Annotated in this window: 51 protein-coding genes, 1 tRNA gene and 1 pseudogene (1 of these 53 only partly in view); 16 read left to right on the plus strand and 37 right to left on the minus strand. The window is 64.3% G+C overall.

All coding sequences use genetic code 11. The annotated features are described in order from the left end of the window. A protein-coding gene (locus tag QOL79_RS15200) for a serine hydrolase domain-containing protein (RefSeq protein ID WP_058457279.1) crosses the window boundary here: on the plus strand, positions 1-555 show its final stretch. It extends 825 nt beyond the left edge of the window; 555 of the gene's 1,380 nt are visible here — the last part of the coding sequence; its start codon lies beyond the left edge, outside the window; its stop codon occupies positions 553-555. A 96-nt stretch (positions 556-651) separates the two neighbouring features. Here the strand turns inward: QOL79_RS15200 and QOL79_RS15205 are convergent, their stop codons facing one another. Further along, positions 652-1,062 carry a GFA family protein gene (locus QOL79_RS15205; protein WP_058457278.1) on the minus strand — a complete coding sequence of 137 codons (411 nt, stop codon included), beginning with the start codon at positions 1,060-1,062 and terminating at the stop codon, positions 652-654. Between the two features lie 178 nt (positions 1,063-1,240). Here QOL79_RS15205 and QOL79_RS15210 point away from each other — a divergent pair, with 178 nt between their 5' ends. Both QOL79_RS15210 and QOL79_RS15215 read left to right on the plus strand, forming a co-directional pair. Beyond that, on the plus strand, positions 1,241-2,245 hold the full coding sequence (locus tag QOL79_RS15210) for a glycosyltransferase family 2 protein (protein WP_283420058.1): 1,005 nt from the start codon (positions 1,241-1,243) through the stop codon (positions 2,243-2,245). Beyond that, a complete protein-coding gene (locus QOL79_RS15215; protein WP_058457276.1) occupies positions 2,245-3,921 on the plus strand; it encodes a hypothetical protein in 1,677 nt (558 codons plus the stop codon). The genes QOL79_RS15210 and QOL79_RS15215 overlap by 1 nt, the downstream gene beginning before the upstream one ends. Positions 3,922-3,948: 27 nt before the next feature. Here QOL79_RS15215 and QOL79_RS15220 read toward each other — a convergent pair whose 3' ends face one another. Beyond that, positions 3,949-4,794, minus strand: a complete 846-nt coding sequence (locus QOL79_RS15220) for a hypothetical protein (protein ID WP_156418593.1) — start codon at positions 4,792-4,794, stop codon at positions 3,949-3,951. Then, the gene (locus tag QOL79_RS15225) at positions 4,787-5,431 is read right to left on the minus strand and encodes a class I SAM-dependent methyltransferase (RefSeq protein ID WP_058457274.1); all 645 of its coding nucleotides are present in this window, start codon (positions 5,429-5,431) and stop codon (positions 4,787-4,789) included. Before QOL79_RS15225 ends, QOL79_RS15220 begins: the two co-directional genes overlap by 8 nt. 231 nt (positions 5,432-5,662) lie before the next feature. On the opposite strand from QOL79_RS15225, the gene QOL79_RS15230 reads away from it, so the two are divergent. Continuing rightward, positions 5,663-7,309, plus strand: a complete 1,647-nt coding sequence (locus QOL79_RS15230; RefSeq protein WP_058457273.1) for a hypothetical protein — start codon at positions 5,663-5,665, stop codon at positions 7,307-7,309. On the opposite strand, the gene QOL79_RS15235 is transcribed toward QOL79_RS15230, so the two are convergent. The 8 genes from QOL79_RS15235 to QOL79_RS15270 form a co-directional block, all read right to left on the minus strand. Then, entirely contained in the window at positions 7,310-8,479 is a 1,170-nt protein-coding gene (locus QOL79_RS15235; RefSeq protein WP_058800182.1) for a glycosyltransferase family 4 protein, read from the minus strand. It abuts the gene before it with no gap. Continuing rightward, positions 8,440-8,829 (minus strand): GtrA family protein, encoded by a 390-nt coding sequence (locus tag QOL79_RS15240; RefSeq protein ID WP_058457271.1) that lies wholly within the window; start codon positions 8,827-8,829, stop codon positions 8,440-8,442. The genes QOL79_RS15235 and QOL79_RS15240 overlap by 40 nt, the downstream gene beginning before the upstream one ends. Beyond that, the gene (locus QOL79_RS15245) at positions 8,826-9,524 is read right to left on the minus strand and encodes a class I SAM-dependent methyltransferase (RefSeq protein WP_058457270.1); all 699 of its coding nucleotides are present in this window, start codon (positions 9,522-9,524) and stop codon (positions 8,826-8,828) included. Before QOL79_RS15245 ends, QOL79_RS15240 begins: the two co-directional genes overlap by 4 nt. A gap of 3 nt (positions 9,525-9,527) precedes the next feature. Continuing rightward, positions 9,528-10,469, minus strand: a complete 942-nt coding sequence (locus QOL79_RS15250; protein WP_331458626.1) for a glycosyltransferase — start codon at positions 10,467-10,469, stop codon at positions 9,528-9,530. A 193-nt stretch (positions 10,470-10,662) separates the two neighbouring features. After that, positions 10,663-12,960: a phosphoenolpyruvate--protein phosphotransferase gene (gene ptsP / locus QOL79_RS15255; protein WP_058457269.1), complete on the minus strand. Its 2,298-nt coding sequence runs from the start codon at positions 12,958-12,960 to the stop codon at positions 10,663-10,665. A 58-nt stretch (positions 12,961-13,018) separates the two neighbouring features. Beyond that, on the minus strand, positions 13,019-13,621 hold the full coding sequence (locus QOL79_RS15260; RefSeq protein WP_058457268.1) for a hypothetical protein: 603 nt from the start codon (positions 13,619-13,621) through the stop codon (positions 13,019-13,021). Positions 13,622-13,975: 354 nt separating this feature from the next. Continuing rightward, positions 13,976-14,689 (minus strand): hypothetical protein, encoded by a 714-nt coding sequence (locus QOL79_RS15265; RefSeq protein WP_283420059.1) that lies wholly within the window; start codon positions 14,687-14,689, stop codon positions 13,976-13,978. Between the two features lie 32 nt (positions 14,690-14,721). Then, positions 14,722-15,726, minus strand: a complete 1,005-nt coding sequence (locus tag QOL79_RS15270; protein ID WP_058457215.1) for an NAD(P)H-dependent flavin oxidoreductase — start codon at positions 15,724-15,726, stop codon at positions 14,722-14,724. A gap of 190 nt (positions 15,727-15,916) precedes the next feature. Here QOL79_RS15270 and QOL79_RS15275 point away from each other — a divergent pair, with 190 nt between their 5' ends. Next, positions 15,917-16,087: a YezD family protein gene (locus tag QOL79_RS15275; protein ID WP_082657791.1), complete on the plus strand. Its 171-nt coding sequence runs from the start codon at positions 15,917-15,919 to the stop codon at positions 16,085-16,087. 99 nt (positions 16,088-16,186) lie between these two features. After that, positions 16,187-18,733, plus strand: coding sequence for a TonB-dependent receptor (locus QOL79_RS15280; protein ID WP_058457216.1), 2,547 nt, complete (start codon positions 16,187-16,189; stop codon positions 18,731-18,733). 73 nt (positions 18,734-18,806) lie between these two features. On the opposite strand, the gene QOL79_RS15285 is transcribed toward QOL79_RS15280, so the two are convergent. Beyond that, on the minus strand, positions 18,807-18,962 hold the full coding sequence (locus QOL79_RS15285) for a hypothetical protein (RefSeq protein WP_156416591.1): 156 nt from the start codon (positions 18,960-18,962) through the stop codon (positions 18,807-18,809). A 357-nt stretch (positions 18,963-19,319) separates the two neighbouring features. Here QOL79_RS15285 and katG point away from each other — a divergent pair, with 357 nt between their 5' ends. After that, positions 19,320-21,512: a catalase/peroxidase HPI gene (gene katG / locus QOL79_RS15290; RefSeq protein WP_058457217.1), complete on the plus strand. Its 2,193-nt coding sequence runs from the start codon at positions 19,320-19,322 to the stop codon at positions 21,510-21,512. An 88-nt stretch (positions 21,513-21,600) separates the two neighbouring features. On the opposite strand, the gene QOL79_RS15295 is transcribed toward katG, so the two are convergent. Both QOL79_RS15295 and ubiG read right to left on the minus strand, forming a co-directional pair. After that, a complete protein-coding gene (locus QOL79_RS15295) occupies positions 21,601-22,194 on the minus strand; it encodes a YdeI/OmpD-associated family protein (protein WP_058457218.1) in 594 nt (197 codons plus the stop codon). After that, positions 22,191-22,916 (minus strand): bifunctional 2-polyprenyl-6-hydroxyphenol methylase/3-demethylubiquinol 3-O-methyltransferase UbiG, encoded by a 726-nt coding sequence (ubiG, locus tag QOL79_RS15300; RefSeq protein WP_058457219.1) that lies wholly within the window; start codon positions 22,914-22,916, stop codon positions 22,191-22,193. The genes QOL79_RS15295 and ubiG overlap by 4 nt, the downstream gene beginning before the upstream one ends. Before the next feature lie 159 nt (positions 22,917-23,075). On the opposite strand from ubiG, the gene QOL79_RS15305 reads away from it, so the two are divergent. After that, positions 23,076-24,323, plus strand: a complete 1,248-nt coding sequence (locus tag QOL79_RS15305; RefSeq protein WP_058457220.1) for an aspartate kinase — start codon at positions 23,076-23,078, stop codon at positions 24,321-24,323. A gap of 131 nt (positions 24,324-24,454) precedes the next feature. Then, positions 24,455-25,378, plus strand: coding sequence for an alpha/beta fold hydrolase (locus QOL79_RS15310; RefSeq protein ID WP_058457221.1), 924 nt, complete (start codon positions 24,455-24,457; stop codon positions 25,376-25,378). 34 nt (positions 25,379-25,412) lie between these two features. Here QOL79_RS15310 and QOL79_RS15315 read toward each other — a convergent pair whose 3' ends face one another. From QOL79_RS15315 to QOL79_RS15330, 4 genes are all read right to left on the minus strand, one after another. Next, positions 25,413-25,991, minus strand: coding sequence for a septation protein IspZ (locus QOL79_RS15315; RefSeq protein ID WP_058457222.1), 579 nt, complete (start codon positions 25,989-25,991; stop codon positions 25,413-25,415). A gap of 119 nt (positions 25,992-26,110) precedes the next feature. Beyond that, a complete protein-coding gene (locus tag QOL79_RS15320; RefSeq protein WP_058457223.1) occupies positions 26,111-27,226 on the minus strand; it encodes an HlyD family secretion protein in 1,116 nt (371 codons plus the stop codon). Further along, positions 27,223-27,639, minus strand: coding sequence for a PaaI family thioesterase (locus QOL79_RS15325; RefSeq protein ID WP_058457224.1), 417 nt, complete (start codon positions 27,637-27,639; stop codon positions 27,223-27,225). The genes QOL79_RS15320 and QOL79_RS15325 overlap by 4 nt, the downstream gene beginning before the upstream one ends. Beyond that, entirely contained in the window at positions 27,636-28,229 is a 594-nt protein-coding gene (locus QOL79_RS15330) for a TetR/AcrR family transcriptional regulator (RefSeq protein WP_058457225.1), read from the minus strand. Before QOL79_RS15330 ends, QOL79_RS15325 begins: the two co-directional genes overlap by 4 nt. A gap of 55 nt (positions 28,230-28,284) precedes the next feature. On the opposite strand from QOL79_RS15330, the gene QOL79_RS15335 reads away from it, so the two are divergent. Continuing rightward, positions 28,285-29,898 carry a DHA2 family efflux MFS transporter permease subunit gene (locus QOL79_RS15335; protein WP_283420060.1) on the plus strand — a complete coding sequence of 538 codons (1,614 nt, stop codon included), beginning with the start codon at positions 28,285-28,287 and terminating at the stop codon, positions 29,896-29,898. A 14-nt stretch (positions 29,899-29,912) separates the two neighbouring features. On the opposite strand, the gene QOL79_RS15340 is transcribed toward QOL79_RS15335, so the two are convergent. The 7 genes from QOL79_RS15340 to QOL79_RS15370 all read right to left on the minus strand — a co-directional run bounded on the left by QOL79_RS15340 (position 29,913) and on the right by QOL79_RS15370 (position 40,444). Continuing rightward, positions 29,913-30,584 carry a glutathione S-transferase family protein gene (locus QOL79_RS15340; RefSeq protein WP_058457227.1) on the minus strand — a complete coding sequence of 224 codons (672 nt, stop codon included), beginning with the start codon at positions 30,582-30,584 and terminating at the stop codon, positions 29,913-29,915. A 101-nt stretch (positions 30,585-30,685) separates the two neighbouring features. After that, positions 30,686-31,114 carry a hypothetical protein gene (locus tag QOL79_RS15345; protein WP_058457228.1) on the minus strand — a complete coding sequence of 143 codons (429 nt, stop codon included), beginning with the start codon at positions 31,112-31,114 and terminating at the stop codon, positions 30,686-30,688. Between the two features lie 110 nt (positions 31,115-31,224). Beyond that, positions 31,225-35,754: a glutamate synthase large subunit gene (gltB, locus tag QOL79_RS15350; RefSeq protein WP_058457229.1), complete on the minus strand. Its 4,530-nt coding sequence runs from the start codon at positions 35,752-35,754 to the stop codon at positions 31,225-31,227. A gap of 28 nt (positions 35,755-35,782) precedes the next feature. Then, the gene (locus QOL79_RS15355; RefSeq protein ID WP_231729149.1) at positions 35,783-36,961 is read right to left on the minus strand and encodes a DUF2059 domain-containing protein; all 1,179 of its coding nucleotides are present in this window, start codon (positions 36,959-36,961) and stop codon (positions 35,783-35,785) included. 23 nt (positions 36,962-36,984) lie between these two features. After that, positions 36,985-38,427 (minus strand): NAD(P)-dependent oxidoreductase, encoded by a 1,443-nt coding sequence (locus QOL79_RS15360; protein WP_058457231.1) that lies wholly within the window; start codon positions 38,425-38,427, stop codon positions 36,985-36,987. 159 nt (positions 38,428-38,586) lie between these two features. Then, positions 38,587-39,387, minus strand: coding sequence for an undecaprenyl-diphosphate phosphatase (locus QOL79_RS15365; RefSeq protein WP_058457232.1), 801 nt, complete (start codon positions 39,385-39,387; stop codon positions 38,587-38,589). A gap of 124 nt (positions 39,388-39,511) precedes the next feature. Next, a complete protein-coding gene (locus tag QOL79_RS15370) occupies positions 39,512-40,444 on the minus strand; it encodes a complex I NDUFA9 subunit family protein (protein ID WP_058457233.1) in 933 nt (310 codons plus the stop codon). A gap of 200 nt (positions 40,445-40,644) precedes the next feature. Here QOL79_RS15370 and QOL79_RS15375 point away from each other — a divergent pair. Then, positions 40,645-40,731 (plus strand) — tRNA-Leu (locus QOL79_RS15375). A 257-nt stretch (positions 40,732-40,988) separates the two neighbouring features. Beyond that, positions 40,989-41,456, plus strand: a pseudogene (locus QOL79_RS15380) (RES family NAD+ phosphorylase); the annotation flags it as partial. 93 nt (positions 41,457-41,549) lie between these two features. Here the strand turns inward: QOL79_RS15380 and QOL79_RS15385 are convergent. Both QOL79_RS15385 and QOL79_RS15390 read right to left on the minus strand, forming a co-directional pair. Beyond that, positions 41,550-42,272 (minus strand): RES family NAD+ phosphorylase, encoded by a 723-nt coding sequence (locus QOL79_RS15385; protein WP_283420061.1) that lies wholly within the window; start codon positions 42,270-42,272, stop codon positions 41,550-41,552. Then, positions 42,247-42,636 carry an MbcA/ParS/Xre antitoxin family protein gene (locus tag QOL79_RS15390; RefSeq protein ID WP_226019584.1) on the minus strand — a complete coding sequence of 130 codons (390 nt, stop codon included), beginning with the start codon at positions 42,634-42,636 and terminating at the stop codon, positions 42,247-42,249. Before QOL79_RS15390 ends, QOL79_RS15385 begins: the two co-directional genes overlap by 26 nt. 139 nt (positions 42,637-42,775) lie before the next feature. Here QOL79_RS15390 and QOL79_RS15395 point away from each other — a divergent pair, with 139 nt between their 5' ends. Genes QOL79_RS15395 through QOL79_RS15405 form a run of 3 tightly spaced genes read left to right on the plus strand, consistent with a single transcriptional unit; the run spans position 42,776 to position 45,067 of the window. Beyond that, positions 42,776-43,435: a multiubiquitin domain-containing protein gene (locus QOL79_RS15395; RefSeq protein WP_226019583.1), complete on the plus strand. Its 660-nt coding sequence runs from the start codon at positions 42,776-42,778 to the stop codon at positions 43,433-43,435. After that, positions 43,410-44,594 (plus strand): ThiF family adenylyltransferase, encoded by a 1,185-nt coding sequence (locus QOL79_RS15400; RefSeq protein ID WP_226019582.1) that lies wholly within the window; start codon positions 43,410-43,412, stop codon positions 44,592-44,594. The genes QOL79_RS15395 and QOL79_RS15400 overlap by 26 nt, the downstream gene beginning before the upstream one ends. Then, positions 44,594-45,067, plus strand: coding sequence for a ubiquitination-like system serine protease family protein (locus QOL79_RS15405; protein ID WP_283420062.1), 474 nt, complete (start codon positions 44,594-44,596; stop codon positions 45,065-45,067). Before QOL79_RS15400 ends, QOL79_RS15405 begins: the two co-directional genes overlap by 1 nt. A gap of 33 nt (positions 45,068-45,100) precedes the next feature. Here QOL79_RS15405 and QOL79_RS15410 read toward each other — a convergent pair whose 3' ends face one another. The 10 genes from QOL79_RS15410 to QOL79_RS15455 form a co-directional block, all read right to left on the minus strand. Next, positions 45,101-45,997, minus strand: a complete 897-nt coding sequence (locus QOL79_RS15410) for a DsbC family protein (RefSeq protein ID WP_283420063.1) — start codon at positions 45,995-45,997, stop codon at positions 45,101-45,103. Next, entirely contained in the window at positions 45,994-47,373 is a 1,380-nt protein-coding gene (locus QOL79_RS15415) for a TrbI/VirB10 family protein (protein WP_283420064.1), read from the minus strand. Before QOL79_RS15415 ends, QOL79_RS15410 begins: the two co-directional genes overlap by 4 nt. An 8-nt stretch (positions 47,374-47,381) precedes the next feature. Then, positions 47,382-47,945 carry a type IV conjugative transfer system protein TraE gene (locus QOL79_RS15420; protein ID WP_129405225.1) on the minus strand — a complete coding sequence of 188 codons (564 nt, stop codon included), beginning with the start codon at positions 47,943-47,945 and terminating at the stop codon, positions 47,382-47,384. A 12-nt stretch (positions 47,946-47,957) separates the two neighbouring features. Further along, complete coding sequence (traL, locus tag QOL79_RS15425; RefSeq protein ID WP_070157786.1) at positions 47,958-48,245, minus strand: type IV conjugative transfer system protein TraL; 288 nt, start codon at positions 48,243-48,245, stop codon at positions 47,958-47,960. Positions 48,246-48,279: 34 nt separating this feature from the next. Next, positions 48,280-48,594 (minus strand): hypothetical protein, encoded by a 315-nt coding sequence (locus QOL79_RS15430; RefSeq protein WP_066559731.1) that lies wholly within the window; start codon positions 48,592-48,594, stop codon positions 48,280-48,282. Between the two features lie 349 nt (positions 48,595-48,943). Then, on the minus strand, positions 48,944-49,183 hold the full coding sequence (locus QOL79_RS15435; protein ID WP_283420065.1) for a hypothetical protein: 240 nt from the start codon (positions 49,181-49,183) through the stop codon (positions 48,944-48,946). Continuing rightward, the gene (locus QOL79_RS15440; protein WP_255631073.1) at positions 49,177-49,878 is read right to left on the minus strand and encodes a DUF4158 domain-containing protein; all 702 of its coding nucleotides are present in this window, start codon (positions 49,876-49,878) and stop codon (positions 49,177-49,179) included. The genes QOL79_RS15435 and QOL79_RS15440 overlap by 7 nt, the downstream gene beginning before the upstream one ends. Positions 49,879-50,360: 482 nt before the next feature. Next, a complete protein-coding gene (locus QOL79_RS15445; RefSeq protein WP_124809289.1) occupies positions 50,361-51,293 on the minus strand; it encodes an electron transfer flavoprotein subunit alpha/FixB family protein in 933 nt (310 codons plus the stop codon). Between the two features lie 100 nt (positions 51,294-51,393). Beyond that, the gene (locus QOL79_RS15450; protein WP_124809290.1) at positions 51,394-52,146 is read right to left on the minus strand and encodes an electron transfer flavoprotein subunit beta/FixA family protein; all 753 of its coding nucleotides are present in this window, start codon (positions 52,144-52,146) and stop codon (positions 51,394-51,396) included. 272 nt (positions 52,147-52,418) lie between these two features. Beyond that, positions 52,419-54,932, minus strand: a complete 2,514-nt coding sequence (locus QOL79_RS15455) for a TonB-dependent receptor (RefSeq protein ID WP_225011209.1) — start codon at positions 54,930-54,932, stop codon at positions 52,419-52,421. A gap of 477 nt (positions 54,933-55,409) precedes the next feature. Here QOL79_RS15455 and QOL79_RS15460 point away from each other — a divergent pair, with 477 nt between their 5' ends. After that, entirely contained in the window at positions 55,410-56,780 is a 1,371-nt protein-coding gene (locus tag QOL79_RS15460) for an IS1380 family transposase (protein WP_124809292.1), read from the plus strand. Positions 56,781-57,040: the final 260 nt, after the last annotated feature.

Here is a 57,040-nt window from a genome sequence, read left to right on the forward strand (position 1 = left end):
CTGCTGAACCCGCCGAATACGCGCTATCGCTATGCCAACAACGACACGCTGCTCGCGACGCTTTCGCTCAGGGCGGCGGCGGCGAAAGCGGGTCAGGCGCTCGACCCCAATGGCTTCTTCGACCGCATCGGGATGACCCGGACCTTCGCCGAGCATGACGTGAACGGCGACTATATCCTCTCGAGCCAGGTGTGGACGAGCGCGCGCGACCTCGCGCGGCTGGGTTTGCTCTATCAGGACGATGGAATGTGGCAGGGTGCGCGATTGCTGCCCGCGGATTGGCGCGGCTTCGTCACCGCGCCGAGCGGCCCGCAGCCCGAGGGGCCGTTCGGCTATGGCGCGGGCTTCTGGCTCCTGAACGAGTCGCCCGGTGTTCCGGGCGATGCGTTCGGCGCGTTCGGCAACCGCGGCCAGTATCTGGTCGTCATTCCGTCGCGCCGCCTGATCGTCGTCCGGCAGGGCTATGACGATCACAAGCAACGGCTCGATATCGCGAAGCTGGTCGCTGCGGTCGTGGCGGCCGACGACAAGGCGTCGTCGTCGCAAAGGCGCTAGAGTGCGTTGGTTTTGATTGAATCAAAACGCCACTCTAGACTCCTGTTTTTCCTTGATTTCCGAGCCGTGAAATGTTCCCTTTCACTCGAAATCACTCTAGTCCATCCCGGGATAGCGGTTGAACGCGGGCATCTCGTCCAGCGTCTCCATCCAGCCGATCCGCTCGGCGACCTGGATCTGGGCGCCGGCGGGGATCAGGTCCGGGTCGTCGAGCGTTCCCGTCTGCACGTCGATCTTGCCCGGAAAGACCGCCTCGTTGGTATAGAAGAGCCCGGTGCCGCAGTCGCCGCAGAAGTGGCGTCGGCCATGTTCGGACGAGGCGTAGATCTTGGCGGTTCCGCTCGTCTCGAAATCGGCCTGGTTCACCATCGCCCAGGCCACCATCGGTGCGCCGGCATGGCGCCGGCAATCGCTGCAATGACACAGCGCGTGATGGTCGACCTCGGTCGGCATCGAATAGCGGATGGCGCCGCAATGACACCGCCCGCTGGCACGCGAATCGCTCATGGGGACATCTCCTCCTGAAATGAGAACATAACATAAACATAAAATTGGGCAACATGGTCAGCGCCGATCTTAGGTGCGCGTTAACCATATCGGCCTAAACCCGCATTCCGTCGGGATAAGTGGGGGAAAGCATGGCCAGCCAGGGTGTAAACAGGCTCGGCGAGAGGTATCGCGGGCGATGACGAAACTGATTATCCAGATTCCCTGCCTGAACGAGGCGGAGGATCTGCCGGCGACGCTCGCCGCGCTGCCGCGCCGCATTGCCGGAATCGATACCATCGAGATCCTCGTCATCGACGACGGCAGCACCGACAACACGGCGCAGGTCGCGCGCATGTGGGGCGCACATCACGTCGTCAGCCACCGCACCAATCGCGGCCTTGCCGCCGCCTTCCAGTCGGGGCTCGACGCCGCGCTGCGCGCCGGGGCAGACATTGTCGTCAACACCGACGCCGACGGCCAATATGCGGGCGAGGATATCGCGACCATCGTCGCGCCGATCGTCGAGGGCCGTGCCGATATCGTGATCGGTGACCGCGGGGTCGCCGACAATGCCCATTTCGGACCAATCAAGCGCCGGCTGCAGCGGCTTGGCAGCGCGGTCGTCCAGCGGCTCGCCAATGTCGAGGTGCCCGACGCGGTCAGCGGCTTCCGCGCGATCAGCCGCGAGGCCGCGCAGCGCATCACCATTACGACCGAATTCAGCTACACCACCGACATGCTGATCCAGGCGGGACGCAAGCGGCTCGCGGTCATCAGCGTGCCGATCCGCACCAACGCCACGACGCGGCCGTCGCGGCTGTTCAAGTCGGTGCCGCGTTTCATCATGAACACCGGTCTGACTATGGTGCGCGCCTACACGACGTATAGACCGCTGCGCGTGTTCGTCGGTCTCGGGACCGCGATCGGTTTTGTCGGGCTGTTGCCGCTCGTCCGCTTCCTCTTCCTCTTCGCGCGGGGCGACGGCGACGGCCATGTCCAGTCACTGGTCATAGGCGGCGCGCTGCTCGTCCTTGGTACGCTTGTCGCGGTCATGGGAATGCTCGCCGACCTGATAGCCGCGAACCGCAAGCTGATCGAAGCGAGCCTGAAACGGCTCGCCGAGATCGAGGATCGCCTGCCGCCCCCCGCGACCGAAGCGCCGCGCGATACGGCCGTGCCGCCGCGCGCCGGAACTGCGTGATGGATGCGGCCGCGTCCGGGGCCGTCGCTCCGGCATCGACGCGCCGCCGCTGGCTTCCCGCCACGCAATCGGAGTTCTGGCCCTTTGCCGCGATTGCCGTCGCCCTCCTCGCCCATCTGCACATGGCACTGACGCGGGCGATCAACTGGGACGAATTCTATCATTACAGCCAGGTCCAGAAGCTGGTCCAGGGCACGCTGAACGAACCGCTGCAGACGCTCTATACCCGCGCCTTCGCATGGGTTGCCGATCTGCCGGGGTCGGGGATCGACCATATCATCGTCATCCGTCTGTTCATGCTCATGTGCGAACTGGTGGTCACGGCCGCGATCATCGGCGCGGCTTCGCGTTTCGTCGCACGTCCGGTCGCGGCGCTGTGTGCGCTCGCCTATCTCACCACGGGCTACGTCCTGCAGCATGGCACCTCGTTCCGGTTCGATGCGCCCGCCGCGGCGTTGCTGATGACGGCGGCTTGCCTGTTGTTGCGCGCGCGTTTGGCAGGCTGGTCGATCTTCTTCGCCGGCGTTCTCGCCGGAACCTCGGTGGTCCTGACAATCAAGACGATTCTCTATGCGCCGGTCTTTCTCGGCATCGCTTGGTTTCTCTGGTACGAGGCGGCGGACAGGCGCACGACCGCCTTCCGGTTGATCGTGGTCGGCGCGACCGCGCTGCTGTCCGCCGCCCTGATTTATACGCTCCACGCGAGTACGCTTGCTTCCGGCAGCGGAGGCGAGGCGACGAGCCTGGTGTCGAGCGCCGGCCGCAACATGCTCGCCTTCCTATCCTATTGGAAATCGACGCTGAAAGGCGCGGAGCTGTCGATCGCGCAGACGCTGATCGTCCTGCTGTGCCCGTTCACGCTTTGGGCCTCGGCCCGGCCGAAAGCGCAAAAGATCGTTCTGGCGGGCTTTTACCTGCCGATACTGACGCTGGTCTTCTATCACAACACCGCGCCCTATTTCTCCGTCTATATCCTGCCGCCGGTATTCGTCGCGTGCGGCGCGGTGCTGCAGTGGATTGCCGGCCGCCGCCTGTCGGCCGCGCTTGCTGCGTTGTTCCTGCTGAGCGGCGCGACCGTGCTGCTGCGCGAGCCGCCGAACGCGATGGAAAGGCAGCGCCAGATTCTCCGCGTCGCCGACCGGATGTTCCCGGACGGCGTCGCCTATTTCGACAGCTGCGCGATGCTAGGCCGTTTTCCGAAGGCCAATCCCTTTATGACCCTGTGGGGGATTACCCGCTACAAGGCCGGCGACTTTCCCAGCATGAGGGAGACGATGGCGGCGGAGCCTGTGCCGCTGGTGGTCGTCAACGACTATATGTTCAAGAATGCGCTGACGGGGACCGGCCCGGTTCCGCAATTTCTGCCGACCGACCTCGCCGCGATCCGCGACACCTATATTCCGTTCTGGGGGCCGTTCTGGATCGCCGGCGAAATCGTCCCCGCCGATGCCGCGGACCATGATTTCGAAATTCGTGTTCCGGGGACTTATACGGTTCGCGATGCGAAACTCGCGGTCGACGGCAAGCCGCTGGGGGTCGGGAACCGGATTTTCCTCGATCGCGGGCAGCACCGCGCCTCGACTGCGGGGGGCACCGCCGCGCGCCTGACATGGGGTGATCGGCTGGAGGTCCCCGCCGAACCCGATCGCGGCGGCCCGATGTTCATGCCCTTCTGAGAGCCGCAGGACGGCGGCTGGCGAAGCCTATTCGGCCGGCCGCCGCGCCAGCACGATCATTCCGAACATCAGGTCGCCGCCGATCGAGGCGACCCGAAGGGCGAGCACCGCCGCAAGCGATGCCGCCGTCGGTATGGAGCCGCCCGCCAGCGCGAGCAGCGCGGCCTCCCGCACGCCGATGCCGCCGGGCGCCACGGGCACGACGAAGCCGGCCAGCCAGGCGAGCAGGAAGACGGCGGCGAAATGGGGCAGGCTGGTTCCGGCGGGGAATACCGCGCCGCCGACGAGCGCGGCGGCAAGGCCGAACAGGCCGAAGGCGACGATCTGCCATCCCATTGCCGATATTAGCGGACGCCGGAACGCGAACAGCCCGGCGGCAGTCGCCGCGATCACCAGCAGCGCGGCGATGGGCGAACGATCGAACAGGAAGAAGACGGCCGCTGCGGCCATGCTGCTGAGGAGGTGGAACCCCACCTCGAGCCCCGTGGATTGCGCCAGCCGCTTTTGTCCCAGGCCTCGCTTCGCACCCTCGATCTGGCGGCTCACATATTGGAAGATCGAGCCCGGCAGATATTTGAGCAAGACTCCGCGGGCATAAATGCCGAGCAGTCTGCGCCGCGGTACCGTCCGGTCCGGATCGACCGTCGTTGACCAGGCTTGTGCAAGGAGGCGGTCGGCCAGCGCAAAGAGTAGCATGGCCCCAGCGACCGCCGCGACGAAGTCCCGGGACAGATGCGAACGCAACGTCGCCCAGTCGAGCCACCACAGGCGATCGCCGATGAACAGTAGACTGGCGGCGAGTGCCGCCGCGCCGGCCCAGCGGACGAGCCGGCCCAGCACCGGCGTCCATGCGCCGGCGGCCAAATCAGCCACGCAGGATGCTGCTGTGATCGGGATAGGGCACGCAATAGGAGCGGCCGAAATAGCGACGCTCGGCCAGGCCGCACGTCCCGATCGCGCTGCGGTAACGGCTGCGGCCGCTATCGTCGAACAGGATGACACCGTCGGGGCGCAGATGCGGGATCGCGTGCCACAGGCAGGCCACACGCTCGCGGCCGTCGACCACGATCAGGTCATAGGTATCGTCGCTCTCGTCGATCGCCGCCGCGTAGGCACCGCTTTCGAGATCGCGGTGCCAGAGTGTCACATGGTCGAAACTCGACGCCTTCCCCGCGACCTTGCGCAGCCAGTCGGCATGGTGCTCGACCGACGTTACACTGCCGGCGCGCGCGGCGAGCCAGGCGGTGCTGGCGCCCGAGCCATACTCGAAAACGCGTGCCCCCGGATGCGCGCGCAAATGCGCCTCCACATCGCGCGTTGCGGCGACGTTCCACCATGGCAGGTCAAGCGCGATCATGCGGTCGATGTCATGGATGGCGAGCAGCGACGCCGCCCAGCGTTCGAGGCCATAGGGGGCGCTGCGTGCCGCCCGTTCGGCGAGCCTTGCGAAGGGGCCGAGCCCTGCTACGGCTTGAACGATTCCCGAATAGGATTGCTTGACGAGCTGCATCGACTTTCCTGCGGCCGGATGGCGGGACAACACAATATTAACCAAGGTGTCCTTTCGAAACGTTAACTCGAGCACGAAAATCGACCTTTGGACCGGCGCACGGCGCAGAAGGTCGAATGTCAACGAGCCCACGGAGTTAACATCGAATTATCCATGATGTGTCAAAGACGCGGGATGCGTACTAAAGAGCTTCTCCGGTTAACAGTCGAACGGCCTGCCATCCTTGCGATCATGGCGTTCGCGATCGTTGCGTTGCAGGGGGCGACTGGCAGCCTGACGCTCCTCTATCTCCAGCGGCAGGATCGCTGGCTACTATTCGCCGCCGTCTTGTTGCTCGCCCTTTGCTTGCCGCGGCTCTCCCCGCGGGCGAAGGCGCTGCGCGGTGGCCCGCCATTGGCGCTGGGCGTGGGCTGCCTAATGGCCGTCGTCGCCTTTGCGGGTCACTACGCCATATTGTCGGGATATGATCTGAGCCGCGACGAGCAGATGGCGACATTCGACGCGGCCGTCTTTGCGCAGGGGCAACTGGTCGCCCCGCTGACGGGTATCTGGCGCCATCATGCCGAAGCGCTCAACACCATGTTCATGTATCCGACAAGAGAGACGGCGGCCTGGATATCGGCCTATCTGCCGTTGAACGCACTGATCCGGACGCTTTTCGGGTTGCTCGGCGATGCTGCGCTGACCGGCCCCGCCATGCTGGCGGTCGGCGCGGCCGCGTTGTGGGGATGCGCGCGGCGTATCTGGCCCGACAGCCACGAGCCGGCCGTGGTTGCGCTGCTGCTCTATGCCGGCTCCGGGCAGGTTCTCTTCAATGGCATGACGGCTTACGCCATGCCGGCGCATCTGGCGCTCAACCTTTGCTGGCTATGTCTGTTCCTGCGTCGGACGATAACGGCCGACCTGGCGGCAATGGCAATCGGATTTCTGGCTGTCGGCCTGCATCAGCCGATTATGCATCCGATGTTCGCGGCACCGATCCTGAGCCTGCTGCTGCTGGAACGCGCCTGGCGCCGCGCGGCGCTCTATTTTGTTGGATATGCTATCATAGGTGCGTTCTGGGCCTGGTGGCCCAACGCCATGTGGGCGTTGGTCGAGAGCAACGCGATGGCCCCGAAAGGCGAAGGCGTCGATTATATCAGTCGGCTAGCGGCCACGGTTGCGCTCGGCGACGGGATCCGCATTGCCAATATGGTACCGAACATCCTGCGTTTTTTCGCATGGCAGCACCTGCTTCTCCTGCCGCTTCTGTCCACCGGGATCGTCCTCGCTCGCCGAAACCGGCTGGCCGGCGCGCTCTTCGGCGGCATCCTGCTAACCGTGGGCGTCATGTTCGCGATATTGCCCTATCAGGGGCACGGGTTCGGATATCGTTACCTGCACGGGCTGATCGGAAACTTCATCCTGCTCTCCGTTTATGGTTGGACGACGCTGGGCGAAGCGCAGGCGCTCTGGCGCAGTCTCCTGTTGCGTACCACGGTAGCCGGGCTGGCCGTAATCCTGCCCCTGCAGGCCTATATGGCGCACGCTTCCTATGTAGTGCCGGCACGGGCTTCGGAACGGCTCGCCCGCAGCGAAGCCGATTTTGTGGTGGTGGGCGAGGACGATGCTCCGTTCGTCGCCGATCTGGTCATCAACCCGCCTGGGCTCGATCTGCGGCCGGTCCGGCTGATACGCGGACGGATAGACCCTGAACTCGCGCGGGCGCTCTGCGCAATGCGTCCCGCGCCGCTGGTCGCTTTCGCGGGTGAAGGGCTGCTCCGCCCCATTCGTGCTTATCACGCGGACGGGGCCCCCACGGTGGATGTGGAAAAAGCCAATCGTGCCGTAGCAGCGCTTTTGCGCAGCCAAGGGTGCCGGACGGCGATTATCGAATGATCAGCACAAGCCGTCGAGAAGCGCGGCCGCCATCCGGCGCCAGTCATAGGCTTCCGCAGCATAGCCGGCCATCCCGGCCGTATCGACCGGCGCGTCCTTAAGCGCATCGATTGCGGCGGCGCAGCGACCGGCCGAACCCTCCGGGTCGGTGAGGTCGATGTCGACGCCGATAAGCCAGCGGCCGGCGGCTGGGTCTGCCCTCGCGCTGCCGTCGCCGCAGATCACGGGAAGGCCGCAGGCCATCGCTTCCTGTACGACCAGCGGATAACCCTCGCCCACGCTCGGCAGTAACAGCATGTCAGCCGCACGATAAAGGTCGGCGATCGCTTCCTGCGGCTGCTGGCCGAGCGGATGCACGTTCGCCAGGTCCCACTCGTGCGGATCGATCGGACCTTGTCCGAGCAGGGCGAAATGCACGTCGGGGCGTTGCTGCGCGAGTAGTCTGAGAATGCGTAAGCCTTTCTTGTCGACGAAACGGCCGACGAAGACCGCAAGCGGGGCGTCGGTTGGAAGGCCCCATCGCGTCCGGGTTTCGTCGCGCGCGCGCGCGCGCTGCGCGTTGAAGACCGAATGGTCGACGCCGTTGAAGACGAGCAGCGAAGGGCGCCGGGGCGGCGCGCCGAGCAGGTCGTCGCGCACCGTCGCGCTGATGAAGGCGAGCCTGTCGGCGGCCGCCATCATCGGCCGGGTGACGATTGCGTTGGCCAGACGCATCACGCCGTTCAACAGCGGGCCCGTAAAAGGAATCACTCCGATATGCTGGATCATGATTGCGCGTTTGTTCGCCGCTTTGGCGAATATCATCGCCAGGATCGACGTTACATAGAGCGCGTCGTGGATCACCACGGCATCGGCATCGCGGACCGCTCGCCATAGCCGGGCTATGGAACGTGGGCCGGGCAGCGGCATCGGCAGACCGGTCAGTTTCTCGGTTGGGTTGGCGCAGTGCAGGGCAATGAGCCGCGCCGGACTTTTCGGCAGCCCGTCGGCATCGCTCGCCGCCCATGCGACGTCGTGTCCGGCGTCGGCGAATTCGCGATTCAGATGCGCCGCCACGCGTTCCAGCCCACCGCCGTGCGTGTCGAAGAAATTGCTGACGGAAACTATCCTCATCGCGGTACCGATGACCGTTACGACCCGGCCCCGGACAGGCGGGGCACGATCGCCCACCGGACCGCGATGAAGTTCCAGATCACGAGCACCGCCGCCGCCATCGTTGTCGAGATCCCGACACTGAACCCGATGATATCATGTCCCAAGCCGATCAGAATGACGGTTAGGGGTAGGTTGAGCGCAACCGCCGAAACGTAGCGCGCGAATGCCGCGAAACTGCGATCGACATCGAACGTCCAGCGGCTGTGCAGGAGAAAGCCGGTAATCGCGCTGAGGCAGAAGCCGACGAAGGTCGCAAAGGCGTAATGCACGCCGACCTTGGCGAGCAAAGGTACCATTGCTATGCTGAGCAGCAGGCAGATCGCTGACACGACCGAATAGCGAAAAGTCTGCAGGAGGTTGGTCATGAGGGGTGCTTCTCGCACCGAGTCACATAGACGCAGCCATTGTCGAACCGGATCTGCGCCGGGGTGACGGCTTCCTCCATCAATCCGCGCAGGTTCATGACCGTTGCGATCGCTCCCGCGATCAGCCCGCCAACCAGCGGTATCCGGCGCAGGAACACGGCATAACCGGTCGAACGGATCATGGTCGTGGTGCCCAGCGGGCCCACGATCGACTCGATTTCGCGAACCGCGAAACCGCGGGTCTCGATGTCGTTGATCAGTCCGACGCGGGTCCAGCGGCGATGGTCTTCCGGATGCGGGTGATAGAGCCATGTCCCGTGCGTTGAAAGGAACAGGATGCCGCCGGGCTTCAATATGCGGGAAATCTCCGCGAAATAGACATCGAGATTGCGGACATGCTCGAGAACTTGAACCGAGATCACGATGTCGATGCTCGCATCCGCAAGTTGAATCCGTCCGTCCGGCGCTATCGAAACATCCGCTTCGTGGCCGAAGTCGGCGCCGAGATAGATGGCCTCGCGTCCCTTGAAGAGCGGCGCATAGGGCCTATTTCCACATCCGAAATCGAGGACTTTCTGCCCTTCGCGTACATGACGGGTGACAAGCTGGCCGAGCACGCGCGTCATTCCCCGCAGCATCAACCAGTCGGTATCGAAAATGCGGGGATGGAGCCGCCGCTCGGCATCGGTCGGCATGACCTACACCATATCCTGAGTTTCGAGACGGGCGTATACGCTTGGGAGTTGGAGATAGCGTAGCAGCTTCGCTTCCTTGCGCCCGCGGGTGACGGTGTCGAGTATCAGCCCGCAGAACAGGCTGAGAAATGCAAGGATCATCGTTCCGGTCGCCAGTAAGGCCATCGGCAGGCGCGGAACGGTGTAGCTGTGCATATATTCGGCTATGACGGGATAGCCGAAGAGGAGGGCGAGCGACAAAAGGAAGAGGGAGATCGACCCGAAAAGGGCGAACGGGCGTTCTTGCTTCAGCAATGTCGCGATCGTCCAAAGGATACGGAAGCCGTCGGTCACGGTTTGCAGCTTGCTTTCGGAACCTTCGACCCGATCCTTGAAACGTGTCGGAGCTTCGCTGGTCGGCATTTCGAGCTGCAACGCGTGGATGGTCAGTTCGGTCTCGATTTCGAACCCCTGCGACATTTGCGGAAAGGATTTGACGAACCGCTTGGAAAAGGCGCGATAGCCGCTGAGCATGTCGCTGAAGCCGCCCCCGAAAATCGCTCGCACTAGTGACGTCAGCATCCAGTTGCCGAACCGATGGGCAGGCCGATATGCGGTCCCGCTCGTGTCCACGCGCGTTCCGACCACCATATCGAACCCGCCATCGACAAGCTGCCTGATTAAATCGGGAGCCGCCTCGGCATCGTAGGTCTCGTCGGCGTCGCACATGATGTAGATGTCCGCGTCGATATCGGCAAACATGCGGCGAACGACGAAACCCTTGCCTTGCCTCGGTTCGCTGCGGACGATCGCACCCGCGCGCCGGGCGATTTCGGCCGAGTTGTCGCGACTGTTGTTGTCATACACATAGATTTTGGCGTCGGGGAGCATCGCGCGGAAACGGTCGATTACCGTGGCGATTACCAACCCCTCATTGTAGCAGGGCAAAAGGACCGCGATGGTCACAGGAACATCGTCGCGTGCCAGTTGTCCCGCTGTCTCAAACTGCCCGGCGCGCATGAACATTTTAGGAAGCCCCCAAGAATCCTCGTCAAATTCTTTCGGGAAGCTAGGCAGATTTAGTTAATAACTGCTTAGGAAAGCGCGTCGGGCTGGGACGGAAACGAGGTATGATGACAGGTTTGTTGCCGCCATTTCCTCAATCGCCGAGATCGACCCCGTGGCTCTTCGCCCACGCCAGATATTGCCCACGCGGATCGGCGGCAGGCCGGGCGAGCATCGCGGGGATGGCGGCGCGGAGCGCCGCGAGGTCGAGCGAGCGGATCATCGCCTTGACCGGGCCGACGCCCGCCGGGGTGATCGACAGCCGTTCGATCCCGATGCCGAGCAGCGCCATTGCCTCCAATGGCCGCCCGCCCATCTCGCCGCAGACGCCAAGCTGCACCTTCGTTCCCGCGACGAGCTTCACGACACGCGACAGGTAACGCATGACGGTCGGCGACAGCCAGTCGTAGCGTTCGGCAAGCCGCGGGTGCGCGCGGTCGGCGGCGAACAGGAACTGGGTAAGGTCGTTGGTCCCGATCGACAGGAAATCAAGGTGCGGCAGCATCAGGTCGAGCGTTTCGACCAGACCCGGCACTTCGAGCATCGCCCCATAGCGGATCGCGACGGGCAGCTTCTTGTTGTGCTGCGCGAGCCACGCGCGCTGCTTCACGAACAGGTCGCGCGCCGCCTCATACTCCCAGGGTTCGGACACCATCGGGAACATGACGTTGAGCGTGCGGCCGGCCGCCGCCTCCATCAGCGCACGCGCCTGGACCTTGAGCAATCCTTCGCGTTCGAGCGCGAGGCGCAGCGCGCGCCAGCCCATCGCGGGATTTTCCTCCTGCGCGGTGTCGCCGAGGTTCATATAGGGGAGCGCCTTGTCGCCCCCGATGTCGACGGTGCGGAAGATGACCGGCCGCTCGCCCGCCGCGTCGAGCACGTCGCGATAGAGCCGCTGCTGCCGCTCGCGCTGGGGCAGGGTGGCCGATACGAGGAACTGGAATTCGGTGCGGAACAGGCCGATGCCGCGCGCGCCGGTGAGGTCGAGCGCCGCGACATCCTCGCGCAGCCCGGCGTTGATCATCAGTTCGATCGGCACGCCGTCCTTCGTGACCGCGGGCAGGTCGCGCAGCGCGGCGAGATTGGCGCGGCGCTTCTGCGAGATTTCGAGCTTGGCGTCGAAGGCTTCCTGGACCGCAGGGGTCGGACGGACCTGGACCGTGCCCGCCCCGGCGTCGAGCAGCAGCGCGTCGCCCTCGCGGATCGAGGTGCGGACGTCGCGGACGCGGCCGATCACCGGCACGCCCATCGCGCGCGCGACGATGATGACGTGCGCGGTGAGCGATCCTTCCTCCAGCACCACGCCTTTCAGGCGGCGGCGGTCGTATTCGAGCAGCTCGGCGGGGCCGAGGTTGCGCGCGATCAGGATCGAATCCTGGCGAAGCCCCATTTGCGCCGCGGTGCCCATCTGGCCCGAGACGATGCGGATCAGCCGGTTCGACAGATCCTCGAGGTCGTGCATCCGGTCGCGGAGCAGCGGGTCGTCGATCTGGCGCATCCGCATCCGGGTGCGCTGCTGGACGCGCTCGATCGCCGCCTCGGCGGTCAGGCCGCTGTCGATCGCCTCGTTGATCCGGCGCGACCAGCCCTCGTCATAGGCGAACATCTTGTAGGTTTCGAGCACCTCCTCATGCTCGCCGCCGACGCCGAATTCGGCCTGGCTCGCCATGCGGTCGATCTGCTCGCGCATCTTGTCGAACGCGGCATAGACGCGGTGGCGCTCGGCTTCGGTATCGTCGGCGACGGTATGCTCGATCGTGATGCGCGGCTGGTGGAACACGGCGACGCCGGCGCCCATCCCGTCGACCAGCTTCTGGCCGGTCAATCGCTGCGCCGACTGGTCGGTCGCCGCAGCATCGGTGCGCGCCGCGGTGTCGACAAGGTCGGCGTTGGCGATGAGTTCGGACAGCACCATCGCAACCGTCTGCAGCGTCTCGATCTCGATCTCTTCATAGCGGCGCGGGTCGCTGTGCTGGACGCAGAGCACGCCGACGGCGCGTTCGCGGCGGATGATCGGCACGCCCGCGAAGCTGTGGAACAATTCCTCACCGGTTTCGGGGCGGTAGGAAAAGTCGGGATGCGCCGCAGCCTCGTCGAGGTTCAGCGTCTCGATCTGCTCGGCAATCGTGCCGACCAGCCCTTCGCCGAGGCCGAGGCGGGTGACGTGCACCGCCTCCTGCTTCAGGCCGCGCGTGGCGTAGAGTTCGAGCGACCCGTCGCGCAGCAGGTAGATCGAGCAGACCTCGCTGTGCAGGCATTCGCCGATGATTCCGACGACCTGGTTGAGCTTGCTTTGCGCGTTGGTGCGCGCCGCCATCACCTCGTGCAGCCGGGTCAGGATTTCGCGCGCCGACTGCGCGGCGGTCGAGGGAGGGGGCGGAGCATTGGTCATCGCTCCACCCTGCTAACAGATGCGTTCACCCGTTGCTATCGCCCCACGTTATTTTCGTTCAGGGCTTTGCCGAGGCCAGCTGCACGGTCTGTCCGCTGCGCCATTCGGCCAGATCGGCCTGATATTGCGCATAGGCGCGATAGAAGTCGGTGAAGGGCCGGTCGAGCTCGCTGAGCAGGGCCGGGGCCGCTTCGATCGCCTCGGCGGCGCTCATTCCGCGCATCCGTTCCGCCACCGATCCGGCGACCGGACAGAATTGCTTCTGCGCGGGCGGCTGCGCGAAATAGTTGAACAGCTTCGTCGACATGCGGTCGCGCACGGCGACGCCGGTACGCGCGATCACCGTCCCCTCGGCGGCGCGGATCAGATTGCCGTGGCGCGCGATGATATCGTTATAGTCGGCGATGAGCCGCAGCGAGCCCGGATGCCGGCAGCCGATGGCGGCCACGTTGAGCGCGATCTTGACGTTCCAGAACGCCACGTGACCGGTCAAATCACGATTGGGCGTCACGAAATCGCCGCGCGCATCGAGCGGCGGCAGGCGCAGGTTGGGCGCGGCATATCCGGGTGCCTGCGGCTCCTGCGTCCGATATTGGGCGGCGGCAGGCGCGGCCGCCAGCGCCGCCGCGCAAGCGGCGACGAATCCGATCGATCTGGTCATGTTCCCAAGTCCCCCAAGGCTCTCGCGAGCGGCGCCGGACGGTTCCGGCAAGGAGGACGATAAGGGGCGGTGGAGAGTCGAAACGTTGCCGGAAATTCATCATGAACGCGGCGGAAAGGCTGTTTCGCAGGCTCCGGTCCACCATGGGAGGTATGGCCATTGCCGGCGCATGAATTTCGAAATGCACGGCTTTTTCGGCCGGGCGGAAACCGGGCGCGACCGGGCGCTGGCGGTTTGACGTCACATCGCACGCAACGGGGTTAACCCGAAATGCGACGAGCCGAAGGCGATTTTCACGGCGCACCCGGCGCGGCGTTGCACGAGTGCAACACCGCCGCCCGCGCTCGCGGATTGTCACATGCCGGCCGGCGACCCAGCGGGCCGGACCGGCGTCGCCATCGGCGCGACGGGAGTGGTCGCGAGCGGCGCCGGGGCATATTTCGCGTCCCATGCGGCCGCCTCTACCTGATAGGCGGCGTAGGCCTCGTAAAAGTCGAGAAACGGCTGGTCGAGCCGCGACAGATAGGCCGGCGCCTGCGCTATCACCTGCGCCGTCGGCTCGGACGAGACGAGCTGCGCGATTTCGTTGGCGCGCGCGCAGAAGGCGCGCTGCGCGGGCGGCTGCGCGAAATAGTTGAAAAGCTGGGTCGACAGCCGGTCGCGCGGCGCAATGCCGTTGTTCCTGTTCTGCTTGCCCAGTTCGGTGATGACCGTCTTTTCGGTCGATTTGATCACTTTGGCGTGGGTCTTGATGATCTTGTTATAGGCGGCGACGAGTGTCGCTTCCTCGGTCCCGCGACAACCGATCGCGGCGACGTTGAGCCCGATCTTGAGCTGCCAGAAGGCGCGGTCGCCGGTGACGGCCGTGTTGGCGGTGACGAAGCGGCCGTCGACGCCGCGGCCCGGCAGGATCTGCGTGTGCGCCGCGTTGCCGGGGGGCAGCGGGCGGGGCGGGATCACGATCGCGACCGGCGGCGGGGGCGGCGGCGGGGCAGGGGGCTTCTTTGCCGAGCAGGCGGCGACGCTCGCCAGCAAGCCGACTGCGATGATCTTACGCGACATAGTCATGATATTCTCCCCAACCGCTCGACCATGCGGTTTCAACCCCGGGCACGCAACGCCTCGTCGGCCTGTTGCACCAAAGTTGCGATAATCTCGGCAACGCTCTCCTCGCGGGTTACCATACCCACAGATTGCCCTGCCATTAACGAACCGCCGTCGACGTCGCCGTCGATGACCGCGCGGCGGAGCGCGCCCGCCCAATAATGTTCGATTTCGAGCTGCGCCGCCGCCATGTCGACCTCGCCCGCGTCGAGCCTGTTCGCGACCTCGCGCTGCTTCGCGGTGAAGGCTTCGGTGCCATTGTTCTTGAGCGCGCGTACCGGGATCACCGGCAGGCGCGGGTCGATCTGGACGCTGGCGACGGCGTCGCGCGCCGCGGCGCGGATGAAGGCTTTCTTGAAATTGGGATGCGCGATGCTCTCGGTCGCGCAGACGAAGCGCGTGCCGAGCTGGACGCCCGAGGCGCCCATTTCGAGATAGCCCGCGATCGCCTCGCCACGGCCGATGCCGCCGGCGACGAAGATCGGCACGTCGTTCGCGAGTTCGGGCAGAATCTCCTGCGCCAGCACGCTCGTCGATACCGGGCCGATGTGGCCGCCGGCTTCCATCCCCTCGATCACCAGCGCGTCGACTCCCGAGCGAACGAGCTTCTTGGCGAGGGCCAGCGTTGGCGCAAAGCAGATGACTTTCGCGCCCGACGCCTTGATCGCCTCAAGGCTGCCCTTGGGAGGCAGGCCGCCCGCGAGCACGACATGGCCGACCCGATGCTTCGCGCACACCTCGATCAGCTCGAAGAGCTGCGGGTGCATCGTGATCAGGTTGACGCCGAAATTGCGCGTCGCGAGCGCCTTGGTCGCCGCAATCTCGGTATCGAGCATTTCGGGTGTCATCGCGCCGCACGCGATCACGCCGAAGCCGCCGGCGTTACTGATCGCGCTCACCAGATTGCGTTCCGAGACCCAGCTCATCGCGCCGCAAAGGATGGCATAGTCGCTGCCGAGAAGTTCGGTACCGCGGGCCATCAGTTCGTTCATTTTGGTCATTGGCTGCGCCTTTGCCAGCGTTGGCGCGCGGGCGCAATCACTTCGGCGACGAACGGTTTCGGCTGGTCGCAGCGCTGAATCCGTTCGGCGCGGCAACTTCACCTTTGGGCGCAGAAAGCAAATTTATTGATTGTCAACTAAAACACTTAGGATATGGTTTCGTCGACTCACAAGGAGGGAAAGGCAAAGCATGAGCACCACCAAAGAACAGCCGCAGGGTGAAAGCGGCGATACGCCGCGCGCTGTGCAGACCGTGCTCGATGCGCTGGAAAAGCTGAAGTTCGGAGCGATCCAGCTCACCGTCCACGAAGGACGGCTGGTGCAGGTCGATGTGACCGAACGCCACCGCTACCCGAACTGATTTTCACAGCTCCCGACCGGGGATTCTCCCCTTCCTGCCGCAGACCGGACCGCCGGATGTGGCAATTTTCTTGCATCATCAAAGCAACAGGAAATTGTCATGACCGCAAAATATCCGTCCGCCCGCCGCCGCTTGCCGGCGTCGGCTCTTACGCTTTCTTTCCTGCTCGCGCTCGGCGCCACGCCCGCTTTCGCGGCGGAAGCAGCGGCTGGAACGGAAGACGGCTCGGCGGTCGCCGGGGCGGCGGCCGGCGCGGCCGATGCCGCCACGCAGATCGATGACGATGTCAGCCGCGGCGACGTGATCATCGTGACTGCGCGCCGCCGCCAGGAAACGGCGCAGGAAGTTCCGGTCGCAATCTCGGTGATCCGGGGCGATTCGATCGAGGCGACGGGCAACTTCAACGTCGTGAAGCTCCAGCAACTCGCTCCGACGTTGCAGGTCTATACCTCGAACCCGCGCAACACCTCGGTCAACATCCGCGGCCTTGGCGTGCCCTTCGGCCTGACCAGCGACGGCTTCGAACAAGGTGTCGGCATCTATGTAGACGACGTCTATAATTCGCGCGTCGCCGCCGCGACCTTCGATTTCCTCGACGTCGCCCAGGTCGAGGTGCTCCGCGGTCCGCAGGGTACGCTCTACGGGAAGAATACGACCGCGGGCGCGATCAACATCACGACCAACCAGCCGACCTTCGACTTCGAGGGCCGCGCCGAGCTGAGCGTCGGCAATCTCAAATACCGGCAGGCCAAGGCGGCGATTTCCGGTCCGCTTTCGGACAAGATCGCTGCGCGTGTCGCGATTGCCGCGACCAGCCGTCGCGGCACGCTGTTCAACACGACGAGCGACCGCTGGATCAACGAACAGGACAATCTCGGGCTGCGCGGCCAGCTCTTGTTCCAGCCTAACGACGATCTCAGCATCACGCTCTCGGGTGACTACAGCAAGCAGGATCCCGAAGGCTTCGGCACCGCGTTCGTCCGCGTCGGGCGGACGCAGCGCGCGCTCGCGCGCCAGTATGACGGGCTTGTCGCCGCCTATAATGCGGCCAATCCGACCCGGCCCTATGCGGTTCCCAGCCGCAACGTCTATGATCGCCTGACCGACATCGACGCCAGCCTGAATGCGGGCAACAAGATCGGCGGCGCGTCGCTGCGCGTGAAGTGGGACGTCGGCCCCGGCACCGTCACCTCGATCACCGCTTGGCGCTTCTGGGACTGGAAGCCCGAGAACGACCGCGACTTCACCGGCCTGTCGATCGTCTCCAAGTCGCAGAATCCCTCGCAGCAGGACCAGTATAGCCAGGAATTCCGTTATAATTACGAGGGCGACAGGATCGACTTCGTCGTCGGTCTGTTCGGCTTCAAGCAGCGCATCGACACGCAGGGCACCGAACAGCAGGGTGCAGACGCCAGCCGCTGGAGCCTCACCGGCGCGCAGGCGGGCATCCCGAGCATCCTCGAAGGGCTCACGGCGACCAACACCCAATATCTGACGTCGACCAGCGCGGCTGCCTATGGGCAGCTTAGCTGGAAGGTGACCGACGCGCTGACGATCCAGCCGGGTCTCCGCCTCAACTATGACAAGAAGACGGGGTTCTATCAGCGCATCGTGACCGATGGGGCGGGGCAGGTGCTCAACTGTACCCCTATCCCCCCGGCGACCAGCCTGCCCGCGGGATCGGTGCTGGCAGCGCAGTGCGGCGTCTATCAGCCGCAGCTCACCCAGCCTTCGGTCAGCGACTGGAACTTCAGCTACGACTTCAACGTCAACTACAAGCTGGGCCGCGACATCCTTGCCTATGCGACCTATGCGAAGAGCTTCAAGACCGTCGGTATCAACCAGAACGGCCTGCCGCTCAACGCCGACAATACGCCGAACCTCGACGCGAGCACGGTGAAGCCCGAATCGGTCAATCACTATGAGATCGGGCTCAAGACCCAGTTCCTCGACCGCCGCGCGACCTTCAATCTCTCCGCCTTCCGGACCGAGATCAAGAATTTCCAGGCGACGGTGAACGGCGGCCAGTTCGGCACGGTGCGCGGTTACCTTGCCAATGCGGAGAAGGTGCGCTCGCAGGGGATCGAGGCCGACTTCAAGATCGTCGCGAACGACCGCCTCACCGCCTATGCCAATGGCGCCTACACCGACGCAAAATACAAAAAGTTCACCAATGCGCCGTGCCCGCCCGAATTGTCGGGCGGTACGTTCCAGCCGGCCAATGCGACGCCCGACTATTCGCAGCCCGGCGTCCCCGGCGCGCTCAGCCCGCGGCAGTGCGACATTTCAGGCCAGCGCCTGCCGGGCGTGTCGAAATGGGCCTTCTCCTACGGGGCCGAGATCAATGCGCCGCTCGAACTGCTCGCGAAGGAAGGGCAGCTCTATTTCGGGGTCGACGGCAATTACCGCTCGCACTGGAATTCGAACGCGTCGCCGTCGATCTATACCGAGGTCAAGGGCTATGCGCTGACCAATTTCCGTGTCGGCTTCCGCAGCGACGGTGTCGACGTGTTCGGCTGGGTCCGCAACGCGTTCGACGTGAACTATATCGAGTTGCTGCAGGTCGCGCCCGGTAACACCGGCCTCATCGCCGGTACGCCGGGTGACGAGCGGACGTGGGGCGGAACGATCAAGTTCAGTTTCTAGGTGCGGGCTTCCGCCGCACGAAAGAAAAGGGCCGCTCCCGCGAGGGAGCGGCCCTTTCTCGTGCAGCCTGGGCTCAGCGCTGCTGCGGGTTCTTGTTGCGATCCTGATCGGAGCGCTGACCGCCCTGCTGGCGGTCGTTACCGTCCTGCTGCTGCTGCTGACGACGCTGTTCTTCGTCGCGATCAGCCTGGGGAGTCTTCTGGTTATGTTGGTCGGGGGTGTTAGCCACTTTCCATCTCCTTGATGCCGCACCATGCCATCATGCTGCGACGCTTCATCAACTCGTGCGAGATCAAGATGTTGCGCCGTCGCGCCGGGGCGTGGCCGGGCCGCGACGGGCGGCTCGTCGCACCTGCGGCCCGCCGCGCCGTTGATCGCTTCGGTCGATGACTGAATTCAGCTTATTCGTTTAGGTCGATCGGACGGCGCGGCGTAGTCTGCTCCGGTCAGAACGAAAGGATGACACCATCGACTCGACGCCTGCCCGCGCCGACCGACCCTTGCGGCCCCTTGGCCGCAGCGCCGTCATGCGCCCGTCATCCTGCCGCATCACGATCATACAACATCTGAAAAGAGGAGAGACTGCATGAACGACCAGACCCCCATCGGCAGCGGTTGCCCGGTGCATCAGCCCGGCGGCGTCCGCGCCCTGCTCGGTCGGACCAACAAGGATTGGTGGCCCGACATGCTGGCGACCGAGATCCTCAATCCCAATGGTTCATCGAACCCGCTCGGTGACGATTTCGACTATGCGGCGGCGTTCAAGTCGCTCGACTATCAGGCGCTGAAGAATGACCTGACCGCGCTGATGACCGACAGCCAGCCGTGGTGGCCGGCCGACTATGGCCATTATGGTCCCTTCTTCATCCGCATGGCGTGGCACGCCGCCGGCACCTATCGCACCGCGGACGGCCGCGGTGGCGCGAATAGCGGGCAGCAGCGCTTCGCACCGCTCAACAGCTGGCCCGACAATGGCAATCTTGACAAGGCGCGCCGCCTGCTGTGGCCGATCAAGCAGAAATACGGCAACAAGATCAGCTGGGCAGACCTGTTCATCCTCGCCGGCAATGTCGCGATCGAAAGCATGGGCGGGCCGGTGTTCGGCTTCGGCGGCGGCCGCGCCGACGTCTTCGAGCCCGAGCGCGACATCTATTGGGGCAGCGAAGAAAAGTGGGTCAACGAAGGCGTGCAGACGCGTATCGACCCCGACAAGGGCTTTCATGAGATCGAAGGGCCGCTCGCTGCGATCCAGATGGGCCTGATCTATGTCAATCCGGAAGGACCGGGCGGCAACCCCGATCCTTTGCAGTCGGCGCGCGACATAAAGGAAACCTTCCACCGCATGGCGATGAACCATGAGGAAACCGTCGCGCTGACCGCGGGCGGCCACACCTTCGGCAAGGCGCACGGCAATGGCGACGCGTCGCTGCTGGGCGCGGCGCCCGCGGGCGGCGATCTGGCGGCGCAGGGCTTCGGCTGGGTCAGCAGCCACGAGAGCGGCGGCATCGGCGAGCACGCGGTAACGAGCGGTATCGAAGGGTCGTGGGTCAACACCCCGACCGAGTGGTCGGAAAATTATTTCCGTCTGTTGCTCGACTATGAGTATGAGATCGTCCACTCGCCCGCCGGTGCGCAGCAATGGCAGCCGATCAACCAGAAACCGGAAGATATGGCCCCGGCGGCATGGGATCCGACCATCAAGGTTCCGACGATGATGACGACCGCAGACATGGCGCTGAAGGTCGATCCGGAATTCCGCAAGATCAGCGAGAAGTTCCGCAACGACCATGAAGCGTTCAAGGACGCCTTCGCGCGCGCCTGGTTCAAGCTGTGCCACCGCGACATGGGGCCGAAGGTCCGCTATCTCGGGCCCGAAGTGCCCGCCGAGGACCTGATCTGGCAGGACCCGATTCCCGCCGGCACCAAGCCGTCGGACGCCGACATCGCCGCGGTGAAGGAAAGGATTGCGGCGAGCGGCCTGACCGTCAGCGAACTGATCAAGACCGCGTGGGCGTCGGCGAGCACGTTCCGCAAGTCCGACTTCCGCGGCGGCGCCAATGGTGCGCGCGTCCGTCTGGCGCCGCAGAAGGACTGGGAGGTCAACGAACCCGCGCTGCTCGCCAAGGTGCTGACTACGCTCGAAGGGCTGCGCGGCAACCTGTCGATCGCCGACACGATCGTGCTTGGCGGTGTGGTCGGGCTGGAAAAGGCGATCAAGGATGCGGGCTTCAACGTCGCGGTGCCGTTCACCGGCGGCCGGGGCGACGCGACCGCGGAGCAGACCGACGCCGAAAGCTTCGACGTGATGGAGCCCGAAGCCGACGCCTTCCGCAACTATGTCGGCAAGAAGAAACTGGCGGTGAAGATCGAGGAAATGATGCTCGACCGCGCCTCGCTGCTCGGCCTGTCGGTGCCCGAAATGACGGTGCTGATCGGCGGGCTGCGCGTCCTCGGCGCCAATCATGGCGAACGCGGGCATGGCCATTTCACCAAGCGGTCGGGCCAGCTGACCAACGACTTCTTCGTCAACCTGCTCGACATGACCAATGTGTGGAAGGCCGTCGAGGGTTCGGACGATCAGGAATATGTCGCCACCGACCGCAAGGGCGGCGGCGAAACCTGGCGCGCGACCCGCGCCGACCTGATCTTCGGCTCGAACGCGGAACTCCGCGCCGTGGCGGAAGTTTATGCCGAGACGGGTCACGAAGAGAAGTTCGTGAAGGACTTCGTCAAGGCCTGGACCAAGGTGATGAACGCCGACCGTTTCGACCTCGCCTGAGCTTTCGGCACAGACGACGGGTCGCGACCCGCCCCCGGGGACATGGGCCTGGGGGCGGGTCTACTTTTTTAGGCTCAAGGCGACAGGGTCAGCAGCTCTTGTACTTCCAGTTGCGGTCCTTGCCCTCGGCGACCTGCGCGACGATCGTCTCGATGCGTTTCGCACGGGTCTCCTCGCGCTTCGCCTCCAGCACCCATTCGATATAGTCGCGGCGCTTGCCGGGCGAGAAGGCGTCCCAATGGCCCTGCGCGGCGGCATTGGCCGCCAGCGCCGTGCCGAGGTCGGCGGGCACCTCGAGCGCCGGTTTCGGCGCAGGCCTGGGTCGCTTCGGCTTTGCTTCGGCACAGAGTGCCGCTGCCTTCGCGATCCAGGCCGCCAGCTGTTCGTCCGATGGCAGGTCGGCGAGCGTCGCGAGGCGCCCCATACTGCCCATCGCGCCCGTGTCGCGCGGCGAACCCGTCACCTCCTCGTCGCGCCAGAAGCCGAAGGTCGCATGGCCCTTGAACGCCGCCATGCCCGCCAGATTTTGATCGTTCAGGATGAAATGCGGCACGCTCCACTTCAGCGTCTCTTCCGCGCCCGGCGCATGGTGGTGCACCAGCTCGCGCAGGTGTCTGAGGATCGGCTGGGCGAAAGGCTGCGCTGCCGCGATGTAGGCATCGACCCGCGGGTCGCGGCTCACACCCGATGCCTCGCCGCAACGAGATAGTTGAGCGCCTCGCTGCCGCCCAATTTGAAGCCCTTGGTAGGCGAGGGGGAGAGGCCGGTGCGGTCGACGACCTCGAGCCCCGCGTCCTCGATTAACCGGGTGAGCTCTTCGGGCTTCAGAAACTGGTCCCAGTCGTGCGTCCCGCGCGGAACCGCGCCGAGCCGCTCGGCGGCTTCGACGAGCAACAGCTTCGATAGCGCAGTGCGGTTCGGCGTCGACAGGATCATCAATCCGCCGGGCGCGAGCCGCGCCGCCAGCTCGGCGATGAAGGCGGCAGGGTCGGTGACATGTTCGACGACCTCCATCGACGTGACGAGATCGAAGGTCGCGGGCGGCAGCGCCGCGAGCTCGCCCGCGTGATAGCGGATCGCGAGCCCCTGTCCCGCCGCATGGCCCAGCGCGGCGGCGATATTCTCCGGCGCCGCGTCGACGCCAGTGACCTGCGCCCCCATCCGCGCCAGCGGCTCGGCGAGCAGCCCGGCACCGCAACCGACGTCGATCGCGGTGCGGCCCTTGAGTGGAAAGCGTTCGCGGGCGTCGACGTGCCAATGCGCGTCGATCTGGCCGCGGATATAGGCGAGGCGCACCGGACCCAGCTTGTGCAGCATCGCCGACGATCCGTGCGGATCCCACCAGTCGGCGGCAAGAGCGCCGAAATGGGCGGCTTCGTTCGGATTGATCGTTTGGGCGCTCATGCCCAGCGATTTGGCACTGTGCCTTCGCGGGTGCAAGAAATTCTATCCCGTGCACGCGTTCGCGCGCTTGCCATCGTCCGCCCCCTTGCTTAACAGCCGGACGCCGCAGAAACCCAAGGGAAAGTTGCGGACGAAACCAGTTCAGGAAAGCGGGGCGAGATGGCGCGGATCGTGATGAAATTCGGGGGCACGTCGATGGCGGGCACCGAGCGGATTCGCACCGTCGCGAAACTCGTCGCGCGCGAAGTGGCGAACGGCAATGAAGTCGCCGTCGTCGTCTCGGCGATGGCGGGCGAAACCGACCGGCTCGTCAACTTCTGCCGCGAGGCGAACCCGCGCTACGACCCCGCCGAATATGACGTCGTTGTCGCGGCGGGCGAACAGATCACGTCGGGCCTGCTCGCGCTCACCCTGCAGGCGATGGGCGTTCCCGCGCGTAGTTGGCTTGGCTGGCAGCTTCCGATCCGCACCGAGGAAGCCCATGCGCGCGCGCGTATCCTCGATATCGACACGGGCGCGCTGCTGACCGCGATGGGCAGGGGCGAGGTCGCAGTGATCCCGGGCTTCCAGGGGATGATGGACGACGGACGCGTCTCGACGCTCGGCCGCGGCGGCTCGGACACCAGTGCGGTCGCGGTCGCGGCGGCGGTGAAGGCCGATCGCTGCGATATCTATACCGACGTCGATGGCGTCTACACCACCGACCCGCGCATCGTCGCGCGCGCGCGCAAGCTCGACTATGTGACCTATGAAGAAATGCTCGAACTCGCGAGCGTCGGCGCCAAGGTGCTCCAGACCCGGTCGGTCGGGCTCGCGATGAAGATGGGCGTGCGCGTGCAGGTGCTGTCCAGCTTCGTCGAGGGCGACGAGGCTCCCGCAAAAGGCACGATGATCGTCAGCGACGAGGAAATAGAGGAACATCAGATGGAACGGCAGCTGATCACCGGCATCGCCCACGACAAGAATGAAGCGAAGGTCATCGTCACCCGCGTCCCCGACCGGCCTGGCGCCGTCGCGACGATCTTCGGCCCACTCGCCGCGGCGGGGATCAACGTCGATATGATCATCCAGAACGTCGGGCGCGACAAGGGCGAGACCGACGTGACGTTCACCGTTCCGGGAACCGACCTGCTGCGCTCGATCGACCTGCTCGAGGGCGCGAAGGACAAAATCGGCTTCAACCGGATCATCAGCGACGACAAGGTGGCGAAGATCAGCGTCGTCGGCGTTGGCATGAAAAGCCACGCAGGCGTCGCGAGCACGATGTTCCGCGCGCTCGCCGACCGCGGCATCAACATCCAGGCGATTTCGACCAGCGAGATCAAGGTCAGCGTGCTGATCGACGAGGACGAAACCGAACTCGCGGTGCGCGTACTGCACACGGCGTACGGGCTCGACGCCGAATAAAACCGAACGTCGAAGTGTCGCCCCCGGCCAGACGGACGCCGGGTCGAGCCGGGCCTTGCGTAAAATCATCCTTCAGAGCATGTTGACTGCCTGAAGCGGCGCTGGCCGGCTTCGATCGGGGGAGCTGGCCCATGAAAAATTCTGGCAGATTGCTTGCGGCATTGTCGCTCGGGCTGATGAGCCTGCCCGCGATGGCGCAGGTGCCACCCTTCCCGGCAGCATTCCAGTCGCGGGACATCGCCGCCAACGGCACGACGCTGCACGTCCGCGTAGGTGGCGCAGGCCCGGCGGTCGTCCTGCTTCACGGCTATGGTGAGACGGGAGACATGTGGGCGCCGCTCGCCGCCGCGCTGATGAAGGATCACACGGTCGTCGTCCCCGACCTGCGCGGCATGGGGCTGTCGGCGCATCTCGACGGCGGGTATGACAAGGCGACGCAGGGCCGCGACATCGCGGCGATTCTCGACCAGCTCAAGATCGACAAGTTCGCGCTCGTCACCCACGACATCGGCAATATGGTCGGCTTCGCGCTCGCGACGCAAAACCCCGGTCGCGTGACGCGCTTCGCACTACTGGACGCGCCGGTTCCGGGCGTCGGGCCGTGGGAGGAGATTTTGAAGAACCCGCTGCTTTGGCATTTCCGCTTCGGCGGCCCCGATATGGAACGCTTGGTCGCCGGCCGCGAGCGCATATACCTCGATCGTTTCTGGAACGAATTTTCCGCCGATCCGAAGAAATTCGACGAAGCATCGCGCGAACATTATGCGGCGCTTTATGCGCTGCCGGGCGCCATGCATTCGGGGTTCGCACAATTTGCAGCCTTCGATCAGGATGCGATCGACAATCGCGCTTGGCTCGCCACGGGTAAAAGGCTGACGATGCCCGTCTTGGGAATCGGCGGCGCCAAGTCGTTCGGTCCGACGATGGCGCTCGTCATGCGGTCCGCCGCGACCGATGTCCGCGAAGGTGTCATAGCCGATTCCGGGCATTGGCTGATGGAAGAACAACCCGAAGCGACGGTGAAGATGGTCGTCGACTTTCTGAACGCCGCGTAGCTTCAGCCCCCAAGGGTCATTGCGAGCACAGGCCTCACTCCGCTGCGGGCTGCAGCCCGCCCGCGCGGCGGCGCAGCCGATTCTGGCCGGTGACGTGCACAACCGCGATGTGGATCGCGAACAGGCCGAATTTCGAGGCAAGCGGGAATACCGCAATGAACAGCGGCCACCACTCGGTGAAGAATACCGCGACGATCAGGTTGAGCCCGGCGCTCAGGAACATCAGCGCCGACCAGATCATGCCGAAGCGGTCCATGACGTCGCCCACCAGCGCCTTCTGTTCGGGCGGGATATAGCGGTCGAGCCAGCCGCGGCGCAGCATCACCGTTCCGACGATCAGATAGACGATCGTCGGCTTCGCCATCACGAAGCGCGGATCGCCTGTCGTCAGCGTCGCGGCAGCAGCGAGGAGGACCGAGGCGAGGCTGATCCATTGCAGCGCCGCGATCTTGTGGCCGCGTAGCGCCTCATAGCCGACGACGGCGACGGCTACCGCGGTGCCGGCAACCGTGGCGGCGACGATGTCGGCGCCAAGCGCTAGCAGCACCGCAAACACGATGATCCCCAGCGAATCGAAGATCATCGGCCCAATGGCGTAAAGCAGCGTCCTCATCCGCCGATCCTTTCGCGACTCAATGTTGTCGATGTAAACATTGATCGACGGACGACGCCGGGTCAAGGTGAAATTTACGTTGTTAACATGAGCCGCGCCGAAACGATGCTTCGACGCGGTCAGTCGCGCAGGCGCACCTTCGCCGTCACCGACAGCCCCGGCCGTAGTTGCGCCAGCGCCGCCTGCCCCGGATCGAGTCGGATGCGCACCCCGACGCGCTGGACGATCTTGGTGAAATTGCCCGATCCGGGTTCGAAGGGCAGCAGCGTGAACTCGCTGCCCGATCCCGGCGCGAGGCTTTCGACCGTGCCGGTCAAGGTCTGCCCCAGCGCGTCGACATAGATATCGGCCTTCTGTCCCGGACGCATCTCGCGCGTCTGCGTTTCCTTGAAATTGGCGGTGACGTAGATCGATTTTACGGGAACCACGGTCAGCAGGCGCGAGCCCGGCTGGACATAGTCGCCGACCTGGATGCGGCGATTGCCGACGACGCCGTCGATCGGCGCTGTAACCAGCGTATGGCCGCGATCGAGCTTCGCGAGCGCGAGCGCGGCGCGGGCCTTCGCCGCGGTGGCTTCGGCCGCCTGCACCTGCGCTGCGAGGATCGGTCCCTTGGCACGCGTCACCGCCGCCGCTTCGACGCTGGCGCCGAGATCGGCGCGCGAACGCTGTGCCGCCGAGGCGGCGCTCACCGCGTTCGCCGACACCTGTTCGGCATCGCGCTTGGGCACGAATCCGTCGATCAGCAGCGCGTCATAGCGTTTCCGGTCGGCGGCCGCGCGCGCATATTCGGCGTCAGCTGCGGCGATCTGCGTGTTCATCGAGCGGATGTGCGCGGCGGCAAGCTTCTGTTCGGCGCCGAGCGACGCAAGGGTGGCGCGCGCGGTCGCGACCTGCGCGTCGGCGTCGGCGACAGCGGCCTCGGCCGCCATGACGCGCGAATCATAATCGCGCACGTCGATGCGGACGAGCGGATCGCCCGCGCGAACAGCCTGATTGTCCTTCACCAGCACCGCGGTGACGAGCCCGCCGACGCGCGGCGCAACCTCGCTCGAATCGGCTTGCAGATAGGCGTTGTCGGTCGATTCGGCGGTCGCGGGCGAGACGAGCCACCAGATGCCGAGGGCGGCGATCGCAAGCGCGACCAGCCCGACCTTCCACGCCTTTTGGGGCACTGCGATCCGGCGGCGCGTGGGTGCGGCGACTTCGGTCTCGATGGTCACGGGCGCGTTCATGGCTGCATCACCAGCAGGGTTGAGGTTGCCGTCGCATAGAGCCGCCCCTCGGCATCGGTCAGCTTCGCCTCGACATAGGCGACGCGGCGGCCGACCGAGATCACACGCCCTTCGGCGCGCACCTTTCCGGTCTTGCCCGTCATCGCCTTGAGATAGGAGGTCTTGAGCTCGAGCGTGGTCATCGCCTGATCGTCGGCGAGTTTCGTCACCACCGCGATCCCGCAGGCGGAATCGAGCAGGGTCGCGGCATAGCCGCCGTGGACGATCCCCATCGGGTTATAATGTTCGGGCCCGGGAACGCCTTCGAATGCCGCCCAGCCATCGCCGGCCTCGACGAGCTGGAAGCCCAGCGTCTCGCCGATCGGCGGGCGGCCACCGCTCGCGATCAGGCCCTGCACCTTGGCGAGCGTCATTGCGCGGTCTCCAGCGAATAGCGGCGGACGATGCTGGCATGGGTATCGGCGAGCAGCGCGTCGGACAGCGCGGCATCGCCGACCGCACGCGCAAGCGCGACGCCGCCGACGAGTTGGGCCAATAGTGCGTGCGCTTCGGCGTCGGGATCGGCATATCCAAGCTTCGCGAGCGGAGCCGCGAGACGGGTCGCGATACCGACCACCCCGGCGCCGAAGCGCTCGCGCGTTTCGGGCTGCGAGCGCGCAAAATCGCCCGACAGCGTCGGCAGCGGGCAACCGCGATCGCGCCGATCGCGATGCGCGGGTGAAAGATAGAAATCGATATAGGCCCGCAGGACGTCGCGCGGATCGCCGTCGGCGTCGATCTTGTCGCTACGCGCGCGCGCGTCGGCGAACATGGTCCCGATCGCTTCCTTCACCAGCGCATCCTTCGACGGGAAATGGGCATAGAAGCCGCCGTGGGTCAGTCCGGCACGCGCCATGATGCCCGATACCGCGACATTGTCGGGTCCTTTGGCGCGGATCTCGTTCGCGGCCTCTTTCAGCACCCGCTCACGGGTCTCGGCCTTGTGGTCGCTTGAATAGCGCACTTGCGTCTCCTTTTATATGACGCATATAATATAAAGACGACAGGACACAAGACCCATGGCCTCCATTCCCCTCTCCCCCGGGCAGTCGCCCGCCGTGCCCGATGCGCCGTTCGATCCGGCGGCGATGCCCAACGCCCGGAAATATCTGATCTTTGCGGTGATGGCGTTCGGCCAGTTCATGGCGCTGATCGACATCCAGATCGTCGCGGCATCGCTCAACGAGGTGCAGGCGGGACTCAGCGCCGGGCCCGACGAAATCAGCTGGGTGCAGACCGCCTATCTGATGGCCGAGCTGGTGATGATCCCCTTTTCAGCCTTTCTCGCGCAGGCGCTGTCGACGCGGTGGCTGTTCGCGGCGTCGGCGGGGTTGTTCACCATCGCAAGCATCCTCTGCGGCATGGCGTGGAGCATCGAATCGATGATCCTGTTCCGCGCTGTGCAAGGCTTCGTCGGCGGCGCGATGATCCCGACGGTGTTCGCCACGGGCTATATGCTCTTTCAGGGCAAGCAGCGCGCGATGATCCCCGCGATCCTCGGCATGGTGTCGGTGCTTGCGCCGACGTTGGGCCCGACGGTGGGTGGCTGGATCACCGACGCGCTCGGCTGGCGCTGGGTCTTCTTCATCAATGTCTTGCCGGGCGCGATGGTGACGCTGATGATTCTGGCGCTCGTTCGCGTCGACAAGCCGAACCTGCCGATGCTGCGCCGGATCGACTGGGTGCATCTCGCCTCGATGGCGGTGTTCCTTGCGGGGCTGGAATTCGTGCTGGAGGAAGGGCCGAAGCACGACTGGTTCAGCGAGCCCGAGATCGCGATCGGCGCGTGGGTGTCGTTCGTCGCCTTCGCCCTGTTTCTCGAACGCTCGTTCCGCTCGGACGGGCCGATCGTCAAGCTGTCGCCATTCCGCGTTCCAACCTTCGCCTTCGCCTGCCTTTTCAACCTCGTCATCGGCTTCGGTCTCTATGCCAGCACCTATCTGATCCCGATCTATCTTGGCCGCGTGCAGGGCTATAATGCGTCGGAGATCGGGACGACGGTGTTCGTCGCGGGTCTCGCGCAATTGCTCGGCGTGCCGATCGCCGCCGCGCTGTCGCAGCGCGTCGACCAGCGCATCGTGATCACATTCGGGCTGACCCTGTTCGCGGTCGGCCTCTGGATGTTCAGTTTCATGACCCCCGAATGGGGTTTCGCCGCGCTCTTCTGGCCGCAGGTCGTGCGCAGCTTTGCGATCATGCTCTGCATCGTGCCGTCGGTCGGGCTCGCGCTCGGCAATTTCGAGGGCCCCGAGCTGCGCTACGCGTCGGGGCTGTTCAACCTGATGCGCAATTTAGGCGGCGCGATCGGGATTGCGCTCGTCAATACCTGGCTCGGCGACAATATGCGGCTCCACATGCTGCGCCTCTCCGAAGCGCTCGGGCGTTCGGCCGATGCCGCGAACGAGGCGGCGTCGGCGCTGGCGCAAAGCATCGGCCGCTATGTGTCCGACCCCGCACTCGCGCAGCAGATGGCAGAGGGAACGCTAGGCCGGATCATCGGGCGCGAGGCGCTGACGCTGGCCTTCGACGACGTCTTCCGCCTGATGTCCTATTTGTTCCTCGCGGCGCTGGTCATGGTGCCCTTTTGCAAGCCACCGCCGATCGGCGGCCCGGCGCCGACCGACGCGCATTAGCGCGATCCGCTTCCCTAGAAGTCGACATCCTCGTAATATTTGGGGGGGGTCACGATTTCCATCCGCTCGGCGAGCAGCGGGCGGAAGCTCGGGCGCGACTTGAGGCCCGAATACCAGCCCTTCGTCTGCTCGTGCCCCGTCCAGTCGATGCCGCCGAGATAGTCGGCGACCGAGATGTGCGCCGCCGCCGCGAGGTCGGCGAGGCTCATCGTTGCGCCGGCGAGCCAGGTGCGGTGGTCGATCAGATAGTCGATATAATCGAGATGCTGGTTCGCGGCCTTCATCGCCTCGCGCAGCGCGCCGGCATCGGGGGGCTGGCGGTGGACGATGCGCTTCTGCATCCGCTCGAAGAGCAAAGGCCCGGTGACCTCGAAATAGAAATCCTGGTCGAACCAGGCGACGAGGCGGCGGATCTCGGCGCGATTGGCGGCGGTGCCGTTGATCATCGCCTTGCCCTCGACGGTCTCCTCGAAATATTCGGCTATGGCGTTGCTGTCGATCAGCACCTGCCCGCGCGCCTGATCGACCATCACGGGGGTGCGGCCGGCGGGATTGAGGTCGATGAATTCGTCGCGGCGCTCCCACGGCGATTCGCGCACCAGCTCATAGCCGACACCCTTCTCGCCCAGCAGGAGCCGGATCTTGCGCGAAAAGGGACAGAGCGGGAATTGATAGAGCTGCCACATGCTTACCGCATAGCGGCAGGCAGGCGCTGCGTGCAACGCCTATAGGCGCATGTCTGTGGACTAAGTATCTAGCGGCGTGCGGCTTCGCGCTCGCATTCCCCCTAGCGGCGCGCGGCGGCGCGTTCGCGCTCCCATTGCGCGGCGAGGTCGCGCGCCATGTCCTTGAGGACCGGGGCATAGGCTGCGAGCGCCGAGGCGGCCTGTCCCGCCATCCGCGTCCCCGCGCGGACATCGGCGCCCATGCGTTCGGCATAGGCCGGGTCATGGCCCGCGATGTCGCCGACGGTGGCGTCGGGCGGAATGTCGGCAGCGCGCGACGCCGGGTCGATGCGCGCGACGGCATCGGCGAGCGGCCCGACCGGCATCTGCATCAACGCGGCGACCAGTGCGGTCACGGTGTCGGCCATCCGTTCCTGCGTCGCCGGGTCGTTCAGCGTCGCGACGGCGCCCGCGACCTCGCGGTCGGCGGCGGTCGCCGGCAGCGGCGCGGCAAGCGCGATCAGGGGGAGGGCGGCGATGGTCAGGCGCATGGCATATCCTTTCGGACACGAAGATCGATCCGCGCGTCTAGCGGGCCGACGCTTTCGCGCGGCTGAACATCCTGTGGCGGTACGGCGAACCGTATCCTTCGCACGACGAACTACTCCGCCGCCTCCACGGCGACCTCTTCCTCGTTCAGCGGTTGCGTCAGGCGGCTGAGCATTTCCTTCGGACACACCTGCCAGAACTGGTCCCGCCAGCGGTCCCAGTCGGCGAGGATTTCGGCCGACCATTTGCTGCCCGTCGCGCGCGCATGGTCCTCGACCAGCTCCTTCAGGACGGCTTCCCAATGGCTGCTCGCGATCCGCTGCCAGATGATCGATTCGCCGTTGGCGCGGCCCTCGAAGCTGCCGTCGGTGTCGAGGATGAAGGCCATGCCGCCGGTCATCCCCGCGCCGAAGTTTGACCCCACCGGGCCGAGGATCACCGCGGTGCCCCCGGTCATATATTCGCAGCCGTTTGCGCCGCAGCCCTCGACGACGACCTTGGCGCCCGAGTTGCGGACCGCGAAACGCTCGCCCGCCTGACCCGCCGCGAGCAGGGTGCCCGCGGTCGCGCCATAGAGGACGGTGTTCCCGACGATGCTGTTGTGCTGGCTGACGAGCGGGCTCGATACCGTCGGGCGCACGACGATGCGGCCGCCCGACAGACCCTTGCCGACATAGTCGTTCGCGTCGCCGAATACCTCGAGCGTGATGCCGCTGCACAGGAAGGCGCCGAGCGACTGGCCCGCGGTGCCGCGGAGGCGCACCTGCACATGATCGTCGGCGAGCCCGTTCATCCCGAAGCGCGCGGTGACCTCGGCCGACAGGCGCGTTCCGACGGCGCGGTGCGTGTTGCGGACATTGTAGGTCAGCTGCATCCGTTCGCCGCGCTCGAACAGCGGCTTGGCGTCGCTCAGGATCTGCGCGTCGAGGCTGTCGGGGACGGGGTTGCGGAAGTTCGGGCCCTGCGAACGACGCTGATCATCCGGCGCGTCGACCTTCGCGAGGATCGGGTTGAGGTCGAGGTCGTCGAGATGTTCGGCGCCGCGGCTGACCTGGCGCAGCAGCTCGGTACGGCCGATCACCTCGTCGAGGCTGCGGCAGCCGAGCTTGGCGAGGATTTCGCGCACTTCCTCGGCGATGAAGGTCATCAGGTTGATGACCTTCTCGGGGCTGCCGGTGAATTTCTGGCGCAGCTTCTCGTCCTGCGTGCAGACGCCGACAGGGCAGGTGTTGCTGTGGCACTGGCGCACCATGATGCAGCCCATCGCGACGAGGCTCAGCGTCCCGATGCCATATTCCTCGGCGCCGAGGATCGCGGCGATCACGATGTCGCGGCCGGTCTTGAGCCCGCCGTCGGTGCGCAGGCGGATGCGATGGCGCAGGCCGTTGAGCGTGAGGACCTGATTGACCTCGCTGAGCCCCATCTCCCACGGCGTGCCGGCATATTTGACGCTGGTCTGCGGGCTTGCGCCGGTGCCGCCGGTGTTGCCCGAGACGAGGATCACATCGGCGTGCGCCTTGGCGACGCCCGCCGCGACGGTGCCGATGCCCGCCGAGCTGACGAGCTTCACGCAGACGCGCGCTTTCGGATTGATCTGCTTCAGATCGTAGATGAGCTGCGCCAGATCCTCGATCGAATAGATGTCGTGGTGCGGCGGCGGGCTGATCAGCATCACGCCGGGGGTCGAGTGGCGCAGGCGCGCGATGAATTCGGTCACCTTGAAGCCCGGAAGCTGGCCGCCCTCGCCGGGCTTTGCACCCTGCGCGACCTTGATCTCGATCTCGTCGCACGCGCCGAGATATTCGGCGGTGACGCCGAAGCGGCCGCTCGCGATCTGCTTGATGTTGCTGTTGGCGTTGTCGCCATTGGCGTAGGGCTGGTAACGCTCGCTCGCTTCGCCGCCTTCGCCGGAGACGGCCTTGGCGCCGATGCGGTTCATCGCGATCGCCAGCGTTTCGTGCGCCTCGGGCGAGAGCGCGCCGAGCGACATGCCGGGGGTGACGAAGCGCTTGCGGATCTCGGTGATCGCCTCGACGCTGTCGAGCGCGACGCCCTGCGACGGATAGTTGAACTCGACAAGGTCGCGCAGATACACCGGCGGCAGGTCGGCAACGCCGCGCGCAAATTGCAGGTAGGTCGAATAGCTGTCGGTCGCGACCGCCGTCTGCAGCAAATGCATGAGCTGCGCCGAATAGGCGTGCGTTTCGCCGCCCGCGCGCTGGCGATAGAAGCCGCCGATGGGGAGCGCGGTAACGCGCTTGTCGAACGCCGCTTCATGCTTTTCGGTCGCGTTGATGAAGAGCGACTGATAGCCCTCGCCCGAAATCTTCGCAGGCATTCCGGGGAAGAGGTCGTTGACGAGCGCGCGGCTGAGGCCCACGGCCTCGAAATTATAGCCGCCGCGATAGCTGGAGATCACCGCGATCCCCATCTTCGCCATGATCTTGAGCAAGCCGTCGTCGATCGCCTTGCGGAAACGGACGTGGCAGTCGGCCAGCGACAGCTCGCCGCCGAACAGCCCGCGCGTCCAGCGATCGGCGATCGCCGCTTCGGCGAGATAGGCGTGGACGGTGGTCGCGCCGACCCCGATCAGCACCGCAAAGGCGTGGGTGTCGAGCACCTCGGCCGACCGCACGTTGATCGAGGCATAGCTGCGCAGGCCCTTGCGGACGAGGTGGGTGTGAACCGCGGCGGCGGCGAGCACCATGGCGACGCCGACGCGCGTCTCGCCGATATTCTGGTCCGAGAGGAATAGCTCGCTGCGTCCTGCGCGCACCGCATCCTCGGCCTCGCGGCGGATGCGCGCGATCGCGTCGCGCAACGTCGAGGCGTTGCCCCCGGCCGCGAAGGTGCAGTCGATGTCGGCGACCGCGTCACCGAAATAGGCGCGCAGACGGTCCCAGTCGTCGCCGACGAGCACGGGCGAGTCGATCACGAGGACGTGCGCGCTCTGCCCCTTTTCGTCGAGAATGTTGGCGAGGTTCGAGAAGCGCGTCTTGAGGCTCATCACATGCCGTTCGCGCAAGCTGTCGATCGGCGGGTTCGTGACCTGGCTGAAATTCTGGCGGAAGAATTGCGCGACGTGGCGCGGCTTGTCGGAAATGACCGCGAGCGGCGTGTCGTCGCCCATCGAGCCGACGGCCTCCTTCGCATCCTCGACCATCGGGCTGAGGATCAGTTCCATATCCTCCATCGTCAGGCCGGCAGCGACCTGGCGGCGGAGCAGCTCGCTGCGGTCCCACTGGCCGAGCGTCGACTTGCCGCCCTTGGGCAGGTCGGCCATCGTGCGGAAGCCTTTCACGCGCGCGCCATAATCATGCGCGCCGGCGATCTTGTCCTTGATCGCGCGGTCTTCGTAGAGCGTGCCCTCTTCGAGATCGACGGCGATCATCTGACCGGGGCCGAGGCGCCCCTTCTTGCGGATGCTCGCCTCGGGCAGCAGCACCATGCCGCTTTCGGACCCGACGACGAGCAGATTGTCGGCGGTGAGCGTGTAGCGCAGCGGCCGCAGCGCATTGCGGTCCATCCCCGCGACCGCCCAGCGGCCGTCGGTCATCGCGAGCGCGGCGGGGCCGTCCCACGGCTCCATGACGCTGGCGAGGTAATTATACATCGCCTTGTGCGATTGCGGCATTTCGCTGTCGGTCGCCCAGGCTTCGGGGACGAGGATCAGCTTCGCGGTCGGGGCATCGCGGCCGGCGCGGCAGAGCGTCTCGAACACCGCATCGAGCGCGGCCGTGTCCGAGGCGCCCGCCGGGATCACCGGCTTGATGTCCTCCGAATGCTCGCCGAAGGCGAGGCTCGCCATCTTGATCTCGTGGCTCTTCATCCAGTTCTTGTTGCCGCGGATCGTGTTGATCTCGCCATTATGGGCGAGGGTACGGAACGGCTGGGCGAGCCACCATTGCGGGAAGGTGTTCGTCGAATAGCGCTGGTGGAAGATCGCGACGCGGCTTTCGAACAGCTTGTTCGTGAGGTCGGGATAGAAATCGGCGAGGCTCTCGGCAAGGAACAGGCCCTTGTAGATGATCGAGCGCGCCGACAGGCTGCAGACGTAAAAATCGGCGATCTGCGCCGCGATCACCTTCTTTTCGATGCGGCGGCGGACGAGATAGAGCTGCTTTTCAAACTCGGCGGCGGACTGCTCGTCGGGCAGGGGCCCGGCGATCATGATCTGCTCGATCTCGGGGCGCGTGCGCTGCGCCTTGTCGCCGATCACCGATACATCGACCGGTACCTGGCGCCAGCCATAGATGGTGTAGCCCGCATCGATGATCTCGGCCTCGACGATCGTGCGGCATTCTTCCTGCGCGGAAAGGTCGGTGCGCGGCAGGAAGACCATGCCGACGGCGAGGCGGTTCGGGCGCACCTTGTGCCCCGACGCCGCGATCGCATCGTCGAAGAAGCGGACCGGCAGGTCGACGTGGATACCCGCGCCATCCCCGGTCTTGCCGTCGGCGTCGACCGCGCCGCGGTGCCAGACGGCACGCAAGGCTTCGATCGCCGCCTCGACAACGCGGCGCGACGGCTTGCCGTCGGTCGCCGCGACCATGCCGACGCCGCAGGCATCGGATTCCATGTCGGGGCGATACATGCCGCTTTCGGCGAGCCGCGCGTGATCGGGGGTGGGGTAGTGGGTCATTCACAGTTCCTCACGGCCGCGGCCGCTTCTATTTTCCGGATGGCTTCTTCTTGCGCGCGTTGGCGATAGCCGCTTCCTGCGCGTCATAGGCGGCGCTTGCGGCGCTGCTCGCCGCTTCCTCGAGCTGCTCGACGCGGGCGCGATCGGCGGCCGACCAGTTTTCGCGGTCGAAGGCGGGATCGTCGATCGCCTCCCCGGCAGCGTCCGCAGCCGCTGCCGCGGCCTCGGCGACATCGGCCGCAGCAGCATCGGCGGCGGCATCGGCGGCGCCCCAATCCTCGCTTGCTTCGACCGCGTCCTCGACCGGCGGGCTGTTCCACGCGTCGCGGTTTTCCTTCAGCGTCTTGACGTCGACCTTCATCAGCTTGGCGAGTTTCGCCAGCTCGGCGTCGCTCATGTCGGTAAGCTGCTTTTCCTTGGGCAGCGCCTTGAACTTGCCTTCGATCTCGGGCCCGCGGTCGATGAACTTGCCGACCAGCGGCGGCACCGCCTTGATCATTGCCAGCATCACCTCGGGATCGGCCTGGAGCGCCATCCATTCGGCGCTGTACGCCTTGCCCGTCGGGGTCGCGAAAAAGGCGTTCATCTCGCCGAGCTGCGCGGCAGAGAATTTGCGCGCATAAGCGTGCGCGAGCCCGCTCCGCATCGGTCCTTCCAAGTCGGTGAGCGCTTCGCTGATCAACGGCTTGACGACCGTCATCAGCTGGTCCTCGCGCTGCTTGCGATAGGGGTCGAACAGGTCGGCGATCGCGGTCTTGCTCTTCTCGTCGAGCGTCGCGATCTTTTCGCTGTCGACGCCGGTCTTGATCGACAACATCACGTCGGACATGCCGCCGAACTCGCCGAGCAGGCCCTTGAAAAGCTTGCCGTAGAGATTGTCGAGCATCTTCTCGAGGCTGCCCGGCGGGATCAGCGCGGTGGTCGTCGTTTGCGCGAGCGCCAGCTGTGCGGGCGCGACGGGTGGCAGCTTGTCGGTGCCGAAGATCTTCTCGACCAGCTTGATCGCTTCGTCGATCTCCTTCTGCATCTTCGCTTTGGCGTCGGCCATTGCGGCCTCGCTGTTATATTCGGTCTCCGGAATCGTCTCCGGTTTCGTCTGCGAAGGTTCGAAAACGACGACAGGCGCTTCCTTGTTCGGCGCAGCAAAAGCCTGCGCAGGCACGATCAGCATGGCGCCGGCGAGCAGCGCGGATTTCCATTTCGACATAAACATGATCCTTCCCCTGTTGGTCATGCTGCCTTCTTTTCGCTTATCGCCTTCGCTTTCAACCACTTTGCCATCTGATCGCTGACGTCGCGGCCGTCGCGGATGCCCCAGACGACCAGGCTGGCGCCGCGCACGATGTCGCCCGCCGCGAAAACGCCGGGCAGGCTGGTCATCATCGTCTGGTGATCGACGCGCAGTGTGCCCCAGCGCGTGACGCTGAGGTCGGGCGCGCCGAACAGGTGCGGCAGCTCTTCGGGGTCGAAGCCCAGTGCCTTGATCACCATGTCGGCGGGCAGGTCGAACTTGCGGCCGGGATCGGGCTCGGGGCTGCGGCGCCCGCTCGCATCGGGCGCGCCAAGGCGCATGCCCTGCACCGCCACCTGCTTGACGCTCTTGTCGGCGGTGAAGCTTTCGGGTGCCGAGAGCCAGACGAACTCGACGCCTTCCTCCTCGGCATTGGCGACCTCGCGCTGCGAACCCGGCATATTCTCGCGGTCGCGGCGATAGAGGCACTTCACCGACTTGGCGCCCTGGCGCACCGCGGTACGGACACAGTCCATCGCAGTGTCGCCGCCGCCGACGACGACGACGTGCTTGCCCTTGGCGTCGAGGCGGCCGTCCTCGAATTCCACGACGGTGTCGCCGAAGCTCTTGCGGTTCGAGGCGATCAGATAGTCGAGCGCGGCGACGACGCCCGCGGCCTCGTTGCCCGGTACGTTGATTTCGCGCGCCTTGTACACGCCGGTCGCAACAAGGATCGCGTCATGCTTTTGCCGCAGCTGGTCGAGCGTGGCATCCTTGCCGACCTCGAAGCCGAGGTGGAAATGGATGCCGCCGTCCCGAAGCCGCTCGATGCGGCGCATCACGACATCCTTCTCGAGCTTGAAGCCCGGGATGCCGTAGGTGAGCAGCCCTCCGGCGCGGTCGTGGCGGTCATAGACATGCACCTCGTGCCCCATCGCGCGCAGATATTCGGCGGCGGTCAGGCCCGCCGGGCCGGCGCCGATGATGCCGACCGACTGGCCGGTGGGCGTGCCGACATACAGCGGCTCGACCCAGCCTTCGGCCCAGGCGGTGTCCGTGATATACTTCTCCACGCTGCCGATCGTGACGGCGCCGTGGCCCGAAAATTCGATCACGCAATTGCCTTCGCACAGCCGATCCTGCGGGCAGATGCGGCCGCAGATTTCGGGCATGGTCGAGGTCGCGTTCGACAGCTCATACGCCTCGCGCAACCGCCCTTCGGCGGTCAGGCGCAGCCAGTCGGGGATATGGTTGTGCAGCGGACAATGCACCGAGCAATAGGGCACGCCGCATTGCGAACAGCGCGCGGCCTGCGCATCGGCGTCGGGCGCCGCATAGCGCTCGGCGATCTCGCGGAAATCGCGCGCGCGCTCCTCGGCCGACCGCTTGTCAGGGTAGGATTGTTCACGCCCCACAAACTGGAGCATGCGTTCGGAAGCCATGCAGTATCCCCTTCGTTGCGGGGGCGATGGCATGGCTGGGAAAGGCCTGTCACGAAGGAAATGCCGATTAGGTCAATAATACTGACCTTAAATCAGACGCTCTTGGACTGCACCGGCCTTACTGCGCAATTATGTTTCGCATATAATACCAAATCGGCCCTATCTTGCGGCGAGCCATACTAGCGCGGCCACGCCGACGATGATTCGATACCAGGCGAAAGGCGCAAAGCCATAGCGGGTTACCACCGCAAGGAAGGCCTTGATGACCGCCCACGCGACGACGAACGATACGAAGGCGCCGAGCGCGATCAGCCCGATGTCGTTCTTCGTGATCGCGTCATGATGTTTGGCGAGTTGGAGCACCGTGGCCCCGGTCAGCGTCGGCAGCGCGAGGAAGAAGCTGAACTCGGCGGCGGTCTTGCGATCGATACCGAGCGCCATCGCGCCCATGATCGTCGCGCCCGAGCGGCTGACGCCGGGGATCATCGCGATGCACTGGACCAGCCCGACGATGATCGACTGGCGCGTCGAGAGCGCCGCGACGCCGCCGCTTTCCTTCGGCTTGGCAAAGCGCTCGACGATCAGGATACCGACGCCGCCGATGATCAGCGCCCAGGCGACGACGACGGCATTCTCGAGCAGCGCCTCGATATAGTCGCCGAAGGCGAGCCCGAGCACGACGGCGGGAATGAAGGCCAGAAGCAGGTTGCGTACGAAGGCGAAGGCGACGGGGTCGCGCCGGAGTAGCCCGGTGAAGATGTCGCGGAAGGTGCGCCAGTAAAGCACGACGATCGCCAGGATCGCGCCGGGCTGGATCGCGATGTTGAACACCGCCCATTTCGCCGCGTCATAACCGAGCAGCTCGGTCGCCAGGATCAGGTGGCCCGTCGAGGAAACGGGAAGAAATTCGGTCAGCCCCTCGACGATGCCGAGGATAATCGCGGTCAGCCAGATGCTCATGGGATTCCGTCTTGAAGGTTGCGAATAAACGAAAGGGCGCCCGACCGATGCCGGACGCCCCTTATGTCCTCGGCCGAGCCTAACAGCCCGCGCGCTATTTTCCAGCCGCTATTTCCGGCCGCTATCAGGCAGTCTGGGCGAAGCGGCCGTGGCGGCGATATTGCACCAGCCAGCCTTCGGCGACCGCGGCGAGCGAGGTCGGGGTGATGCCAAGCTGGCCGAGGCTGGCGGCGCCAGCCGCGACGACATTGTCGCGCTGGAGCATCAGCCACTGGTCCTTCGTGATCGGTGCGCCGGGGGCCCAGCCGAGGCCGGTCGCAAGCGCATCCGAGACCATGTCGGGCAATTCGACGAACAGCCGCTTGCGGCCCGTCGCCTCCGCGATCCACCGCTGCAGGTCGAGCATCGTCAGAACCTGCGGCCCGCCGAGCTCGAAAATCTTACCCGCGGCCTCGTCACCGAGCGCGGCGACCACCGCATCGGCGACATCGCCGACATAGACCGGCTGGAACTTCGTCTCCGGCGCGATCACCGGAAGGACAGGCAGGAAGCGGATCATCGTCGCAAAGCGGTTGATGAAATTGTCCTCGCGGCCGAACAGGATCGAGGGACGCAGGATCGCGGCGTCGGGAAACGCCTTGCGCACGGCGGCTTCGCCCTCGCCCTTGCTGCGACCGTAGGCCGAAGGGCTGTTGCTGTCGGCGCCGATCGCCGAGATATGGACGAGCGCCTGCGCGCCCGCGGTCTTGGCGGCGGCCGCCACATGGCGCGCGCCATCGGTCTGCACGGCAGCCATATCGTCGAACGCGCCGACGAGATTGATCACCGCATCGCTTTCCTGCACCGCGCGCGCCACGCTTGCGGCGTCGCGGACGTCGGCGGCGACGAACTGCATCTGGCCGAGCCCGCCGAGCGGCTTCAGGAACAGCGCCTTGCGCGGCTCGCGCTCGGCGATGCGGACGCGCGCGCCGCGTGCGAGCAGCCGCTGGACGACATAGCGGCCGAGAAAGCCGCCGCCGCCGAACACGGTGATCAATTGTCCGTCAAGCTTTTGCATGATGTGCGCCTGTGTCCGATTCTCTGGCGGCGCACACGGCGCCGAATGCGCTCCCCATGCCGCGAAGCGTCCGCCGGAGCAAGGGGGCAGGGTGTACGGTACGACGCGAAACCGCGGCTTGGCGAATAAAATTGCGCACCGCGCGCTCGCGCGGTTGACAAGCCGGTCACGCCGCCGCTAAGCGCCCGCTCCTACCCCGTGCCCAGATGGCGGAATTGGTAGACGCACCAGCTTCAGGTGCTGGCGATCGCAAGGTCGTGGAGGTTCGAGTCCTCTTCTGGGCACCATTTGTTCTTCTCAGAAGAACCCAGCAAGTGTATTAAACCCGCAGAAATCCAAGGGAATTGGCCCTTGGATCGTGCCGGATCGTCCCGCCTTTTCTCGGGGGTTCCGCACATTTTTGCGGGCCTTTTACGGGCCTTTGCGAAAACCACATTGGGAAAAGGCCCGCCCATGCCTCTGACCGAAACCCGGCTTCGCGCACTCAAGCCAAAGGACAAACCGTACAAGGTCGCCGACGACCGCGGATTGTACATCGAGGTGTCGGCCAAGCCGCTTTACCGATGGCAGTTACGGCGTGCTCTACTTGGGCGACCGGTTCGAGACCGCACTGTTCGAGACGATCCACCACCATGCCCGCTTCATGGCCCGGACGAAGGAAGCACCTGGCTGGACCTCGCAGTTCCGGGAGATCGTCATGTCAGTCGATGCTGACTTGCATGATCTCCGAACTCTGGCGGGGGAGCCGGTTCCGGCGCTCGATCCCCACAGCTATGCCGCATCCCAAGCGGTCGCGCGGCACCTCAAGGCCGCGGGATCAAACGGCATTGCCTACCCGAGCATCCGGCACACCGGCGGGGAATGCGTCGCGCTCTTCTACCCGGACTGCGCGTCAAATCCTCTCCAGGGGCGGCACCTTGACTACCACTGGGATGGCGCGCGCGTCGACCTCGTGCGTGATGCCGGATCAGGGGCTGTTTTCCGTATCGTCGACCTGCCTAGCAATGACTGACAGCAATTGCCGATTAAGAGCAGGCGTCCAAGGAAGCCGGATAGGCCTTCCAAACTGGACATCGGTTCAGAGGGCCGGGTCATAGCTTCATCACTAAGCGGCAAGAACTTGGTCTATCCCGCACAGATCTTCCGGGGAATATTGGACGTCGGAGGCAAACGAGTAAACCGTGCGGACGCGACTGCCATCCCAAACGAACTTGAAATGATCGCGTTGAACGGCGCGCTCCAGCACGTCGCCTCTAAGCACGCTCACGCAGAGGCCTGATGGTCGCTCGGCAGGCCTGAAAAGCAGACCATCGAAGCCCGCTTCCGCAATCAGAAGACCGCGCCGACGCCGTTCTGTAAGATCAAGCTCGGGATCCCAGTCACGCCCATCGACAAATCGTCCCTTCACCTGCCGCGAGAGTTCGCGCATTTCCAGGCCAATCGGCGCTTCACCAGTCTTGCTGAGGAACGTCTCGCGCTTTCGGATCGAGATGGCCAATGCCGTTTGCATATCCGCGGCCAGCTCGAGCGCGGGGCGATCCGCGTCGAAGAAACGCGTGCCGTCCGGGTTCGGGTAGGTGAATGGCGCGTGGTTCCAGTTTTGCAGAAGCGGACCATTTCCATCCACGACTTTCGCCCCGTTCATCAGACGATTCCGTTCGCGCAAGCGCGGATTGGTCAGCGATTCAATCTCGGCCAGCGCTTCGCTGCGATCATTTGCCACACGGGCGAACACGTCGATGGTGGGGAAACGCGATGGAATGAGCGTGAAGAAGGGCTGCTCGATATCTACCGCAATGAATTCATCCGCCACGTTGCGCATCCACATATTGTCTCACGCGATAGATATCCATCACCTGACCGCCGCGCATGACATCAAGGGCACTTTGCCCGTTGAACTGGGCATTGTGCCGGCGAATCCAACCATCGGCAGCGCGAGTGTCGGGCAACAGAATCTCGAGCGCTTTATGAATCGCCAGTAGGTGGGAAACGCGTTCGACCGTGTCGCGCGGGAGCGATCCGCCATCCTTCTTCCATTTGAAAAAGGTCGATCGGCCGGGTGACCCGAGCAGTAGCAACTGGTCCTCGGTCGACAGCTGCCATAATTCCGCCAGCCCTTGGAATGCCTCCATTGCCGCTGGAATCGCGGGCCTCCCCTCGCCCGATTGGGCGGTGGGTTCGAGCTTAACCACGCATAATTCTCCCTCTCATCCAGATTTGGACTTGAAACGCAAATCAGTCCCGATGTAGATAGTCCGCATCGGGACTCGATGCTGATCCTAGTCCATGGTGGATTCGGGATCAAGAGTCGGCAGAATATGGAGCACCGTTATGGCCAAGGGCCACGACAAATTTCAGTTTAGCGTCAACGGTGTCCTTCATGGCACCGGAGACAAGTTTCTGGACGGTAGCCAGATCCGCGAGATTGCGGGGCTTGAACCTGCCAGCGATTTCGTTCTGATCCAGATCGAAGGCGGCCTCGCCCGTTCGATCAGCATCGAGGAGGAGGTCAAGTTCGCAACCGGCGAGATCGCGGTCTTTCTCTCATTCGCCGGCGACCGCACCTACAACTTCACCGTCAATGAGCGGGGCTGGGAATGGGGTTCCCCGACGATCCTCGCCGCCGACATCTATCGCTATGGCAAGATCGACGAAGAGCTTGAGCTCATCCTCGACAGCGCTGGCGATGCCGTCATCCCCAGCGATGGGGAGGTGACGCTGGATGGCGCCGGGGTCGAGCGGATCCGCAGCCGTGAACCCAAGACGGTAACCATTAAGGTCAACGGGCGGCCCCGGAGCGTGGAAAAGCGCCCGCACAGCTACCGCGAGATCGCGGCGATCGCTTACCCCAACCCTGACTTTGAGAACTTCAACTACACGATCACCTATCTCCACGGTGTCCATGGCGCCGAGGGCGATCTCGTCGAAGGCGAGACCATTCAGGTGAAGAAAGGGATGGTCTTCAATGTCCGCCGCTCTGATAAGTCGTGATCCCCATCTCAAGCGCCTCGTTGAGGAGGGCTTCGAGATCGAGGTGCGCAACAGCCACTTGATCGTGCGGAGTATTCCGCACGTCACGGTTGACGGAAATTTGGCAAGGGGCGTGCTCACCTGCGCCCTGTCGCTAGACGGCACGGGCCTCACGGCAACGCCGCAAGGCGATCACACGATGTATTTCGCAGGGGGGACGCCGTGCCATCGCAACGGCGCCCCCATGGGGAACATCATCAACAATTCCCAGAAACAGCGCTGCGGCGAGATGGACGTGGATCACTATCTCTCGTCCAAGCCCGAGGTCACCCACCGGTACGAAAATATCTATGACAAGGTGGTCGCCTATGAGCGACTGATCGGCGGCGCTGCCCGGTCTCTCGATCGGACCGCCAACGCCCGGACCCATGCCAAGGCGATGATCGCCAATGACGATAGCCCGTTCGCCATTCCCGATTCCGCCTCGGCCCGCTATCGAATTGGCGGCGTGAACCGCAAGCTGAAGGGACGGGTCGCGATCATCGGTCTTGGCGGAACCGGATCGTTTCTGCTCGATCTGCTGGCGAAGACCTGGGTTACCGAAATCCATCTTTATGATGGCGACCAGCTCTTGAACCACAATCTGTTCCGGTCGCCTGGCTCACCGGAGCCGGAACTGCTCAAGGGTTTCCCCTACAAGGTCGACTATTACGCACAGGTCTATGCCCGGATGCACACGGGCATCACCGCGCATCCTGTTCGGGTGACAGCGGCTAATGTGGACGAGCTGGCAGGCTTCGATTTCGTATTCGTCTGCGTCGATAAGGGGTCTTCACGCCGCGAGATAGCCGAGGGATTGCTTCGGCTGGAGATCCCCTTCGTCGATACCGGGATCGGAGTAGGCCTGGAAGAGGATTGTCTTGATGGCTGCGCCCGAGCAACCTTCATCCGCCCCGGCATGGCCTGGTCCGAAGTCGAACGGTTGCTGCCGTTGGGCGATGACAAGGAGGAGGACGACCTTTACCGGACAGATATTCAGATCGCCGCTGTCAATTCGCTCAACGCCATCATGGCGATCATGCGATGGAAGCGCTGGTCGAACTATTTTCGCGACGAGCGGAACGAGGTGAACTCGGTCTACATGATCGAGGGCAACAACATCTCGAATAGGGCCGCATAATGGCCCGGGTCGACAGGCTCAAAACCGTCTTCGTGGATGAAATACCCGAGATTCTCGAAGACGGCATCCTGTATGTCTCGGAGGAATGCCGCGTCGCGTTGCATAATTGCGCATGCGGGTGCGGGGAAGAAGTGTCCACACCCCTCGTTCGTACCGAGTATCGACTGACGATAGAAGGGGATGCTGCATCGATCTGGCCTTCGATCGGCAATCACGACTTCGCTTGCGCTTCACATTATGTGATCAAGCAGGGCGAAATTCTCTGGGCAGGAAAGATGTCTCGCGGTGCGATCGAGGCAGGGCGGGAGCGAGACCGGAGGCTCAAGCGGCCCCCTGCTCCAAAACCGTTGCCTTCGCGCATACCGGCACCCAAACCGGGGCATGCGCGGCTTTTCCGCCGAGGCCGTGTCCGCAAACAGCGAGCCCATCAGCGCATCGCGCGCGCTGGCAAGCGAGAGAGTCATGGTTTTTGACCTTCCTGAGAAGCGGGCTCCTCATGGTGTGCATCAGGGTGGGGGACCCGGGCCGGGAGGGAGGCAGTCCCGGGTCCCCCGGCCGGCGCGTGCTGCAAGGGGGCAGTCAGCACGTCCGGCACGGCGGTGGTGGTAGGATCGGCAGGAAGATCGGCCGGGGGACCGACCGGGCGCGGCGGCTCCGCCGCGCTCTCGGGATGACGAGCGGCGCTCACTGCACGGGCGAGTGCCCGAGCGACTTCGCGGCGGCTCACCGGCATAGGCGGCATGGAGCGCGGCGGCCGGATCGGACGCGCAGAGGACGGCCTCAGACAGCGCCCGGCTCTTGGCGCCGAAGATCGAGATCGGCCGTTCCTCGACCTGGACGTTCGCCTTCGTGAGTTCGCCGGTCAGCCGCTGGCAGTAGCCGCAGTGGAAGTCCGAAAAGACCACCACCTTGGGACCTGCCGGATTGCCCCAGCGCACAGCGCCATCGGCGGGCAACTTGGCGAGATCGACCTTGGTCGGGACCGCGTTCGCCGGCTCTTCGTCCTGCGCCTTGCTCTCGGCGCCCGCGCGCGCTGCGCCGGCGGCGATGAGGTCAGGGTTGAGCTCGAGCAGGCGCGCTGCCGTCACATCTCGGCGCGTCTCCATATCGTAGAGCCGCCCCACCAGGAGGTAGCGGGCAGACGCATCGACGTAGAACAGCGTGCTCCCCGACACGACCTCGCACAGCCCGCCGAAGCCCTCGCAAGTGAGTGCGTCGATCGGCGTCTTGGGAAGGCGTGCCTTGAGTGCAGCGCGCACGGCGCTCGAGGTGTCGCTCGCCTGGGCCGGCGCAGACGTCACCGCCGCGAGACCGAGGCTGACGACGGCGAAGGCCGTCGTGAGGGCAAGCGCTGCCGTTGCGGCGCGGGCTTTGAAACCCGGCCGGAAATCCGTGTAATTCATTTCGTGTTGCTCCTGACGTGAACGCCGTCGAGAAAGACGATCTCGACCTCGATGCCGGTCGGCATCTCGACGACGGGTTGGTATTGTTCGGCGCGTTCGATGAGGTACTTGCTCACCGTATCGGCGGCCTCGCCGGCGCCCTGGCCGATGCCGCCCGTGACAATGTCGGTCGGCGAAAGTGCCTGCCGCTTGCCATCGGCCCCGATCTGACCGGTGAAGATGCCGTTGGCATTGGCAGAGAAGCCCCGGCCAAAGCCGCCGACGATGCCGGCAAGGAGGGCTTGGCCAACCAGACTGCCTTCGCGGCTGACGACACGGCCACGCACGCCCGACTTGCCGGCAAAGCTGATGAAGCCTTTGACCTCGCTCACCGCATAGCGGCCGCCCGGCTGCGCGCAGGTCATGCGCGCCAGCTTCACATAGACTTTCTCGCTGCTGAGATCGCCGCGGGCCGCGCCGTTGACGAGGCAGCCGGTGATGTCGGTCGTCAGCACCTTGCCGCCGCGCATGACCGAGCGTGCCGGGCCGGTAATCCGCAGCACCACTGGGAGCGGATCGGTCTGGCTGGCGACACCGGTCGAGGCGTCGACCCCGACAATGACCCGCGCCGGCGCATAGCTGTTGGGCGGCAGGTAATCGGGGCTGTCCTGCAGCAGGAGCTGCGGGGCGGCGGTGTCGCCGGCCGGCTTCTTGGGTCCGGCACCGCCGGTCTCGAAGCTCATCAGGCTGACCTTGGCATCCGCTGACGGGCCATCGGCGGCCTGCCGATTTGCACCGGGCGCCGGGTTGCCAGCACCCGGAGTGACACCAGGGCCATAGGCTGGGGGCGGCATGACCGGTGCAGCCGATGCGCGCGAGGTCTGGTCGAGCTGTACCTTCAAGGCCGCGTTCTCTGCCGAGATCGCATCGATCGCGTGCTGACCGTCGGTGCGCATCGCCGCCTCGTCGGGACCTGCCGCCTGCTCCCAGTCTTCGGCCTCGTGGGTCTTCAGCGCAGGGTTGGTGACGAAGATCTGGCTCGCCTCTTGGGCAGCCGTCCGGCACGCGAACTTGTAGACGTAGCCCGCCTTGCTCGTGGCAAAGAAGCCCACCCGGTCGGCGGCAAACTGCGGCGGGACCGAAATGTAAATGTCGCCGCGGACCGGCTCATGGGTCACAGTGAAATCGTTGTAGGGATATGCGCTGGCGATCTTCGAGACGTTGGCAAAGCCATCGTCGATGAGCGCAATGCGGGTCAGCTCGCCGCGCGAGAGCACGCAGTCGATCTTGGCGTTGTCGGCCGCTTCGACGAATTGGTCGGCAAAGGCCGGGGACACGCTGAACGCGAGGGCGCACAGGGCGGCGCCAAGCGCGGTCGTGGGGGTAAGATAGCTCATGGCCGTCTTCAGTCCTTCTGGCTTTGGTCTTGCAGCTGCTCGAAGCCGGTGAGCCCAAGGGCGAGGCCGTGCCGGCTCCAGCGGAACCGGAAGCTGCGATCGTTGCTGGCGATCACCTGCGCGCCGACGAAGGTCTTGAGCGTGCCGGTGACGGTCGAAGTGAGGGCGGCCGGGTCGACCTCCATCTTGCGGATGACGAAGACCTGGCTGATGTCCGAGCCGCGCTGCTCGTCGACGATCTTGACGAGCTCGGCCTTGAGGCGGCCGTGAGCGGCCGGATCGGCGAGCTTCAGGATCTCGGCCATCCAGTAGTCGAGGCCTTGCGGGCTCCGATTGAGCAGCATCAGCGCAGTGTCGCGGGTGACGAGCTCGAGGTAGTGCGCGTCCGGTCCGGCGCTGGAGAGCGAGAGCCGTTCGCTGGTCACCGGGACCAGCACAACCTCCCGGTCCCGGGTTGCCGCTGCCCCCACGCTAAGCAGCGTGGTGACAGCCAGACCGCCGGCGACCAGAGCCAGCCAATTGCGCTGGCGCAGGTATTTCTGGGCCTCTTCGTATGCGAATTCTGCGCGCATCGCTTGTCTCCCTCAGCCGGCCAGGAGGCGGCAATGGGAGGGCGGCGTGGCCTTCAGCCCGAGGAAACCCCCGGGCATGTACCAGTAGGCAGCATGCACCAGCGCCGAGCCCGCGTTTCCGGATTTCGCCTTCCGCAAGACGAACCAGGCCGCAAAGGCGAGAGCGATCCCGATGAAGATGTGCTGCGCCAGGATCCCCCAGGCAAAGGGGATCAACAGCCCCGCGAACTCGTCGATGGTCCAGAAGCCGATGAGCTCCGGATCGTCGAGCCGTTGGGGAACGAGGTACTTGTCGGCCATGATGCCGCCCTCCCGCCGTGACCGGATCCGCTGATCAGATGACCGCGGTCACGACCGAGGTGACGATCGGCACGCCGGTGCCGACGCCGATGCCGACGCCCACCGGGACGGCGATCTGGCCGAGCGTGAAGCGACCCGAAGCGAGGCCGATGAGGCCACCCGCGAGGCTGAGCACGGTGATGATCTTGCCGCCCGAGCCCTCGAGAAAATCGGTGAACTTCACGAGAGCGGGATCGAAGGTGGTGTCGGCGCCGGCATAAGCCGCGCCGGCACCGGCGAGCGCCACCAGCGCGGGCAGGATGTAGTCCTTGAGCTGGGTACGCCGGGGAAGCTGGAGAGGGGTATTCATGAGGCAGGGCCTTTCGAGGATTGAAGGAACAGCAAGCGGCGAACCGTTCGCTGTCTGTTCTTCGTGATCCCTCGATGGGCCTGTAGGAAATCGCGACCGTCGTTCGAGGCCTGCCGACTAAGCAAAAAGCGACATCCACCGGTGTGTGAGCCGGGAATCGCGCTGCCTTGATCTCTTTGAGCGCCGATCTGGCCGAAGATCGCGCGAACCGGGCCGGAGTCTGCGCCGAAGCGGTCGGTCTCTGCGCGAATCGCTGAGCGCGACTGATTCGCGCCTTCCTCAATGTTCCTTTTATGTTCTTTTCGTTTTCCTACAGCCTTCCTCTTCCGATAGCCGGTGAGTCGATCATTCAAGCCAGAGGAGAAACAGCAATGATCGACATGGGCGTACTTGGTGAAAGCCAGAGCCTCCGGGCTTGTCGCCAAAGATCGGCGATCCGGTAATCAATCATCCCCAAACCATCGTCGGTGAGACGCAAAAGTTGCAGTCGCAGGAAGCACGCCAGTTCGAGAATTTTGCGCTCACCGCGCATCCGCCTGAGCGTCGCGGGCTTGCGGTACAACATCGATCGCGCCTGAGCTTTCAGCATTCCGGTCGACAAGCCGAGGTCCAGCTTGTCGGCACCAAGCTTTTCAAGAAATCGATCTTCGCGATATGGTCGGCGAGGCCTTTGGTCTTACGAGAGGATGGGCCGTCTCGAAGCCATTCGAGCCGCGTTTTGCCGGTTGTTATCGTCTCCGACAGTCCCGGCAGCCAGGCCTTCGTCTGCTCCGCTCCGACTGCGGTCATGACGCCGGCCAACAGCCCCGCATCATGGTGGCGCCGGGCGGCTATTGCCGAACTCCTCAGTCGCCGCGAGGGAAGTTGGATATAGCGATGGTCAGCGATCCATGCACGCGCAGCTCGTTCTAAGTCGTCCGCCAGGAATTTGTCGCCGGCCTCGCGTCGCAGATGGCCGTTTAGCGCGCGTTCGCCATGTTCGGTGAGGTCGCGCAAACCCAGAGCCCGCTTGGCCACCTCCTGGTGCTCAAAAAGGGTGCGCCGTCGACGATACAGCGCACGGATCGAAGCCAGGTGCGGCGGCGCAATTTCGAGTTCAGCGCCCAAATGAGCCAGCACACGCGTTGGAATCATCTCAACGGAATTGAGCGGCGTTCCGGCGAGCCGCAGGAAACCGATCTGCAGCGCCACGCCCAACCTGTACAATGGACGACGTCGGCGGTTGACAGTTCGCCGCTCATCCTCGGCGAACGAGAAGAAATGCGCAATTTCAGAATCGGTCAAGTCGTCTGGAAACCGGTCCCCACCAAGATATTGTCGAAGTGGTGCGCCCACGACTCGATCCTCCTTAGGATGAGCCTACACACCGCAGGCAAAAGGTCGTAAAATCTGGCGGCCAATAAATATCAATGGCTTACTGATTTCTATCGATGTTAAATCTTATATTTCCGCAACTTGCTTAGTGGCACTTTTTGCACAATGGCTACGAGAACCCATATTTGCGCCTCCGAAAAATTTGATCTCTTCATCACACACTCCGTATCCTGGACCTCCGTTCATAACTGGAATTTTCCAGCTCCGAACGGTCCAAGATTCCGGGTGCAGGTCAGCCGGCGGTGAACGCGCGGTAATCGCTGGCAATTACTAAGAATGAGTCTGTGCCTGCCTCAATCCGGTCCGGAACCGATCGGTCGCTTCGACCAGTTCGCTGACGCCACCGACTGCCTCGACAGGTTGCTCACAGCTTTTCCGGTTCTGCAGGAGCGTCAAAGCTTGCCCGTCAGTTCCGGGACCAGGGTGAACAGGTCGCCCACGAGGCCGATGTCGGCGACTTGGAAGATCGGGGCGTCCTCGTCCTTGTTGATGGCGATGATGGTCTTGGAGTCCTTCATGCCGGCCAAGTGCTGGATCGCGCCCGAGATGCCGACGGCGATGTAGACTTCGGGGGCCACGATCTTGCCGGTCTGGCCGACCTGGTAGTCGTTGGGCACGTAGCCTGCATCGACCGCCGCGCGGCTCGCGCCGATGCCAGCGCCGAGCTTGTCGGCGAGCGGGGTGATGATCTGTTCGAAGGTGGCCGCATCCTTCAGCGCGCGGCCGCCCGAGACGATGATCTTGGCGCTGGTCAGTTCGGGGCGCTCGCTCTTGGCGATCTCGGCGCTGACGAAGCTGCTGAGGCCGCTGTCGGCGGTGGCGCTGACGGTCTCGACGCTGGCATTGCCCCCGCTGGTGGCGGCCTTGGCAAAGGCGGTGCCGCGCACGGTGATGACGAGCTTGGCGTCGCTGGACTCGACCGTGGCGATGGCGTTGCCGGCGTAGATCGGGCGGGTGAAGGTCCTGGGCCCCTCGACCGAGAGGATGTCCGAGATCTGCATGACATCGAGCAATGCTGCGACGCGCGGCGCGACGTTCTTGCCCGTGGTGGTGGCAGGCGCAACGAAGGCGTCGTAATCCGCCATCAGGCCTGCGACGAGCGGGGCGACGTTCTCCGCCAGCGCATTGTCGAGGCTGGCGTCGTCGGCCTTGAGCACCTTGGCCACGCCCGCGATCTGCGCGGCGGCCTGTGCGGCACCATCGCAGTTGGCGCCGGCGACCAGCGCGGTCACTTCGCCAAGCTGGCCCGCAGCGGTGACGGCGGCGAGCGTGGCGTCCTTGACGCTGGCGTTGTCGTGTTCGACCAGAACGAGAACCTTGGTCATCGTATCATTCCTTTCAACCCAACCCCGTTCGTGTCGAGCGAAGTCGAGACACTGCGAGCGTGGCTCGACTTCGCTCGAGCCGAAAGGAGGTGGTGAGTGTTCAGGCTACGCCCAATTCCTTGAGCTTGGCAACCAGCGCATCGACGTCGGGCACCTTGATCCCGGCGCTGCGCACCGGCGGTTCGGTGACCTTGAGCGTCCTGAGGCGCGGTGCGATGTCGACGCCGTAGTCGGCAGGCGTCTTGTTCGCGAGCGGCTTGGACTTGGCCTTCATGATGTTGGGCAGCGAGGCATAGCGCGGCTCGTTCAAACGCAGGTCGGTGGTGACCACGGCGGGCAGAGCCAGCTTCACCGTCTGCAGACCGCCGTCGATCTCGCGCTTGACCACCACGGCATCGCCCTCGACCGAGACCTCGTTGGCGAAGGTCCCCTGCGGGCGGCCGAGCAGCGCGGCGACCATCTGGCCGACCTGGTTGCTGTCATCGTCGATCGCCTGCTTGCCCGTGATGATCAGGCCGGGGGCTTCCTCGTCGGCAATCCCCTTGATGATCTTGGCCACCGCCAGCGGCTCGACCTCGACGCCGTCATCGACCTGCACCAGGATCGCCCGGTCCGCGCCCATCGCCAGCGCCGTGCGCAGCGTCTCCTGCGATTTCGCAACGCCCACCGACACCGCCACGATCTCGGTCACCACGCCCTTCTCCTTCAGGCGTATCGCTTCCTCGACCGCGATCTCGTCAAACGGGTTCATGCTCATCTTCACGTTCGCAAGATCAACCCCCGTGCCATCCGCCTTCACCCGAGGCTTCACGTTGTAGTCGATCACGCGCTTCACGCAGACCAGGGCTTGCATGGGCAAACATCTCCGACGGCAAGGATGTCTATCGACCACGGATGGGTTCGTTCAAAGGAATGGGAGACAGCGGAACCCAAGTTCGCCGATGAATTTCCTCAATAGTAATAAAAAGACCGAGGAGCTATCGGCATCGACATTGTTGGCAAATGATACTGGCAATTATCTGGTTCAGAAAATCGCAGTTCAAAGAAGCCGTAGGTTGATGAAGACGCCGTAGCTACCTCGGTAAGGGTGGAACTTTACTTACGAAAAAATGCCTGAACCACGCCTCAGAACTTATAGGAGAGATCCACGCCGAACCGGCGCAGCGCGCCGCCTGCGATAAAGTCGCCCCCGAATTCCGGCGCGATCACAACGTCTTCAACGTAGTGCTTGTTGAAAAGGTTGGTAGAAAATGCCGAAATCGAAAAACTGCCGACATCGACGCCCAGCCTTGCGTTGACCGTCGCGAAAGTATCGCGTGTGGAATTGTCGTAAGTAGCCGGTAAGCCGAAGATCGTGGGTGTGGTATTTCGCTGAACCGTGTGAAATGGCGTCGGACCGACAACCCTGAAGTCGACACGGCCGACAAGATTGACAAGATCCGTGACGGGGGCGTTCATCTGAACGCCCCCGTTGATCGAAAAGTCAGGCGTCGCAGGAGATTTGTTTCCTACCGTATAAGGGCGGCCGGAATTCTTCTTGATTTCGCTCTTTGTATAATTCCCGTTGACAAACATCTTGAAAATTGGGGAGATCCTGTAGTCAATCGATCCTTCTATTCCGTAGATTTTCACCTTGTCGATGTTCGAGGTGCTGCGCAGCAAGCCGAAATCACCCACGAAGAATTCAAAGAACTGCATATTCTTGACGTTGGTCAGGAAGCTTGCCACCTCGAAGTTGAGGCCGTTGAACGGACGTCCCTTCACCCCAATCTCAAACGCGCTGTTGGTTTCCTTCTTGATCAGGTCCGGAACCGAGATTCCCGCGCTGATGCCCACGGGCGGTGGTGGATTGAAGTAGCCGTTGATGATCGCCTCGGTGCCTGCCGGATTGAAGCCGCCAGCCTTGAAGCCGATGCCCCAGTTCCCGAAGATCGTGAGATCATTGTTCGGCTTGTAGGTGATCGTTATCTTCGGCTGGAGTTGCTTGAAGGTTGAAGAAATCGGCGCGATCACCCCAGATGGGTTGTATGCCGGATCAAGGCCGGGGTTGAGGAAATAGTTCGAGGGAGTCGTCGCGGTTCCAATCGGATACCCGGTACGCGGATTGCCAACCCAGCGCGTGCGAGCATTTACCGGAACATTGTTGATACGGTCACGCGCTTCGATATCATAGCGTAGCGCGACACCGAGGCGCAGCTTGTCGGTAGCGTCCCAGTCTCCGGCCGCAAATGCGGCATAAACATTGGTCCGATAGTTGTCATCTGTCAGGTTTTCGGTCGGGAAGCGGGGGTCCATCGTAAAGCACTGACGCGTCCCGCCAAGTCCCGTGTCAAGCGTCAGGTTCACACAAACCCGCCTGTCGATGAAGATGTAGCTTCCACCCAGCTGCCAGTTGAAGGAAGAGCCTTCCCCACCCATGAGCCGGATTTCGGAAATTACGTCTGTCTGCGTACGGCGATTGCCCTGGATGCCGTCGCAAGTGGAAGGCGAATAGGGCATCGCAAAGCCGAATGCCGCATTGTATTTCGTGAACGGTGCCTGGTTGACAACCCCTGCGGTGGCCGCACGGCTGCGGAGGCAGGTCGGTTCATTGTTGAAGAAGCCGAACGCGCCGCTGGTCCCACCGGCAATGTATTCGTTCTTGTTGTTGTTATATGCGACAACACCGATCAGCGAACCGAAGTCGAAATTCTGTCGCAGCCTCATCGATGCGCCATAAGTCCGCTGCCAGTGCTTGGCCTCGGTGTCATCGGTAAAGATGAACTTGTGATCGCTGACCTTTGCGTTGAATATCGGATCGTTGAACGCCTGGGCGAGCGTAGGAATCTGGAAAACCGCATTGAAGCTCAGTGCGCCGCCGTGGCTCCTGCCATAGTTGGCCTTCAGGTCGATTTCGGTATCGTCCGAAGGTGCCAGCAGGATTCGCCCGAAGAGGTTCAGCTTGTTGTAGCTGTCTACCGATGCCGGATTGCCGCGATAACCATAGACGCTCTGATGCAAATCCGATCCGACAAACGTGTTGCGATAATAGCCGTCCGACTTGGTCCACTCACCGTTAAGTACGAACCCGACACTGTCGGTGATGGGGCCGCTCAACAGTCCGGACATGAGGTACGTATTGTCGTTCGCGACACGCCCCTTGATCTGCCCGGACAATTCCGGCGTAGGCTTTTTGGTGGTGATCACGATTGCACCGGCCGACGCATTGCGCCCGTAGATCGCGCCTTGCGGACCCTTGAGGATTTCCACCTGTGCAAGCGCACCCTGGGGCTCGTTGGTCGAGGCGATACTCGTCTTGAGCACGCCATCGACCACCAAGGCAATGTTGTTCTCCGCATCGCGGGGGCTGTTCAGGCCTCTGATGTTGATCGACACGTCGGATGGATCGGTCGTCGCGGTTTGAATGGTGACACCCGATGTCAGGTTCACGAAATCGACCGCGACGCGTGCCTTGGTGTTTTCGATCGTGTCTGCGGACAGCACGGCCACCGACGCCGGGACATTCTTCAAGGATTCGTTCTGCTGCCGTGCGGTAACAATGATTTCCTCGACTTCGCTTCCGGATGAAGTCTGTTCAGCCTGGGCATCATTACTGCTCGCAACAGCCTGTGCGCTCACATTCCCAGGGATCAGCGCCAAGGCCCACGTACAGCCACACATGAGACGCGATATTGTTTTCAAATTCATTTTGCCCTCTCCCTTGCTTACCAAGCTCGGCTGTGCGCGCCGTTACAGTTGCGCATAGGTGTCCAGATGCAGACTTGGTTTCCCGTTGGGGGTAAAGCCGAAGAGGCGCATGAGTCTTGGAGATCCTTGCGAACAAGGATTGAACAATCCTGCGAGGGTGCACCAAGAAGGCTTGCCCCAATCACCCTGCATTCCGCTCAAGAAGCATCAAGGCTGCCGGCGCAGAAGGCACGCTTCTTGTCGAGCCGGAAGGGGCCACGATCCGACGGGGAACAAGCCCAATGGGGGGACACCCTTCCGGTTGCGCCCGATGGGTGGCTAGCCCGTCTTATTCACCGGCGGGGGCCTGAAGGGTTGGCGGGAGTGGCATAAGCCTCTGATCTGAATTAGGAACTGGGTGTCTACGCCGACCCTGCTGCAGGGCAGAAAATGCCACAGGCCACACCCGCCATGAAAGACGTTATCTCAACCTCATTCCGATTCCCAGCGGTCGGCGGGAAGAAGATCACAGCCGCGTTTGATGGTGGCCGACTAACCTCGGACGGCGGCGTTCTGCTGCTTGCGCAGGCCGAGCGCGCGATGGGGCTCTGCCGGCGGCTTGCGAGTTGCATCGCCGACCCGCGTGACCCGACGCGGGTGATCCATCGCCTCGATGACATCCTACGTGCCCGGGTGTTCGCGATCGCGTGCGGCTATGAAGATGCCGATGATCTCGACGCCCTGCGCGACGATCCGGGCTTCCGCCTGGCGCTGGGCAAGTTGCCGGGATCGGGCGCGGGGCTTGCCAGCCAACCGACGATGAGCCGCTGGGAGAATGCTCCGACCACACGTGAGCTGGCCAGGATGATGGCTGAGATGATCGGCGTCTACTGCGCCAGCTATCCGGCTCCACCGGCGGCGGTGACGCTGGACCTCGATGATACCTGCGATGTCGTGCACGGCTATCAGCAGTTGTCCTTCTGGAACGGGCATCACGGTGAGCGCTGCTTCCTGCCGATCCATGTGTACGACACCGCGACCGGTCGTCCGGTCGCGATTCTGCTGCGCACCGGCAAGACGCCGTCGGGCGCCGAAGTTGCCGGCCACATCCGGCGCCTGGTGCGTCATATCCGCCGGTACTGGCCGGAAACGCACATCACCTTCTGCGGCGACGGGCATTATGGCCGCCCCGAAGTCAAGGCCTTCTGCGAGGCCCACCGCGTCGATTACGTGTTCGGCTTGCCGACCAATGCCGCGCTGCGTGCTGATACGGTCATCGTTGCCATCGTCGATGCCTGCGCGGTCAAGCGGGCCACGGCCCAGTATCCGGTCCTGCGCAACTATGCCGAAACGCACTACGGCGCGAAGAGTTGGAAGTGCCAGCGCCGCGTCGTCGCCCGGATCGAGGCCAGCACGCTGGGCATGGACATCCGCTATGTCGTCACCTCACTGACCGAAGGCTCAGCCGAGCATATCTATGACACGCTCTACTGCGCGCGCGGCCAGACCGAAAGGCTGATCAAGCGCCACAAGGCTCAACTCGCTAGCGATCGCACCTCGTGCCGATCCGCCAACGCCAACCAGATGCGCCTCATCCTCCACACCGCTGTCTACTGGCTGATGTGGCGCATCCAACAGGAAATCCCCAAGACAGCCGCGCTCGCCACAGCCGAGTTCGCAACGCTACGCCTGCGGCTGCTCAAGGTCGCTGCCCGCGTCATCGAAACCTCCTCGCGTATCCATCTCGCCTTCGCGTCAGCCTGCCCGGACGCCGGCGTGTTCAAAGCCATCGCCACCATTCTCCGGCCAGCACCGACATAGCCAGTGCGGCAGTGCCGATGAAAGCCCGAGCCCTCGTCCATCAACCTCGAAAAGCCCATCGCTCCTGCTGCGGGGAAAAACGCCGGCGCCGGCGCTCGCCCAGATCACGCGGCAACCGACCCACCAAACCCTAAACACCCCAGTGCAGCGGGCTCATGAATAAGCCGGGCTAGAGGCGATGCCGCGAAATCGAGCCTTGATTGCTGACAACCCCTCGATCGACGGGCCACAAGCAGCGTGTCCCCCGCACGACCGAACCT

The sequence above is a fragment of the Sphingopyxis sp. Geo48 genome (genome assembly GCF_949769155.1).
GTDB lineage: Bacteria > Pseudomonadota > Alphaproteobacteria > Sphingomonadales > Sphingomonadaceae > Sphingopyxis.

Excerpts from the sequence above, each read along its gene's own strand:
- QOL79_RS15365 (WP_058457232.1), bottom strand. The coding sequence starts at position 39,387 with ATGAGCATCTGGCTGACCGCGATTATCCTCGGCATCGTCGAGGGGCTG.
- QOL79_RS15355 (WP_231729149.1), bottom strand. The coding sequence starts at position 36,961 with ATGTCGAAATGGAAATCCGCGCTGCTCGCCGGCGCCATGCTGATCGTG.
- QOL79_RS15205 (WP_058457278.1), bottom strand. The coding sequence starts at position 1,062 with ATGAGCGATTCGCGTGCCAGCGGGCGGTGTCATTGCGGCGCCATCCGC.
- QOL79_RS15395 (WP_226019583.1), top strand. The coding sequence starts at position 42,776 with ATGGCCAAGGGCCACGACAAATTTCAGTTTAGCGTCAACGGTGTCCTT.
- QOL79_RS15245 (WP_058457270.1), bottom strand. The coding sequence starts at position 9,524 with ATGCCGACCGATGCCGAGCGGCGGCTCCATCCCCGCATTTTCGATACC.
- gltB (WP_058457229.1), bottom strand. The coding sequence starts at position 35,754 with ATGACCCACTACCCCACCCCCGATCACGCGCGGCTCGCCGAAAGCGGC.
- QOL79_RS15280 (WP_058457216.1), top strand. The coding sequence starts at position 16,187 with ATGACCGCAAAATATCCGTCCGCCCGCCGCCGCTTGCCGGCGTCGGCT.
- QOL79_RS15345 (WP_058457228.1), bottom strand. The coding sequence starts at position 31,114 with ATGCGCCTGACCATCGCCGCCCTCCCCCTGATCGCGCTTGCCGCGCCG.
- QOL79_RS15315 (WP_058457222.1), bottom strand. The coding sequence starts at position 25,991 with ATGAGGACGCTGCTTTACGCCATTGGGCCGATGATCTTCGATTCGCTG.
- QOL79_RS15265 (WP_283420059.1), bottom strand. The coding sequence starts at position 14,689 with ATGACTATGTCGCGTAAGATCATCGCAGTCGGCTTGCTGGCGAGCGTC.
- ubiG (WP_058457219.1), bottom strand. The coding sequence starts at position 22,916 with ATGAGCGCCCAAACGATCAATCCGAACGAAGCCGCCCATTTCGGCGCT.
- QOL79_RS15320 (WP_058457223.1), bottom strand. The coding sequence starts at position 27,226 with ATGAACGCGCCCGTGACCATCGAGACCGAAGTCGCCGCACCCACGCGC.
- QOL79_RS15415 (WP_283420064.1), bottom strand. The coding sequence starts at position 47,373 with ATGAGCTATCTTACCCCCACGACCGCGCTTGGCGCCGCCCTGTGCGCC.
- QOL79_RS15410 (WP_283420063.1), bottom strand. The coding sequence starts at position 45,997 with ATGAATTACACGGATTTCCGGCCGGGTTTCAAAGCCCGCGCCGCAACG.
- QOL79_RS15405 (WP_283420062.1), top strand. The coding sequence starts at position 44,594 with ATGGCCCGGGTCGACAGGCTCAAAACCGTCTTCGTGGATGAAATACCC.
- QOL79_RS15450 (WP_124809290.1), bottom strand. The coding sequence starts at position 52,146 with ATGCAAGCCCTGGTCTGCGTGAAGCGCGTGATCGACTACAACGTGAAG.
- QOL79_RS15325 (WP_058457224.1), bottom strand. The coding sequence starts at position 27,639 with ATGACGCTCGCCAAGGTGCAGGGCCTGATCGCGAGCGGTGGCCGCCCG.
- QOL79_RS15445 (WP_124809289.1), bottom strand. The coding sequence starts at position 51,293 with ATGACCAAGGTTCTCGTTCTGGTCGAACACGACAACGCCAGCGTCAAG.
- QOL79_RS15215 (WP_058457276.1), top strand. The coding sequence starts at position 2,245 with ATGGATGCGGCCGCGTCCGGGGCCGTCGCTCCGGCATCGACGCGCCGC.
- QOL79_RS15460 (WP_124809292.1), top strand. The coding sequence starts at position 55,410 with ATGCCACAGGCCACACCCGCCATGAAAGACGTTATCTCAACCTCATTC.
- QOL79_RS15275 (WP_082657791.1), top strand. The coding sequence starts at position 15,917 with ATGAGCACCACCAAAGAACAGCCGCAGGGTGAAAGCGGCGATACGCCG.
- QOL79_RS15370 (WP_058457233.1), bottom strand. The coding sequence starts at position 40,444 with ATGCAAAAGCTTGACGGACAATTGATCACCGTGTTCGGCGGCGGCGGC.
- ptsP (WP_058457269.1), bottom strand. The coding sequence starts at position 12,960 with ATGACCAATGCTCCGCCCCCTCCCTCGACCGCCGCGCAGTCGGCGCGC.
- QOL79_RS15225 (WP_058457274.1), bottom strand. The coding sequence starts at position 5,431 with ATGCAGCTCGTCAAGCAATCCTATTCGGGAATCGTTCAAGCCGTAGCA.
- QOL79_RS15340 (WP_058457227.1), bottom strand. The coding sequence starts at position 30,584 with ATGTGGCAGCTCTATCAATTCCCGCTCTGTCCCTTTTCGCGCAAGATC.
- traL (WP_070157786.1), bottom strand. The coding sequence starts at position 48,245 with ATGGCCGACAAGTACCTCGTTCCCCAACGGCTCGACGATCCGGAGCTC.
- QOL79_RS15360 (WP_058457231.1), bottom strand. The coding sequence starts at position 38,427 with ATGGCTTCCGAACGCATGCTCCAGTTTGTGGGGCGTGAACAATCCTAC.
- QOL79_RS15400 (WP_226019582.1), top strand. The coding sequence starts at position 43,410 with ATGTCCGCCGCTCTGATAAGTCGTGATCCCCATCTCAAGCGCCTCGTT.
- QOL79_RS15270 (WP_058457215.1), bottom strand. The coding sequence starts at position 15,726 with ATGACCAAAATGAACGAACTGATGGCCCGCGGTACCGAACTTCTCGGC.
- QOL79_RS15385 (WP_283420061.1), bottom strand. The coding sequence starts at position 42,272 with ATGTGGATGCGCAACGTGGCGGATGAATTCATTGCGGTAGATATCGAG.
- QOL79_RS15435 (WP_283420065.1), bottom strand. The coding sequence starts at position 49,183 with ATGCTGAAAGCTCAGGCGCGATCGATGTTGTACCGCAAGCCCGCGACG.
- katG (WP_058457217.1), top strand. The coding sequence starts at position 19,320 with ATGAACGACCAGACCCCCATCGGCAGCGGTTGCCCGGTGCATCAGCCC.
- QOL79_RS15240 (WP_058457271.1), bottom strand. The coding sequence starts at position 8,829 with ATGACCAACCTCCTGCAGACTTTTCGCTATTCGGTCGTGTCAGCGATC.
- QOL79_RS15310 (WP_058457221.1), top strand. The coding sequence starts at position 24,455 with ATGAAAAATTCTGGCAGATTGCTTGCGGCATTGTCGCTCGGGCTGATG.
- QOL79_RS15210 (WP_283420058.1), top strand. The coding sequence starts at position 1,241 with ATGACGAAACTGATTATCCAGATTCCCTGCCTGAACGAGGCGGAGGAT.
- QOL79_RS15420 (WP_129405225.1), bottom strand. The coding sequence starts at position 47,945 with ATGCGCGCAGAATTCGCATACGAAGAGGCCCAGAAATACCTGCGCCAG.
- QOL79_RS15305 (WP_058457220.1), top strand. The coding sequence starts at position 23,076 with ATGGCGCGGATCGTGATGAAATTCGGGGGCACGTCGATGGCGGGCACC.
- QOL79_RS15335 (WP_283420060.1), top strand. The coding sequence starts at position 28,285 with ATGGCCTCCATTCCCCTCTCCCCCGGGCAGTCGCCCGCCGTGCCCGAT.
- QOL79_RS15260 (WP_058457268.1), bottom strand. The coding sequence starts at position 13,621 with ATGACCAGATCGATCGGATTCGTCGCCGCTTGCGCGGCGGCGCTGGCG.
- QOL79_RS15430 (WP_066559731.1), bottom strand. The coding sequence starts at position 48,594 with ATGAATACCCCTCTCCAGCTTCCCCGGCGTACCCAGCTCAAGGACTAC.
- QOL79_RS15230 (WP_058457273.1), top strand. The coding sequence starts at position 5,663 with ATGGCGTTCGCGATCGTTGCGTTGCAGGGGGCGACTGGCAGCCTGACG.